Source organism: Janthinobacterium paucivorans (assembly GCF_051380805.1).
Classification (GTDB): domain Bacteria; phylum Pseudomonadota; class Gammaproteobacteria; order Burkholderiales; family Burkholderiaceae_D; genus Janthinobacterium; species Janthinobacterium lividum_D.
This window is the reverse complement of record NZ_JBNYXR010000011.1, coordinates 115344-167527: the sequence shown is the minus strand read 5'-3', so window position 1 is coordinate 167527 and position 52184 is coordinate 115344. Positions and strand designations below refer to the sequence as shown.

The 52184-nt window shown below is 61.6% G+C and carries 50 protein-coding genes and 1 tRNA gene (1 of these 51 only partly in view); 36 read left to right on the top strand and 15 right to left on the bottom strand.

Features of this window, described 5'->3' with window-relative positions; genetic code table 11:
- Positions 1-508 precede the first annotated feature (508 nt).
- Positions 509-1888, top strand: coding sequence for a sodium-dependent transporter (locus ACQ4V8_RS14960; protein ID WP_010394012.1), 1380 nt, complete (start codon positions 509-511; stop codon positions 1886-1888).
- Between the two features lie 80 nt (positions 1889-1968).
- Here ACQ4V8_RS14960 and ACQ4V8_RS14955 read toward each other — a convergent pair whose 3' ends face one another.
- The 6 genes from ACQ4V8_RS14955 to ACQ4V8_RS14930 form a co-directional block, all read right to left on the bottom strand.
- Positions 1969-2769, bottom strand: a complete 801-nt coding sequence (locus ACQ4V8_RS14955; RefSeq protein WP_010394009.1) for an N-acetylmuramoyl-L-alanine amidase — start codon at positions 2767-2769, stop codon at positions 1969-1971.
- A 30-nt stretch (positions 2770-2799) separates the two neighbouring features.
- The gene (locus ACQ4V8_RS14950) at positions 2800-3747 is read right to left on the bottom strand and encodes an N-acetylglucosamine kinase (RefSeq protein ID WP_050855851.1); all 948 of its coding nucleotides are present in this window, start codon (positions 3745-3747) and stop codon (positions 2800-2802) included.
- A gap of 73 nt (positions 3748-3820) precedes the next feature.
- Positions 3821-5503, bottom strand: a complete 1683-nt coding sequence (locus tag ACQ4V8_RS14945; protein WP_010394004.1) for a glycoside hydrolase family 10-like protein — start codon at positions 5501-5503, stop codon at positions 3821-3823.
- Positions 5504-5593: 90 nt separating this feature from the next.
- Positions 5594-6892 carry an MFS transporter gene (locus tag ACQ4V8_RS14940; protein WP_010394003.1) on the bottom strand — a complete coding sequence of 433 codons (1299 nt, stop codon included), beginning with the start codon at positions 6890-6892 and terminating at the stop codon, positions 5594-5596.
- A 45-nt stretch (positions 6893-6937) separates the two neighbouring features.
- Positions 6938-7819: an N-acetylmuramic acid 6-phosphate etherase gene (locus ACQ4V8_RS14935; protein WP_010394001.1), complete on the bottom strand. Its 882-nt coding sequence runs from the start codon at positions 7817-7819 to the stop codon at positions 6938-6940.
- Between the two features lie 125 nt (positions 7820-7944).
- Positions 7945-8685 carry a GntR family transcriptional regulator gene (locus ACQ4V8_RS14930; RefSeq protein ID WP_436571744.1) on the bottom strand — a complete coding sequence of 247 codons (741 nt, stop codon included), beginning with the start codon at positions 8683-8685 and terminating at the stop codon, positions 7945-7947.
- Between the two features lie 413 nt (positions 8686-9098).
- Between ACQ4V8_RS14930 and ACQ4V8_RS14925 the strand changes: the two genes are divergently transcribed.
- The 10 genes from ACQ4V8_RS14925 to ACQ4V8_RS14880 all read left to right on the top strand — a co-directional run bounded on the left by ACQ4V8_RS14925 (position 9099) and on the right by ACQ4V8_RS14880 (position 20525).
- On the top strand, positions 9099-9548 hold the full coding sequence (locus tag ACQ4V8_RS14925; RefSeq protein ID WP_010393997.1) for a YchJ family protein: 450 nt from the start codon (positions 9099-9101) through the stop codon (positions 9546-9548).
- A gap of 40 nt (positions 9549-9588) precedes the next feature.
- Positions 9589-11211, top strand: coding sequence for a carboxyl transferase domain-containing protein (locus ACQ4V8_RS14920; protein WP_010393995.1), 1623 nt, complete (start codon positions 9589-9591; stop codon positions 11209-11211).
- 21 nt (positions 11212-11232) lie between these two features.
- On the top strand, positions 11233-12021 hold the full coding sequence (locus tag ACQ4V8_RS14915; protein WP_010393993.1) for an enoyl-CoA hydratase/isomerase family protein: 789 nt from the start codon (positions 11233-11235) through the stop codon (positions 12019-12021).
- A 45-nt stretch (positions 12022-12066) separates the two neighbouring features.
- A complete protein-coding gene (gene bioA / locus ACQ4V8_RS14910; RefSeq protein WP_261980805.1) occupies positions 12067-13407 on the top strand; it encodes an adenosylmethionine--8-amino-7-oxononanoate transaminase in 1341 nt (446 codons plus the stop codon).
- A gap of 1 nt (position 13408) precedes the next feature.
- The gene (gene bioF / locus ACQ4V8_RS14905; protein ID WP_010393990.1) at positions 13409-14605 is read left to right on the top strand and encodes an 8-amino-7-oxononanoate synthase; all 1197 of its coding nucleotides are present in this window, start codon (positions 13409-13411) and stop codon (positions 14603-14605) included.
- Positions 14595-15386 (top strand): dethiobiotin synthase, encoded by a 792-nt coding sequence (gene bioD, locus ACQ4V8_RS14900; RefSeq protein ID WP_010393987.1) that lies wholly within the window; start codon positions 14595-14597, stop codon positions 15384-15386. The genes bioF and bioD overlap by 11 nt, the downstream gene beginning before the upstream one ends.
- A 44-nt stretch (positions 15387-15430) precedes the next feature.
- Complete coding sequence (gene bioB / locus ACQ4V8_RS14895) at positions 15431-16477, top strand: biotin synthase BioB (RefSeq protein WP_436571743.1); 1047 nt, start codon at positions 15431-15433, stop codon at positions 16475-16477.
- 145 nt (positions 16478-16622) lie between these two features.
- Positions 16623-18656, top strand: coding sequence for an acetyl/propionyl/methylcrotonyl-CoA carboxylase subunit alpha (locus ACQ4V8_RS14890; protein ID WP_010393982.1), 2034 nt, complete (start codon positions 16623-16625; stop codon positions 18654-18656).
- Between the two features lie 11 nt (positions 18657-18667).
- On the top strand, positions 18668-19600 hold the full coding sequence (locus ACQ4V8_RS14885; protein WP_010393980.1) for a 2-hydroxyacid dehydrogenase: 933 nt from the start codon (positions 18668-18670) through the stop codon (positions 19598-19600).
- Position 19601: 1 nt separating this feature from the next.
- On the top strand, positions 19602-20525 hold the full coding sequence (locus ACQ4V8_RS14880; protein ID WP_436571742.1) for a hydroxymethylglutaryl-CoA lyase: 924 nt from the start codon (positions 19602-19604) through the stop codon (positions 20523-20525).
- Positions 20526-20699: 174 nt separating this feature from the next.
- Here ACQ4V8_RS14880 and ACQ4V8_RS14875 read toward each other — a convergent pair.
- A tRNA-Pro gene (locus ACQ4V8_RS14875) sits at positions 20700-20776 on the bottom strand.
- Positions 20777-20981: 205 nt separating this feature from the next.
- On the opposite strand from ACQ4V8_RS14875, the gene ACQ4V8_RS14870 reads away from it, so the two are divergent.
- Positions 20982-21572: a hypothetical protein gene (locus ACQ4V8_RS14870; protein ID WP_010393977.1), complete on the top strand. Its 591-nt coding sequence runs from the start codon at positions 20982-20984 to the stop codon at positions 21570-21572.
- A gap of 63 nt (positions 21573-21635) precedes the next feature.
- On the opposite strand, the gene rsmI is transcribed toward ACQ4V8_RS14870, so the two are convergent.
- Positions 21636-22544: a 16S rRNA (cytidine(1402)-2'-O)-methyltransferase gene (gene rsmI, locus ACQ4V8_RS14865; protein ID WP_010393976.1), complete on the bottom strand. Its 909-nt coding sequence runs from the start codon at positions 22542-22544 to the stop codon at positions 21636-21638.
- A 12-nt stretch (positions 22545-22556) separates the two neighbouring features.
- Here rsmI and ACQ4V8_RS14860 point away from each other — a divergent pair, with 12 nt between their 5' ends.
- The 7 genes from ACQ4V8_RS14860 (at position 22557) to ACQ4V8_RS14830 (ending at position 27578) form a co-directional block, all read left to right on the top strand.
- Positions 22557-23924 (top strand): penicillin-binding protein activator, encoded by a 1368-nt coding sequence (locus ACQ4V8_RS14860; RefSeq protein WP_436571741.1) that lies wholly within the window; start codon positions 22557-22559, stop codon positions 23922-23924.
- 9 nt (positions 23925-23933) lie between these two features.
- Positions 23934-24293 carry a YraN family protein gene (locus ACQ4V8_RS14855; RefSeq protein WP_010393973.1) on the top strand — a complete coding sequence of 120 codons (360 nt, stop codon included), beginning with the start codon at positions 23934-23936 and terminating at the stop codon, positions 24291-24293.
- A 57-nt stretch (positions 24294-24350) separates the two neighbouring features.
- The gene (locus tag ACQ4V8_RS14850) at positions 24351-24947 is read left to right on the top strand and encodes a phosphoheptose isomerase (protein ID WP_010393971.1); all 597 of its coding nucleotides are present in this window, start codon (positions 24351-24353) and stop codon (positions 24945-24947) included.
- Positions 24940-25614, top strand: a complete 675-nt coding sequence (locus tag ACQ4V8_RS14845; protein WP_010393968.1) for a BON domain-containing protein — start codon at positions 24940-24942, stop codon at positions 25612-25614. Before ACQ4V8_RS14850 ends, ACQ4V8_RS14845 begins: the two co-directional genes overlap by 8 nt.
- A 127-nt stretch (positions 25615-25741) precedes the next feature.
- Positions 25742-26194, top strand: a complete 453-nt coding sequence (locus ACQ4V8_RS14840; RefSeq protein ID WP_436571740.1) for a peroxiredoxin family protein — start codon at positions 25742-25744, stop codon at positions 26192-26194.
- Positions 26195-26295: 101 nt separating this feature from the next.
- The gene (locus ACQ4V8_RS14835) at positions 26296-26886 is read left to right on the top strand and encodes a sigma-70 family RNA polymerase sigma factor (protein WP_010393963.1); all 591 of its coding nucleotides are present in this window, start codon (positions 26296-26298) and stop codon (positions 26884-26886) included.
- Entirely contained in the window at positions 26883-27578 is a 696-nt protein-coding gene (locus tag ACQ4V8_RS14830; RefSeq protein ID WP_010393961.1) for an anti-sigma factor, read from the top strand. The genes ACQ4V8_RS14835 and ACQ4V8_RS14830 overlap by 4 nt, the downstream gene beginning before the upstream one ends.
- 101 nt (positions 27579-27679) lie before the next feature.
- Here ACQ4V8_RS14830 and ACQ4V8_RS14825 read toward each other — a convergent pair whose 3' ends face one another.
- Positions 27680-27949, bottom strand: coding sequence for a PaaI family thioesterase (locus ACQ4V8_RS14825; RefSeq protein ID WP_334686043.1), 270 nt, complete (start codon positions 27947-27949; stop codon positions 27680-27682).
- Positions 27950-28195: 246 nt separating this feature from the next.
- On the opposite strand from ACQ4V8_RS14825, the gene ACQ4V8_RS14820 reads away from it, so the two are divergent.
- Together ACQ4V8_RS14820 and ACQ4V8_RS14815 are read left to right on the top strand one after the other, a co-directional pair.
- Positions 28196-28564, top strand: coding sequence for a hypothetical protein (locus ACQ4V8_RS14820; RefSeq protein WP_436571739.1), 369 nt, complete (start codon positions 28196-28198; stop codon positions 28562-28564).
- An 89-nt stretch (positions 28565-28653) separates the two neighbouring features.
- Positions 28654-30819, top strand: coding sequence for a TonB-dependent receptor (locus ACQ4V8_RS14815; protein ID WP_436571738.1), 2166 nt, complete (start codon positions 28654-28656; stop codon positions 30817-30819).
- 153 nt (positions 30820-30972) lie between these two features.
- Here ACQ4V8_RS14815 and lipA read toward each other — a convergent pair whose 3' ends face one another.
- From lipA to ACQ4V8_RS14790, 5 genes are all read right to left on the bottom strand, one after another.
- Entirely contained in the window at positions 30973-31989 is a 1017-nt protein-coding gene (lipA, locus tag ACQ4V8_RS14810; protein WP_010393952.1) for a lipoyl synthase, read from the bottom strand.
- A gap of 37 nt (positions 31990-32026) precedes the next feature.
- Complete coding sequence (lipB, locus tag ACQ4V8_RS14805) at positions 32027-32743, bottom strand: lipoyl(octanoyl) transferase LipB (protein ID WP_010393949.1); 717 nt, start codon at positions 32741-32743, stop codon at positions 32027-32029.
- A 213-nt stretch (positions 32744-32956) separates the two neighbouring features.
- A complete protein-coding gene (locus tag ACQ4V8_RS14800) occupies positions 32957-33253 on the bottom strand; it encodes a DUF493 family protein (RefSeq protein ID WP_010393947.1) in 297 nt (98 codons plus the stop codon).
- Between the two features lie 338 nt (positions 33254-33591).
- Entirely contained in the window at positions 33592-35397 is a 1806-nt protein-coding gene (locus tag ACQ4V8_RS14795) for a DUF6600 domain-containing protein (protein WP_436571737.1), read from the bottom strand.
- 115 nt (positions 35398-35512) lie between these two features.
- The gene (locus tag ACQ4V8_RS14790; protein ID WP_010393943.1) at positions 35513-36154 is read right to left on the bottom strand and encodes a LysE family transporter; all 642 of its coding nucleotides are present in this window, start codon (positions 36152-36154) and stop codon (positions 35513-35515) included.
- A 201-nt stretch (positions 36155-36355) separates the two neighbouring features.
- Here ACQ4V8_RS14790 and ACQ4V8_RS14785 point away from each other — a divergent pair, with 201 nt between their 5' ends.
- The 14 genes from ACQ4V8_RS14785 to ACQ4V8_RS14720 all read left to right on the top strand — a co-directional run bounded on the left by ACQ4V8_RS14785 (position 36356) and on the right by ACQ4V8_RS14720 (position 50559).
- Positions 36356-37303: a DUF808 domain-containing protein gene (locus ACQ4V8_RS14785; protein ID WP_196856508.1), complete on the top strand. Its 948-nt coding sequence runs from the start codon at positions 36356-36358 to the stop codon at positions 37301-37303.
- Positions 37304-37388: 85 nt separating this feature from the next.
- Entirely contained in the window at positions 37389-37820 is a 432-nt protein-coding gene (gene yiaA, locus ACQ4V8_RS14780) for an inner membrane protein YiaA (protein ID WP_010393940.1), read from the top strand.
- A 93-nt stretch (positions 37821-37913) separates the two neighbouring features.
- Entirely contained in the window at positions 37914-38327 is a 414-nt protein-coding gene (locus tag ACQ4V8_RS14775) for an EAL domain-containing protein (RefSeq protein WP_436571736.1), read from the top strand.
- A 195-nt stretch (positions 38328-38522) separates the two neighbouring features.
- Positions 38523-40184: a methyl-accepting chemotaxis protein gene (locus tag ACQ4V8_RS14770; protein WP_436571735.1), complete on the top strand. Its 1662-nt coding sequence runs from the start codon at positions 38523-38525 to the stop codon at positions 40182-40184.
- A 25-nt stretch (positions 40185-40209) separates the two neighbouring features.
- The gene (hemN, locus tag ACQ4V8_RS14765) at positions 40210-41658 is read left to right on the top strand and encodes an oxygen-independent coproporphyrinogen III oxidase (protein WP_436571734.1); all 1449 of its coding nucleotides are present in this window, start codon (positions 40210-40212) and stop codon (positions 41656-41658) included.
- A 9-nt stretch (positions 41659-41667) separates the two neighbouring features.
- Entirely contained in the window at positions 41668-42438 is a 771-nt protein-coding gene (locus ACQ4V8_RS14760; protein WP_010393930.1) for a sulfite exporter TauE/SafE family protein, read from the top strand.
- Between the two features lie 22 nt (positions 42439-42460).
- Positions 42461-44902 carry a heavy metal translocating P-type ATPase gene (locus ACQ4V8_RS14755; protein ID WP_436571733.1) on the top strand — a complete coding sequence of 814 codons (2442 nt, stop codon included), beginning with the start codon at positions 42461-42463 and terminating at the stop codon, positions 44900-44902.
- Between the two features lie 3 nt (positions 44903-44905).
- Positions 44906-45085, top strand: coding sequence for a cbb3-type cytochrome oxidase assembly protein CcoS (gene ccoS, locus ACQ4V8_RS14750; RefSeq protein ID WP_070345975.1), 180 nt, complete (start codon positions 44906-44908; stop codon positions 45083-45085).
- 232 nt (positions 45086-45317) lie between these two features.
- Positions 45318-46745, top strand: a complete 1428-nt coding sequence (ccoN, locus tag ACQ4V8_RS14745; protein WP_010393924.1) for a cytochrome-c oxidase, cbb3-type subunit I — start codon at positions 45318-45320, stop codon at positions 46743-46745.
- A gap of 15 nt (positions 46746-46760) precedes the next feature.
- Positions 46761-47375, top strand: coding sequence for a cytochrome-c oxidase, cbb3-type subunit II (gene ccoO, locus ACQ4V8_RS14740; protein WP_010393921.1), 615 nt, complete (start codon positions 46761-46763; stop codon positions 47373-47375).
- A gap of 1 nt (position 47376) precedes the next feature.
- Complete coding sequence (locus ACQ4V8_RS14735; RefSeq protein ID WP_010393919.1) at positions 47377-47589, top strand: cbb3-type cytochrome oxidase subunit 3; 213 nt, start codon at positions 47377-47379, stop codon at positions 47587-47589.
- Complete coding sequence (ccoP, locus tag ACQ4V8_RS14730; RefSeq protein ID WP_010393918.1) at positions 47582-48502, top strand: cytochrome-c oxidase, cbb3-type subunit III; 921 nt, start codon at positions 47582-47584, stop codon at positions 48500-48502. Before ACQ4V8_RS14735 ends, ccoP begins: the two co-directional genes overlap by 8 nt.
- Entirely contained in the window at positions 48502-49887 is a 1386-nt protein-coding gene (gene ccoG, locus ACQ4V8_RS14725) for a cytochrome c oxidase accessory protein CcoG (RefSeq protein ID WP_010393915.1), read from the top strand. Before ccoP ends, ccoG begins: the two co-directional genes overlap by 1 nt.
- A gap of 147 nt (positions 49888-50034) precedes the next feature.
- The gene (locus ACQ4V8_RS14720) at positions 50035-50559 is read left to right on the top strand and encodes a FixH family protein (RefSeq protein WP_010393913.1); all 525 of its coding nucleotides are present in this window, start codon (positions 50035-50037) and stop codon (positions 50557-50559) included.
- A gap of 125 nt (positions 50560-50684) precedes the next feature.
- On the opposite strand, the gene fnr is transcribed toward ACQ4V8_RS14720, so the two are convergent.
- On the bottom strand, positions 50685-51443 hold the full coding sequence (gene fnr / locus ACQ4V8_RS14715) for a fumarate/nitrate reduction transcriptional regulator Fnr (RefSeq protein ID WP_029496094.1): 759 nt from the start codon (positions 51441-51443) through the stop codon (positions 50685-50687).
- A 239-nt stretch (positions 51444-51682) separates the two neighbouring features.
- On the opposite strand from fnr, the gene ACQ4V8_RS14710 reads away from it, so the two are divergent.
- Positions 51683-52184 carry the beginning of a response regulator gene (locus ACQ4V8_RS14710; RefSeq protein WP_436571732.1) on the top strand. It continues 2585 nt past the right edge of the window, so only the first 502 of its 3087 coding nucleotides appear in the window; its start codon is at positions 51683-51685; its stop codon lies off the right edge, out of view.

Genomic DNA, 52184 nt, shown 5'->3' with positions numbered 1-52184 from the left:
TTACCGGCACCATCATTGCTGATGGGTCGCTCACTCAAAAAACTGACAGGCCACTACTTTCGTAGCGCCTATTTCATTATTTCTTGTGAACATTTGATATTTTAAGTTTTACAGCGACCCGAAGATCGCTGCTGCACTTACATCAAATGCCCACACTTATCGACTGTTAATTGTTAAAGAACGTATTCGGCACTACTTATTTACCACTCTCGCGCTATCGACAAAGCGTTGTGTTTGTCAGCTGCGAAGAAGAAAGAGTATGAAGCATTTTACTAAATCCGTCAACTCCGTTTTTCAGCGCATTGCGCTAAAAAACTTTTTACTACCCAGCCCCTGAAGGCTGTCCCTTTGTGCCGCAAACTAGTGCGTCTCATTGGGGAGGCGAACTATAGCAAAGCCCCCCTGTAGAAGCAAGGGTTTTCCGGGACTTTTGCATTCAACTGCTACAATTTCACCCCCTTCGCGCCAAACGGCGCTTGCCTACATATAGAACCATAGAAGATTCACCATGAAACAACAAGCTCAAGGATCAGGCCTGACCCTGAAACGAGCTGGCTTTACCACTGGCTTCGGCGTACTCGCCGCCACCCTCGGCTCGGCAGTCGGTCTCGGCAACATCTGGAAGTTTCCCTATCTTACGGGCGCGAATGGCGGTGCCGGCTTTCTGCTCATCTATTTACTCGCCACCTTATTCGTAGGCCTGCCCGTGATGATCGCGGAAATCACTCTGGGGCGCCGGGCCAAGGTCAATCCCATCTCCACCATGGAACAGCTGGCACCGAAAGGCAAGCCCTGGTGGCTGCTTGGCGTGATCGGCATGGTGGCCGCCTTTCTGATCGTCGCGTTTTACTCAGAAGTCGTAGGCTGGGTGTTTGCGTATATCGCCAAGGCCATCGACGGCTCTATCCTCAGCAGCGATAAGCTGGTGACGGAAGCGGCCTTCGCCTCACTAATTAGCAATCCCCTGCAATCGCTATTCTGGCAATGGGGCGTGCTGCTGTTTATCGGTGGCATATTGATGCTGGGTGTGACCAAAGGTATCGAGGCGATCGCCAAGAAACTGATGCCCTTGCTATTTCTGTTACTACTGCTGCTATGCGCGGTCAGCCTGTCGCTCGATAAAGCAGGCGAGGGCCTGGCCTTTCTGTTCCGTCCTGATTTTTCCAAGCTGACGGCCCCCGTCGTACTGACGGCCATGGGCCTGGCCTTCTTCAAATTGTCCGTCGGCATGGGTACGATGATGACCTACGGCAGCTATTTCCGCGATGACCAGAATATCCCCGTCACAACCCTGCGCGTAATGGCCGCCGACCTAGGTGTATCGATGCTGGCCGGTATCGCTATCTTCCCCGCCGTGTTTACGTTTGGCTTCACACCCAGTGCGGGACCGTCGCTGGTGTTCATCACCATCCCAGCCGTGTTCTCGCAAATTCCAATGGGGCAAGCGCTGATGGTGGTGTTCTTCATCCTGGCCGCCGTAGCCGCTACGGGGGCGATGCTATCGCTGATGGAAGTGCCCGTGGTGATTTTCCATGAACGCTTCGGCTGGACGCGCAGCAAAGCCACGGTCGTGACCATGCTGTTGCTGGCCGCGCTAGGCTCGGTGTGCGCCCTGAGTAACAGCACTCTGGCAGACTTCAAGCTGTTTAACTTGACTATGTTTGATCTGTTCGACTTCGTCTCGTCGAATATTTTCCTGCCCGTTGGTGGCATCGGGATTGCCTTGTTTACAGGCTGGGCCTGGGGCAAGCACCATTTTATCGATGCGATCAGCAATCACGGCCAGTTGCAGAACAAGGCCCTGGCACATGGACTGCTGTTCCTGCTGCGCTTTGTCTCGCCCGTGCTGATCCTGATCGTGATGCTGAAAGGCTTACAAGTGTTCTAACTACTTGAGTTACTACCGCACCCGGGTACAAGCGTTCATTTAAATCATCAATGCCCGTACCCGCCGCTGGAACAGCCGTGCTACTTTGCTACAACAGCTGGCGCCGGTGTCGTCAGCACTTCCAGCAGGGCCGCCGTTTCGGCATCCGGGCTGCCATCAAACAATGTGTTGCGGTATTTCATCTGGAAGGCGATCAGCACATTGCGCGTCGCTTCGTCGAAGATGCCCGTATTCGGCGTCGCATAGCCGTGCTGGGCCAGCTTTTTCTGGAACCAGACGGCGTCCGGCAGTTGCTGCTCAAAAATAAGGCGCTGCGCGGCAACACGGTTAGCATCGGGCCAGACGATCAAGCCTGCATCGGCTAGCTGGCGCCATGGAAACAGCGGACCCGGGTCTTGCTTGCGCTGCGGGGCGATTTCATTGTGGCCCAGGATATTTTCCGGCGCGATGTTGTAACGCGCCTGTATGTCTTTTAGCAACGGAATCAGTTCATCGATCTGTGCCTGCGGGAACGGGTACCAAACACGCCCTTCCGGCGTGTCCTTGTAGCCGGGGTTGACGATCTCGATGCCGATCGAGCTAACATTCAACTGTGTATAAGTCTTCCAGTTACTCACACCCGCGTGGTTGGCCTGGCGCGATTCGTCCACCAGCACGTAAAACTTTGGCTTGTCCGTGTCGGTCAGCAAATAATGGCTGCTGACCACTTGTTCCGTCAGGATCTTGATCGAACGCGGCAAGTTGCTGACCGTGTAATGGATGACAATGAATTTCACGCGCGGGCTCTGGCCACGCGCCGTCAGACTACGGTCGAGGTGCGGCGCCGGCGTGGTACAGGCGGAGAGCAGGGCCACCAGCAAGGCGAGGGCGATTTTTTTCATGCAAAATCCATGTTCGGGTTAGTAAAATAGTCAGTCTTTGTCGGCATACAAGCTGGCTGTCCTGACTGCCAGCCTGGCAGCAGCCTCATGAGAACGGGCAACTTTTTGCTCCAGCATCAACGCTACCGGCAAAGCGGCGCGCATGCCCGCCGCGATGGCTGGGTGCAATTGTGCCGCACGCCCCGCCAGCACCACAGGACGGGCGCCGTAGCGCGCCGTCAGGGCCAGGGCCAAGCGCGCCAACTCCTGCCCCGCACGCTGCAAGATGTCCAGCGCCAGCGGGTCGGTATCGGCACTGGCGGCCACGGCCAGCGCCAGCCGGCCAATGGCGCCGCGCTCCTGGCCATACATGAAGGCGCGCGACAGCGACCACTCACTGCCGCCCAGTTGCGCAAACACGGCTTCGGCCATGGGCGAACTTTGCCAGCTGCCGGGCGCCTCGTCTTCGCGGCGCCAGATATGGCGCAAGGCTTCACGCGCGATCCAGTAACCACCACCGCCATCGTCGAGCAACACGCCGCGCCCGCCCGCGCGGTGAAACGCGCCATCGGCATCGATCCAGGCAGCAATCGAACCGGTGCCCGCGTAGACCAGATAACCTTGGCCCGGTTCAAAACTGTCGCGGTAGGCAATCTCGATATCGTTGCCCACGCTGATCTTGCCGGCGTCCAGCGCCAGCAGAGTGGCCAGCATTTGCACCAGCACAACATCGTCGCCGCCAAAGCCCGTCAAACCCGCCACCACGGCACGCGGCTGGCCGACCGTCAGCACGGCTTGGCACAGCCGGGCAAACGTGGCGTACACGGCTGCACGGCCAGCATCGCTGTTCATTTTTAAGGCAGACAAGCCTTCCACGACACCGTCGGCCACGATGACGCCATCCACGCTAGCCAAAGCCCAGCGCGTCTGCGTACCGCCCGCGTCGATGCCCAGGCCCAGCACGGGCGCCGCATCATTGGCAGTAGGAAAGGAAATCATGGCATAAGTGTAAAGCCAAGTAGCGCTTGCAGGCATGAAAGCTTGCGCATTTTTCATGCCTGCAGCTTATGGACTAGGGCTGTACGGTCAAGAATGACTTGGCGGGGCCGGCAAACGGGCCGCGCACGGTAACGCGTGCGCTTTCATTGCCAAGCCGGTCCACGGCGCTCACCACCACCGCGTTGACTTTACTGGTGGCATCATCAACCAGGGTCAACTCGCCCTGCACGCCGGTGACCACCGTGAAGCGCCAGTCTTCGCCATAGCGGGCCCAGACGGCATACTGGGCCACGGGTTTGCCGCCGCCCGCCGTCAGTTTGACGTTCAGACTGCTGGAATCGCGGCGCAAGGCCAGCACCGGCGTACCCGGTGCTTCCTTGCCCAGCCATGGCGTGGCGGGAATCAGAGCAGGGCTTTGATACACGGTCGCCTTGAGTTGCTCGCTGACACCCTTGCGGTTCTGCATCAGGGGCACCATGCTGAAATGCACTTGCCCATTCGCGCCGGGGCGCGTGCGCGTCACTTCGATCTGCTGGATGATCTCTTGCGGCGTAAAGGACTTGGCGGAATTGTCGATGCGGCTAGTATATAAACCGGGCCACACGTGGCGGCCATAGGGATTTTGCGCAAGCCAGTAGTCGAGCAGCACGCCAAACGCTTGTGGCGCCTGCGCCACGGGCCAATACAGCTGCGGCGACAGATAATCGAGCCAGCCCTTGGCCAGCCACAGTTCGGCATCCGCATACAATTTATCGTACTGGCTGAAGCCGACAATACCGGCCGGACGGCGATCCGGACGGCCGATGCCAAATGGGCTGATGCCGAAGCGCACCCAACTCTTCTCGCGATGGATACCGGTGTACAGGGCTTCGATCAGCTGGTTGACGTTCTGGCGGCGCCAGGAAGAGCGGTCCAGCTGGCCACCGGCCAGCAGATATCGCTGCCAGGAAGGCTCATCAGGAAACGGCAATTCGCGCTTGACGCCGCCATTGCCCGCATCCAGCGCGGCCGCCTCGGCTCCCGCACCGGCGCCAGGCGCGTCGATCGGATACGGATAAAAGTAATCGTCGATGTGCACGCCGTCGATATCGTAGCGGCGCACCACGTCCAGCACCACGTCCGTCGTGTGCTTGGAAGCGGCGGCATCACCGGGATCCATCCACAGGTAGCGCCCGTATTGCTTGACGGACGCCGGATTGGTGGAAGCGAAACTGTCGCGTGCCAGCGGCGACTTGGCTGTCGCGTGACGGGCGCGATAAGGGTTGAACCAGGCGTGCAATTCCAGGCCGCGCGCATGCGCCTGGGCCACCCAGAAAGCCAACGGGTCATACATGGGCAGCGGCGGCTGGCCTTGCTTGCCGGTCAGGTATTCCGACCACGGTTCCAGTTGCGACGGGTAAATCGTGTCGGCGCTGGGCCGTACCTGCAACACAATCGCATTCAGATTCAAGGACTTGGCGCGATCGAGGATGGCGATCGCCTCGGCTTGCTGCTTGGCCACCGGCAAATTGCTGCGACTGGGCCAATCGATATTGGCGACCGTCGACACCCAGGCGGCGCGAAACTCGCGCGGCGCCGGCGGCGGCACTTCGCCCGTAATGTGCTGCACCGGCGGCACGGCCGGCAAACCCGCTTCGCCCGGCGTCACTGCGGAGGGCATCTTGGTGCTGGTACAGCTGCTGAGCAATGTGGCGGTGGCCAGCGCAGCGAGCACGCCAGCCGTGGCGCCCAGACGTTTTTTGAAAGTAGACAACAAAACAATTCCTTGCAATGGTGGAGCGCAGGTGTATCGGTGGCGCATTTTACTGTGCGCCCGTCATCCTTGCGGGCGCACCGTTCAAAAGAATCAGGCGGCGGCTTTCTTGCCGAATGCGGGATCGATCTTGACCAGCGCGGCCATGATGAAGGCAGGAATGGTGGCGATGCAGACCCAGATAAAGAAATGTTGGTAACCGAGCATTTGCTGAATCCAGCCGCTGGCCATGCCAGGCAGCATCATGCCCAGGGCCATGAAACCCGTGCAGATGGCGTAATGGGCCGTTTTATGCGCGCCATCGGAAACCATGATCATGTACAACATATACGAAGCAAAACCGAAGCCATAGCCAAATTGCTCAAGTGCAATGCCAGCGGCGATCACATAAATGCTGCTGGGCAAGGCGCTGGCCAGGTAGACGAAGACCAGGTCGGGCAAGTGGACGGACAGCACCATGATCCACAGGCAACGTTTCAAGCCAAAGCGGGAAATGATGAACCCTCCCAGCAATCCACCCAGGGTTAGCGCAATCACGCCGATGGTGCCGTAGACCAGGCCCACCTGTTCCGTGCTCAGGCCCAGGCCGCCCTTGGCAACGGGGTCGAGCAGGAAGGGGGCGGCCAGCTTCAACAGCTGCGCTTCACCGAGACGGAACAGCAGTAAAAATCCCAGAATGACGAAAATATCCTTCTTCTTGAAGAAGGCAGCAAAGGTGGCGAGGAACTCTTGCAAAGGAGAAATACCGGCGTCCAAGATGCTGGCATGGTCGTCCTTGGGCTTCGGCAAGACAAAATAGTGATACAGGAAGAGGGCGATGAAGAGGCCCGCCAAAATCGCAAAGACAACGGACCAGGCCAGCTGCACATTGCCTGTCGCATGCGTCAGGTAGCCGGCCAGAAACACCAGGCCGCCCTGGCCAGCGATCATGGCCAATCGATAAAACGTGCTGCGCACGCCGACGAAGGCCGCTTGCTGGTGTTCTTCCAGGCCCAGCATGTAAAAGCCGTCGGCGGCAATATCATGCGTGGCGGAACTAAAGGCCATCAGCCAGAAGATGGCTAGGCTGATCTGGAAAAAATGCGGCAGCGAGGTCGTCAGGGCCACCAGCGCCAGCGCGGCGCCGATCAGCAGCTGCAAGCCGACGATCCAAAAGCGTTTGCTACGGTACATGTCAATGAAGGGCGACCACAGGGGCTTGATCACCCACGGCAAGTACAGCCAGCTGGTATACAGCGCGATATCCGTATTGGAAAAACCATAGTTCTTGTACATGATCACGGACAAGGTCATGACCACCACATAGGGGATGCCCTGGCCGAAATACAGGGAGGGGATCCATAGCCACGGCTTGTTTGCGCGCGCCGGAATGGTTTGTTGCACTAGCTCCATACATCCTTCTTTGTCTCCCAGACAGAAGAATGCTGCGCCCTCAGCTCAAGCCGCCAGTGCCGCCCGCACACTGCCGTCCGCGCCGGCCAACAATGCCTGTGCCTGGTCTGTATTGATTTTTTTGATCAAGGCAACAATCGCCACCTTGACGTGATAGTGGCATTGCTCCAGCACGCTCCTGGCCTGCGCCTCGCTAGCGCCGGTGGCATGCATGGTCAGACGCACCGCCCGCCAGATCAGCTTGGCGTTGGTCGGCTTCAAGTCTACCATCAAGTTTCCGTAAGTTTTATGCAAACCCACCATCAGGGCGCTGGAAATCGTGTTCAGGGTGATTTTTTGCGCCGTGCCCGCTTTCAAACGCGTGCTGCCGGAAATGACTTCCGCGCCCGTGTCGAGCACGATGCCGCATTGCGCCTCGTGTGCCACTGGAGCGCCCTGATTGTTGGCAATGCCGATGCTCAAGGCGCCAGCCTTGCGCGCGGCCAGTAGCGCACCCAGCACGTAGGGCGTGGCGCCGGAGGCGGCCAGCAGGATCACGACATCGTTGGCTTGCGGCTGCAGGGCCAGCAAGTCCCGCTCGCCTTGTTGCAGATCATCTTCCGCTCCTTCGACGGCCGCAAACATGGCACCCGCGCCGCCGGCCAGGATGCCGACAGCGCGCTCGGGTGGCCAGGAAAACGTGGGATTGAGTTCAACGCTGTCGAGTACGCCAAGGCGGCCCGAGGTGCCCGCGCCCACATATAGCAGACGCCCACCAGCGGCGATGCGGGGCAGGGCGGCTGTGATGGCTGCCGCGATTTGTGGTGACGCCAGCCGCACGGCTTCGACAGCCCAGAACTGGTCATCGACCAGCGCCGCCACCAGTTGCGCCACCGGGTACAGATCCAGATCCGGATGCCGCCGGCTCGGGGTTTCAGTTTTCAACATGATGTCAGAACATGCGTGAAGATGACACCAGTGTAGTACCGATGTGCAAGATCGGCCATGAAAGCTTGGCGTGCCGGCACAACGGGAGCTTATGGATGGCAACAGAATCGTCGCAGGCAGCCTTGTTACGGCGCGCGACGCATTTCTGCGACGAAATCGTAATGATCGCTGCGGCAATACGAATGCGTGAGTTCCACCGCTTCACCCGATTCCAGGTAGGCGATGCGCGTAATAAATAGCACGGCTTGGCCATCGGGGATGCCCAGTTGCATGGCCAACACGGCCGTCGCATTCATGGCGCGGATGTGCTGCAAGGCACGCACGGGGGCCTTCTTGATGCTGCTCAAGTACTCGTACAGCGAATCGCCCACGGCGGCGGGGTCCGACACCACGCTAAATGGCAGCACGCTCACCTCATACGCCATCACCACGTCGTCGGCCAGGCGCAGGCGCTCCAGGCGCGCCACTTTCGTGTTCTGCGCCAGGCCCAGGCTCAGCTGTTCATCGCTGCTGGCGATGACGACATCGCGCTTGAGCCAACGCGAACCGGGGCGGTAGCCACGCTGCTGCAGCTGCTCGGAAAAACTCGACAGGTTCGATAGCGGCTGCTCGATACGCGGGGCAATATAGTTGCCCGAACCACGGCGGCGCACGACGAGGCCTTGCTCGACGAGCTGGTCGATGGCCTTGCGGGCAGTCACGCGCGATACGTCAAGCAGTTCGGATAGGCTACGTTCAGAGGGCAGGGCTTGGTCTACCTGATAGCGGCCGTTGCGTACGTCATCGCTCAGCTTGCGGGCGATCTGCATATATAAAGGCGAATTGTCATTTAAATCGACCTTGAGTTCTACGCTGGTCTGGCTCATACAGTTCTCCTTGTCCTCCTAGTGTAATAGCGATGGCGCTTGCGCGTAGCCCGTCCACCCATGAATCGATGGAAAATAGCGATAAATAACGGATATACGCTTAAAAAAACAATGTTTTACCGTGGGTATAGCTTTGTACCATAGATAAACAAGCAATTTTCATTGGCGCAGCAAACCATCTCCTCCTATGCTGGCAAGGCCTCCATTGGCCCTAACACAGGGAGAGAGGATGAATAAAATGCGGGGATTTCGGGGTTTGCTATTGCTCAACACAAGCTGGGCCACACTGGCCAGACCACAGTGGCCGCCCCGGCAACGGTGCCGATGCAATCGGCAGGACGAACAGCAGCGCCGCTGCCATATGACGGATAATTGCGGAACTTTCCCTCTTTTCCATTCCTTATTGCCAGCGCATGCCCACACCCTTGAACTCTGCCGCCTGCCCCTGTGGCGGTGCCTCCTACGCCAGTTGCTGCGGCCCGTATATCGCGGGCGATGCCTTGCCGCCCACGGCCGAAGCCCTGATGCGCTCACGCTACACGGCGTTTACCTTGCGCGACGAGGCATATCTGCGCGCCAGCTGGCATGCCAGCACCTGTCCTGGCGAAGCTTTATTTGCCGATGAAGAAAAAGTCCAGTGGCTGGGACTTGAGGTAAAATCTGCTTTACGTTTACGTCAACGTAAAGCAATATCAGCAGATCAAGCCGAAGAGATACACCGCGACAGCGTGGAATTCGTGGCCCGCTACAAGGTTAACGGCCGCGCGCACCGCCTGCATGAAGTGAGCCGCTTCGTGCGCGAAGCAGACAAGAGCGGCGGCGCCCTGCGCTGGTTTTATCTCGACGGCAGTTTTCCCGAATAGCGCGACCCGAGAGACCGGGCGATCATAAAAAGGAACCGCAATGCCGCACATCGAAAGCAAACTCAATCCGCGCAGTGAAGATTTCAAGGCCAATGCCGCGGCCATGCAAGCCATCGTCGACGATTTGCGCGACAAGGTCGAGAAAATCGCCGCCGGTGGCGGTGTAGCGGCAGCCGCCAAGCACCTGGCGCGCGGAAAACTGCTGCCGCGCGAGCGCGTGCAAATGCTGCTCGATCCCGGCACGCCCTTCCTCGAGTTTTCGCAGATGGCGGCCTACGCCATGTACCAGGATGCCAAGGGCGTCGATGCCGCGCCTAGCGCCGGCATCATCACCGGCATCGGCCGCGTCTCGGGCCAGGAATGCGTCATCGTCTGCAACGACGCCACCGTCAAGGGCGGCACCTATTACCCGATGACGGTAAAAAAACATTTGCGCGCCCAGGAAATCGCCGACCAGAACAATCTGCCCTGCATCTACCTGGTCGACTCGGGCGGCGCCAACCTGCCAAACCAGGACGACGTCTTCCCCGACCGCGACCATTTCGGCCGCATCTTTTACAACCAGGCAAATCTGTCGGCCAAGGGCATTCCACAAATCGCCGTGGTGATGGGCTCTTGCACGGCTGGCGGCGCGTATGTGCCGGCCATGAGCGATGAATCGATCATCGTCAAGGAGCAGGGCACGATTTTCCTCGGCGGCCCGCCGCTGGTGAAAGCGGCGACAGGCGAAGTGGTGACGGCCGAAGACCTGGGCGGCGGCGACGTGCACACGCGTTTGTCCGGCGTGGTCGACCACCTGGCGCAGAACGATTTACATGCACTGTCGCTGGCGCGCAGCATCGTCTCGAACTTGAACCGCACCAAGCCACAGCAGATGGCCTTGCGCGAATCCGTCGAGCCAAAATATCCGACGCAGGAACTGTACGGCGTGATCCCCGTCGACACGCGCAAACCGTTCGATGTGCGGGAAGTGATCGCGCGCATCGTCGACGGCAGCGATTTCGACGAATTCAAGGCCCGCTATGGCACCACCCTGATCTGCGGCTTCGCGCATATCTACGGCGTCAAGGTAGGCATCATCGCCAATAACGGCATCTTGTTTTCCGAATCGGCCCTGAAAGGCACGCATTTCATCGAATTGTGCTGCCAGCGCAAGATTCCCCTCGTCTTCCTGCAAAATATCACCGGCTTCATGGTGGGCCGCAAATATGAAAACGAGGGCATCGCCCGCAATGGCGCCAAGATGGTCACGGCCGTGGCCACGGCCGGTGTGCCGAAATTCACGGTCATCATCGGCGGCAGCTTCGGCGCCGGCAATTACGGTATGTGCGGCCGCGCCTTTTCTCCCCGCTTCATGTGGATGTGGCCGAATGCGCGCATTTCCGTCATGGGCGGCGACCAGGCCGCTTCCGTGCTGGCAACCGTCAAGCGCGACGGCATCGAGGGCAAGGGTGGCGAGTGGAGCGCGCAAGAAGAAGCCGCCTTCAAGCAGCCAATCAAGGATCAATACGAACACCAGGGTCACCCGTATTACGCCACCGCACGCCTGTGGGACGATGGCGTGATCGACCCGGCAGACACCCGCATGGTGCTGGGCCTGGGCCTGTCGGCAGCCTTGAATGCGGAAATCCCGGACACCAAGTTCGGCGTGTTTCGCATGTAAGCGGCAATAAGGGAGAAAACCATGGAATTTGAAACCTTAACGCTGGTCATCGAGGGCAATGTCGCCAGCGTGACCCTGAACCGCCCCGACGTGCGCAACGCCTTCAACGAGACGACGATCGCCGAACTGACGCGCGCCTTCGAGGCGCTGGGACGCAACGAGATGGTGCGCGCCATCGTGCTGGCGGCCAATGGCACGGCCTTTTGCGCCGGCGCGGACTTGCACTGGATGAAGAAGATGGCAGGCTACACGCATGCCGAAAACCAGGCCGACGCGCTGCAGCTGGCGCAGATGCTGCGCACGATTTACCTGTGTCCCAAGCCCGTGGTAGCAAAGATCCAGGGCGACTGCTATGCCGGCGGCATGGGCCTGGTCGCCGCATGCGATATCATTCTGGTTGCGGAAGACGTGCATTTCTGCCTGAGCGAAGTGCGGCTGGGACTGATCCCGGCCACTATTTCACCGTATGTCATCAAGGCCATGGGCGAAAACGCGGCACGCCGCTATTTCCTGAGCGCCGAGCGATTCTCTGCACAGGAAGCGCTGCGCATCGGCTTTGCCCACGAGGTAGTCGCTGGCGACGCGCTGCAAGCAAAAACGGCCGAGGTGCTGAAAGCGCTGACTAGCAACAGCCCGCACGCGGTGGCGCAGGCGAAAACGCTGGTGCGCGAAATCGTTGGCCAGCCGGTCGATGACGCGCTGCTGTTGGACACCGCCGAACGCATCGCGCAGATCCGCGCCTCGGAGCAGGGGCGCGAAGGCGTGCAATCGTTCCTCGACAAGCGCAAGCCGAGTTGGCTCATGGGCTAGTTAATGGTCCAAAGCTCATGGACTAAGAATATCATTGGAGCAGTTTTGAAAGCAGAAAAACAATCGGGCTGGGTCGAACGCAGTCTGCGTAGTGTGTGGCATCCGTGCACGCAAATGCAGCATCACGCATCGGCTAACGACGCTGTACCGCTCATCCCCGTCAGCCACGGCCGCGGCGCCTGGCTGTATGACCACGAAGGACGACGCTACCTGGACGCCATCAGTTCCTGGTGGGTGAACTTGTTCGGCCACGCGAATCCGCGCATCAATGCCGCGCTGAAGGACCAGCTGGACCGCCTGGAACACGCGATGCTGGCCGGTTTCACGCATGAACCGGTGGTCGAACTGTCGGAAAAACTCTCCGCCTTGACCGGCGGCGTGCTCGGTCACAGTTTTTACGCATCCGACGGCGCCTCGGCCGTGGAAATCGCCCTGAAAATGAGCTTTCACGCATGGCGCAACAGCGGCAAAACGGACAAGCAGGAATTCGTCTGCTTGCAAGGCAGCTACCACGGCGAAACCATCGGTGCGCTGGCCGTCACGGACGTCGCCCTGTTCAAGGATGCCTACGGTCCTTTGTTACGCGCCTCGCAGACGGTGATGTCACCCGACTTCCGCCAGGCCGCCGAAGGCGAGTCAGCCGAGGATGTGGCACGCCGCGCCGCCGCCGATGTGGAACGATTATTCCAGGAAAAATCGGACAAAATCGCCGCTATCATCATTGAGCCGCTGGTGCAGTGCGCCACCGGCATGGCCATGCACGATCCGCTGTACCTGTCCCTGGTGCGCGCCCTGTGCGACCGCTACCAGGTACACCTGATCGTCGATGAAATCGCCGTCGGCTGCGGGCGCACGGGCACTTTCTTCGCCTGCGAACAGGCCGGCATCTGGCCCGATTTCGTCTGCCTGTCGAAAGGCATCAGCGGCGGCTACCTGCCTTTATCGCTGGTGATGACGCGCGAAGATATCTATCAAGCCTTCTACAGCACCGACGTGCGGCGCGGCTTCCTGCATTCGCACTCGTACACCGGCAACCCGCTGGCCTGCCGCGCGGCGCTGGCCACCCTGTCGATTTTCGAGCAAGACGATGTGCTGGTAAGCAACCGGGAACGCGCCGCCAAGATTACGCGCGCCCTGGCGCCGCTGGCGCAGCATGAAAAAGTAAAACACTTTCGCCAGCGGGGCATGATCTGGGCCTTCGATGCGGTGGACGCGGCACCCGACTTTTCGCGCCGCTTCTTCAGCACGGCGCTGGAGCACGAACTCTTGATGCGCCCCATAGGTTCCACCGTTTACCTGATGCCGCCGTACATCCTTGACGACGCAGAAATCGCGGGCCTGGGCCAGCAAACGCTGGCCGTCTTCAAGCATGTGATCGGAGCCTGAGATGGAACTGATCGCGCGACTGCAACAGCAACTGCACGGGCTGGAAGAGCGCAGCCTGATCCGTCGCCGGCGCACCGTCGAGACGCCATGCGCGCCGCGCCTGACGGTAGACGGGCGCGAGCTGCTGGCCTTTTGCAGCAACGACTACCTGGGCCTGGCAGCGCATCCGCGCATCGTGGCAGCGCTGAAAGAAGGTGCCGACCTGTATGGTGCCGGCAGCGGCGCGTCGCACCTGATCAGTGGCCACAGCCGCGCCCATGCCCAGCTGGAAGAGCAACTGGCCGCTTTCGTCGGCGCCAACCTGGAACAGCCACGCGCGCTGTATTTTTGCACCGGCTACATGGCTAATTTAGCTGTGCTGACGGCGCTGGCCGCCGGTGATGCCGAAGCCGAGATCTTCTCGGAAGCGCTGAACCACGCCTCGCTGATCGACGGCACGCGCCTGGCGCGTGTGAAAACGCACGTGTATCCGCATGCGGACCTCGATGCGCTGGCGGCCCTGCTGGCGGCAAGCACGGCGACAAGCAAAATCGTCGTCACCGACAGCGTCTTCAGCATGGATGGCGACCTGGCGCCGCTGCCGGCGTTGCTAGCCCTGTGCGAGCAGCACGGCGCCTGGCTGGTGGTCGACGATGCGCACGGCTTCGGCGCGCTGGGCGAGCATGGCCGCGGCGCGCTGGAACACTTCAAGCTGCATTCGCCGCACCTGGTGTATGTGGGCACGCTGGGCAAGTCGGCCGGCGTGGGCGGCGCTTTTGTTTGCGCGCATGAGGCCGTAATCGAAACGCTGATCCAGAAGGCGCGCCCCTACATCTTTACCACGGCCGCCGCGCCCGCGCTCGCGCATGCGCTGCTGGCCAGCCTGGAAATCATCGCCGGCGAGGAAGGCCGGCAGCGCCGCGCCCACCTGGCCGCGCTGGTAGAACAATGGAACGACGGCTTGCAACTGCAGCGCTGGCAAGCCTTGCCGTCATTTAGCGCCATCCAGCCCGTCATCATCGGCGACAACGCGGAAATGATGGGCATCGCCGCCACCCTGTACCAGCAAGGCCTGTGGGTCGGCGCGATCCGCCCGCCTACTGTCCCGCTCGGCACGGCGCGCTTGCGCGTGACCCTGTCGGCCGGCCACACGGCGCAGGAAGTGGCGCAATTGATCAACGCAGTCAACACCCTGGAAAGGACACGTCATGAGCCTTGATGACCCCATCGTGGCCGAAGTGCTGGCAGACCTGGCGCAGGCGGTGCAACCCGCCCCCGCGAGCACCGGCCTGCCCTCGCGCTTCGCCTGTTTCGTCACCGGTACCGACACGGAAATCGGCAAGACCTTGACCTCGTCGGCCCTGCTGCACGCGCTGGTGGCGCGCGGCGTACGCGCCTGCGGCATGAAGCCCGTCGCCGCCGGCGCCGAGATGCGCGACGGCCAGCTGCATAATGAAGACGCCGACAGCCTGATCGCCGCCGGCAACGTCAGCATGCTGCGTAACCTGACCACGCCCTACATGCTGAAGGAAGCGGCGGCGCCGCATATCGCCGCCGCTCTGGAAGGCGTCATTATCGAGTCGGTGCCCATCCTGGCCGCCTACCTGGAAATCGCCGCCGCTTCGGATGCCGTCGTGGTCGAAGGCGTAGGTGGTTTCCGCGTGCCGCTGTCGCCCGGTTTCGATTCGGCCGACCTGGCGCAGCAGCTCGACCTGCCGGTAATTTTGGTAGTCGGCATGCGCCTCGGCTGCATCAGCCAAGCCTTGCTGACGGTGGAAGCCATCGCAGCGCGCGGCCTGACGCTGATCGGCTGGGTCGCCAACACCCTGGAAGTGGAAATGCGCTTCCTCGACGAAAATATCGAAGCACTGACCGAGCGCATTCCGGCGCCGCTGCTGGGCAGGGTGCCGCGCCTGGCGCAACCCGGCGCAGAAGCGGCGGCGGCGTATCTCGATTTCAGCGGCTTGCCCAACTGGCCGGCGCAGCAGTCGAAACATTAAACCGAATAATTAAACGTCTCCAAAAATAGAAGCGAAGGAATCACATGTCTCACGTCCAAGAAGCAGCAAAAACCGTCGAACTGCACCGTCCTGCGGCGCGCATCACCGTGCCGGAAGCGGCCACCTGGCCCGTCACCGATGTGCTGGCACTGTTCGACCTGCCATTCAATGACCTGATGTTCAAGGCCCAGCAAACCCACCGCATCAACTTCCCCGATGGCGACGTGGAACTGGCTACCTTGTTGTCGATCAAGACCGGTGGCTGCGAGGAAGATTGCGGCTACTGCCCGCAGGCAGCGCGCTACGACACGGGCGTGGAAGCGAAAAAAATCCTCGACATCGACACGGTGCTCGACGCGGCCCGCCAGGCCAAAGCCAATGGCGCCACGCGCTTCTGCATGGGTGCCGCCTGGCGCAGCCCGAAAGAGCGCGACATGGAAAAAGTCGAAGAGATGGTGACCAAGGTAAAGGCGCTGGGCTTGGAAACATGCGCTACTTTGGGCATGCTGGAAGAGGGACAAGCGCACCGCCTGAAAAACGCCGGCCTGGACTTCTACAACCATAACCTGGACACGGCGCCCGAGTTCTACGACAACGTCATCTCCACGCGTGAATATCAGGACCGTCTGGACACCCTGGGCCGCGTGCGCGAAGCGGGCTTGAAAGTGTGCTGCGGCGGCATCGTCGGCATGGGCGAGACGCGATTGCAGCGCGCCGGCCTGATCGCCCAGCTGGCCAATTTGAATCCGTATCCGGAATCGGTGCCCGTCAACCACCTGGTGCAGGTGGAAGGCACGCCTTTGTATGGCCTGGAAGCGCTCGATCCGTTCGAGTTCGTGCGCACGATTGCGGTTGCCCGCATCACCATGCCAAAAGCGCGCGTGCGTTTGTCGGCGGGCCGCCGCCAGATGGGCGAAGCCGTGCAAGCCATGTGCTTCCTGGCGGGCGCCAATTCCATCTTCTACGGCGACAAGCTGCTCACCACCGATAATCCGGAAGCGGAAGACGACCGCACCCTGTTGAACAAACTGGGCTTGCAGACGCGCGGCGCCATGCTCGACTCGGTACAGAAAGAGAAGTGCGGCTGCTGATCGAAGTCAACCGGGGTCAGACCCCAGCTATTGCTTTTGGGTTAAGCAACAACCTGACCCAACGTCTGTACTGCAGGGGTCTGACCCAAAGGGTCTGACCCCACAATAAAAAAACTTCCAGCCACGAGCTGCAAAGAGAGAGACCATGTTCACTAAAATCCTGATCGCCAACCGCGGCGAAATCGCTTGCCGTGTCGCCGCTACCGCGCGCCGCATGGGCATCCAGACCGTTGCCGTATATTCGGAGGCAGACGCCAACGCCAAGCACGTCGCCGTCTGCGACGAAGCGGTGCTGATCGGCCCTGCGCCGGCCAAGGAAAGCTATCTGTGCGGTGACAAGATCATCGCCGTGGCGCTGGCCACTGGCGCGCAGGCGATCCACCCCGGCTACGGCTTTTTGTCCGAAAACGCCAACTTCGCCGACGCCTGCCACGCTGCAGGCCTGGTCTTCATCGGCCCGCCGGCGTCCGCCATGCGCGCCATGGGTTCCAAATCGGCCGCCAAGTCGCTAATGGAAAAGGCGAATGTGCCGCTGGTGCCTGGCTACCACGGCGACAACCAGGATGCGGACTTCCTGCACGGCCAGGCCGACAAGATCGGCTACCCCGTGCTGCTGAAGGCTTCGGCCGGCGGCGGCGGCAAGGGCATGCGCGTCATCGAGCACTGCGCCGACTTCAAGGCCGCGCTGGCCTCGTGCAAGCGCGAAGCGATCAGCTCTTTCGGCGACGACAAGGTGCTGGCCGAGAAATACCTGTCGCGTCCACGGCATATTGAAATCCAGGTGTTTGCCGATACCCTGGGCAACTGCATCTACCTGTTCGAGCGCGATTGCTCGGTGCAGCGCCGTCATCAAAAGGTGCTGGAAGAAGCGCCGGCGCCGGGCATGCCGTTCGACCGCCGCGCCGCCATGGGCGAGGCGGCCGTCGCCGCTGCCAAGGCTGTCGGCTATGTGGGCGCGGGCACGGTGGAATTCATCGCCAACCAGGATGGTTCGTTCTACTTCATGGAGATGAACACGCGCTTGCAGGTGGAACACCCGGTGACGGAAATGATCACCGGCACCGACCTGGTGGAATGGCAGTTGCGCGTCGCCTTTGGCGAGCCGCTGCCGAAAAAACAGCATGAGCTGACGATCCACGGCCACGCCATCGAAGCGCGCATCTATGCGGAAAACCCGGAAAAGGGCTTCCTGCCATCGATCGGCACCCTGCGCCACATGCAGTCGCCGTCGGCGGTGACGTTCGAGCTGGGCGGAACGGTGGTTCCGGCCGCCGTGCGCATCGATTCGGGCGTGCGCGAGGGCGACGCTATCTCCCCGTTCTACGACCCCATGATCGCCAAGCTGATCGTCTGGGGCGCAGACCGCCGCGAGGCACTGGCACGCATGGCGCAGGCGCTGGGTGAGTACCAGATCGTGGGCCTGGCCAGCAATATCGCTTTTTTGAAGCGCCTGGTCGAAGGCCAGGCATTTGCCAGCGCCGATCTCGACACGGGTTTAATCGAGCGCAATCAAGAATCGCTATTCCCCGCGCTGCAGGCAACGCCAGACACGGCGCTGGCACTGGCGTCGGTGGCCCTGCTGCTGGAAGAGAAAGCGGCCGCCGAAACGCAGTCGAGCCACCGCGCCGACCCGTGGGGCAATGCCCTGGGCTGGCGCTTGAACAGCACTCTGGGACGCAGCCTGGCGTTTGCCGATGAGTTCACGCTCGCTGGCGGCGCCGAGGCCGAGGCCTATGCCGCACGCATCACCTACCAGACCGATGGCTGGCTGTTCAACGGCCAGCCCCTCAGCTTGACGGCGCGCCAAGGCAATGAGCTGCACATCAAGCTCGGCGAGCGTGCCGTGCACGGCACCGTGCTGCGCGACGGCGAGCAGTTCCACGTATTTAGCAGCGGCTTGCACTACACCTTGCATTACAGCGACCCGATGGCGCATGCGGGCGAAGTGGAAGCGGAAGGCGGCCGCCTGACGGCGCCCATGCCGGGCAAGGTCGTCGCCGTGCTTGTCAACAAAGGCCAGGACGTGAAAAAGGGCGAGCCTTTGGTCATCATGGAAGCGATGAAGATGGAGCACACCATCGCCGCGCCACACGATGGCTTGGTGGAAGACGTGCTGTACGGCGTCGGCGACCAGGTGAGCGATGGCGCGCCGCTACTGGCCTTCAAGGCTGCCGCATAAAGGCTGTGACGATGCGCATCCTTTTACAACGTTCGGACGGCAAGGAAGCGGCGTGGATCAGCGACTTGCGTGACTTGCTGCCCGAGGCCGAAATCCATTTCTGGCGCGAAGGCGAAACGTTCGCGCCGTGCGACTACGCCGTCGTATGGCAGCCGCCAGCGGCCATGCTGCCAGCATTACGCCAAGTTAAAGCCATCTTCAACACGGGCGCAGGTGTCGACGCACTCTTGAAATTTGGCGAGGCGCTGCCCGCACACGTGCCGCTGATACGCCTAGACGACGCGGGCATGGGCGTGCAGATGGCCGAATATGTGAGCCACGCCGTGCTGCGCCACTTCCGCCAGTTCGACGCGTACGAGGCGCAGGGCCGCGCCGGCATCTGGCAAGCGCTACCCGCCTACGACAAGGCCGATTTCCCCATCGGCGTGCTGGGCATGGGCGTGCTGGGCAACCGCGTACTGCAAGCGCTGGCGCAGTTCGAGTTTCCCCTGCGGGGATGGAGCCGCAGCCGCAAGTCAAGCGATGGCGTGCAATGTTTTGCGGGCGAAGAGGAGCTGGAAGCCTTTTTGCGCGGCACGCGCGTGCTGGTGTGCATGCTGCCGCTCACGCCCGAGACGCATAACCTGCTCGACCGCACGCGTCTGTCGATGCTGCTGCCAGGCGCCTACGTCATCAACGTGGCGCGCGGCGCGCATATTGCCGAACCGGATTTACTGACCCTGATTCGCAGCGGACATATCGCCGGGGCAACGCTCGACGTGTTCCGCAACGAGCCGCTGCCGCAACAGCACCCATTCTGGCAAGAACCGCGCATCACCATCACGCCGCATATTTCGGCGGCCACCCTGCGCCGCGAAAGCGTGGCGCAGATCGCCGCCAAGATGCGCCGCCTGCATGCCGGAGCAGTAGTCGCCGGCATCGTCAACCGTTTGCAAGGATATTGAGATGAGCAATCAAGTGAGTTTGCCAAAACAGGTGAAGATCGTCGAAGTGGGTCCGCGCGACGGCCTGCAAAACGAAAAGGAAACCATCAGCGCCGCCGTCAAGATCGAGCTGGTCGACCGCCTGACCTTGGCCGGCTTCAGCAACATCGAGGCGGCGTCCTTCGTCTCGCCAAAATGGGTGCCGCAAATGGCCACCAGCGCGGAAGTGATGGACAAGATCACGCGCCGCGCCGGTACCCTGTATTCGGCGCTGACGCCGAACATGCAAGGTTTCGATGCCGCGCTGGCGGCGAAGGCCGATGAAGTGGTGATCTTCGGCTCCGCCTCCGAGGCGTTCTCGCAAAAGAATATCAACTGCTCGATAGCTGAATCGATCGCCCGCTTCGAAGGCGTGGCCAAGGCGGCCAAGGCACATGGCTTGCGCCTGCGCGGCAGCATCAGCTGCGCCTTCGGCTGCCCCTATCAGGGCGACGTGCCGCTGGACGCCGTGGCCGACGTGGTGGGGCGCATGCGCGACCTCGGTTGCGACGAGATCGACATCGCCGACACCATCGGCGTGGCCACGCCGCGAAAAACGCAGGCGGTCATGCAGCGCGCGATTCAAGCCTTCCACGTGGGCGGCCTGTCCGGCCACTTCCACGACACCTATGGCCAGGCGCTGGCAAATATCTACGCCAGCCTGGAAACGGGTATTGCGATTTATCATTCGTCCGTCTCGGGCCTGGGCGGCTGCCCCTACGCCAAGGGCGCTACCGGTAACGTGGCGACCGAGGACGTGCTCTACATGATGCAGGGACTGGGGATAGACACCGGCATCGACCTGGAACTGGTGGTCGATGCGGGCCAGTTCATCTCGCAGCAGCTAGGGCGCAAGGGTTCCAGCCGCGCCGGCAACGCCATCGCGGCAAAACGCGCCGCTGTTTGAGGTAAGTTGGATTAGCGTGGCGACGCCACGCGTAATCCGACAACAGTGTTTGCCATGACCCTGGTGGCGTCGGATTACGCGCTTGCGCGCTAATCCGACCTACCCGACCGGCGTGAACCGTACAGACGAAAAAAAACCCAAGAGCCGAAGCTCTTGGGTTTTTTTCTACAAATTTGGTCGGAGTACAAGGATTCGAACCTTGGACCCCCTGGTCCCAAACCAGGTGCGCTACCGGGCTGCGCCACACTCCGAAGACCAAGATAATACAGGCCGTATCGACTTCGGTCAAGGGTCAGGTGAAACTCTGTGTAAATTATTTACGCCGGGCACGAGAAGCCATGTATTTTTCAAAACTATTGAAGTATGCGACACTAACTAGGCAAGTTTTCCCGCTCAGACATGAAGGCGACGACGGCAATGGATTTCAGTATAGAAAGAAGAGACGGTGGCCGGCCCATGCCAAGCCGCCGCAGCATGGTGCTGGGCATTGCCGTGTCCGTGCTGCTGCATGGCGCATTGGTCTATCTATGGCGCCATGTGCCACCGCCTGTCGCGCCGGATGCGGGTCCGCGCGTGGAGTCGATTGCCGTGTGGATACGTCCACTGGCCGCCAAGCCCCCAGCGCCGCCTGTCGAAGTCGTCCAGCCAAAGCGCGAAGCAAGACCCATCATTGAGCCAAGGCGCGCCGCGACCCGCGCAGTGCCGACGCCAGCGGTGGCCACCGCGCCAGCACCGAACCCGCCAGCCATCACGCTGGCACCGGCAACGCCGGCAGCCAACTCGGATACCTTGCCGCAAGAGACCGCAAAATTCGACATGGAAGCGGCCAGGAAGACGGCGCGCAAGATGGCCGGCGAACGCGATCCATCCAAGGTGGGCACGGCCGTCGGGCAAATCCCCGACCAGCCGCTGGCAACGCAAACCCGACTCGCGCGCGATATCGCGCAAGGCAAGCGCGGCGATTGCCGCACCGCCTATGCAGGCGCGGGCTTGCTGGCACCCGTGCTGATGTTGCTCGACAAAAAGGATAGCGGCTGCAAGTGGTAAGGCAAGTGTTGAGGCAAGGGCAGAGACTTACAAGATACCGGGATTGGCTATCTCACCATGCCCTTATTCTTGGCCCTTCAACTGCAGCGCCCGTTCATACAGGGCGTTTTTCTTGCGCCCCGTGATTTGCGCCGTCAGGTTAGCCGCTTGCTTGACGCTGCATTCAGCCAGCAGGATGTTCAGGATGCGTTCCGCTTCCACGTCTTCCGCGTCTTGCGCCTCGGTTGCGCCTTCGAGCAGGACGACAAATTCGCCCTTTTCGCGATGCGCATCAGCGCGTATCCAGCTTTCCGCTTCGGACAGCGGGCAGCGGTGGATTTCCTCGAACATTTTCGTCAGTTCGCGCGCAAACACCACCTGGCGCGTAGGCTCGAACGCTTCCACCAGGGCTGTGGCGCAATCGAGGATGCGGTGCGGCGCCTCGTAGAACACCATCGTGGCCGTGACGCCGCGCAAGCTGTGCAGCATGTTTTCGCGCTGCTTGGCCTTGGCCGGCAGGAAGCCGACAAAGTAAAACTGGTCATTCAACAAACCGCTGGCGGAAATGGCCGTGATGGCCGCCGATGCGCCCGGCAGCGGCAGCACGCGCAAACCCGCTGCGCGCACGGCGTCGACGATGCGCGCGCCCGGGTCGGAAACGGCGGGCGTGCCCGCATCGGAGACGAGGGCGATGCGCTCGCCGGCGTGCAGGCGGGCGATCAGGGTCTGCGCCACTTCACGCTCATTATGTTGATGCGCCGCAATCAATGGCTTGTTCAGGCCAAAGCGCGTCAGCAGGTGCGCCGTATTGCGCGTATCTTCACAGGCAACGGCGTCGGCAAGGCTCAGCAAGTGCAGCGCGCGCAAGCTGATATCGGTCACATTGCCGATCGGCGTGGCCACTATATACAATGTTGCGATAGGATAGACCTGGTGCGCCGCCTCTGTCATGATGGGCAGGCTGGCGATGGAACTGATTTCTTGTACGGTCATTTTGGAGGTTGAATGCTTGCTAATAGTGTGAAGTTACTGCTTGTTTGTGCCGCGACCGGCATGCTGAGCGCTTGCAGCACGCCTTGCGACGCGCCCGGCCAATTGTGCGCGCCTATTGAATCTAACACAAGGGCGCTGCCGCCACCGAAGCCGTTGCCACCACCCGTGCCGCCCAAGCCGCCTGCGCCAGAACCGGTGACGTTTGCCGTGGCCGTACCCGATATTACCGCGTATGACGGCAACGCTGCGCCGCTGGCGCCGAGCAAAAACAAGCCGGCGACCGGCACGCCGCTCGACATGCCGACGGCCACGGCGCCGGCACCGGCCGATGGCAATGTCCACCACATCGGCTTGCTGCTGCCGCTGCGCTCGTCTTCCTTGGGTCCGGCCGCCGAATTGCTGCGCGCCGGCTTCATGGCCGCCTATGCGCGCGACCGCAGCGGCTTCGAAGTGACGGTGATCGACACGGGCGATGGCAGCAGCGATGTCCTGAACAAGTTTGCACAAGCGCAAGAGGAACAGGACGTCATCGTCGGCCCCCTGTCGCGCTCGGCCGTCACGGCGGTGGCGAATAGCGACCTGGTGCGCAAGCCGACGATAGCCCTGAACCACCCGGACCACCGCGGCGAGGCGCGCCTGCCGGAAAAAATGCTCATCATGGGCCTGTCGATCGAAGCGGAAGCGCGCCAGGTCGCCGCCTGGGCCGCCAGCGAACAGCCGTCTGCCAGCGCGCTGATCCTCTCGGCCGGTTCGCCCTCGCAACGCCGCACCAGCGCCGCCTTCAAGCAGGAATGGCTGCGCCAGGGCGGCAAGATCGAAACGATGGACTTGACGGCCACGAATGGCTACCTGAGCGATGCCGAGCTGGTGCAGCTGCGCGCGCGCCTGGCCGCGACACCGCCTGGCCTGCTGTTTGCCGCGCTCGACGCTGACCAGGCGCGCCAATTGCGCGTGGCCATCGGCAGCGATTTGCCCCTGTATGGCACGTCGTCATTGAATCCCGGCACCGGACGCGGCGCCAGCGGCCCGGAACTCGACGGCGCGCGCCTGCTGGACCTGCCATGGCAAGTGCAGCGCAACCACCCGCAAGTGATGCAGTATCCGCAGCCGCCGCAGCCAGGCGACGCCCGCCTGACGGCGGACATGGAACGCCTGTACGCGCTGGGCATCGATGCCTTCCGCGTGGCGCGCGAAGTGGCGCTGCGTCCAAACGCGCCGTTCACGCTCGATGGCGTGACTGGCCGCCTGGCCGTACGCTTCGAGAATGCGCAAAGCGTCTTCGAACGCACGGAGCAAGCTGCCAGCTACCAGCAGGGCGTACTGGGCACCTGGCCACCGGCCGCAGCGGCAACGCCGGCCGCCTTGCCACCGGCACAATAAGGATACGCCATGCTGCCCTTGCCTTTCCAAAATACACAGGCACGGGGACAGCAGGGGGAAGACGCTGCGCTCGCCTATCTGCGGCGACAAGGCTTGTTGCTGCTTGCACGCAACTATCGGTGCAAAGGTGGCGAACTGGACCTGATCATGCGCGATGGCCCGTCGGTCGTCTTCGTGGAAGTGCGGCTACGCAGCAGTGCCGCCTTTGGCGGCGCGTTGGCCAGCATCACGTCAAGCAAGCAGCGGCGCATGGTGCTGGCGGCGCAAAGCTGGCTGCTGACGCAAAATATCGTGCCGCCATGCCGCTTCGACGCACTCGCCATCGATGGGGGGCGCATCAGCTGGCTGAAGAACATCCTCGATATGTAAGCATTTTTAACCGTGCTTGTCCGCCATGCCGCGCACCTGCACTATAATCGCCAGACTATGAATAATCAACGCATCCTCTCGCACTTCCACGAAAGTGCCGAACTCAAGATCCGGGCTGCTACCGTATTGGCGCAACCCATTGCGCAGGCGATCGACCTGATGTTCTATGCATTGTCAAACGGCAACAAGATCCTGGCCTGCGGCAACGGCGGTTCCGCCGCCGACTGCCAGCATTTCGCGGCCGAGCTGGTGGGACGCTTCGAACGCGAGCGCTTTCCGCTGCCGGCCCTGGCGCTGACGACCGATACCTCGATCCTGACGGCCATCGCCAATGACTACAGCTACCGCGAGATTTTCTCGAAACAAGTGCAGGCCTTCGGCCAGGCCGGCGATATCTTGCTGGCCATCTCCACGTCGGGCAATTCGGCCAACGTGATGGCAGCAGTAGAAGCGGCGCTCGAGCGCGAAATGCGCGTCGTGGCGCTGACGGGCAAGGACGGCGGCGCCATCGGCAAGATGCTGACCGATGCCGACGTGCATATCTGCGTGCCGGCCGAGCGCACGGCGCGCATCCAGGAAGTCCACCTGACCACCATACACTGCATCTGCGACGGCATCGACGTCGCCCTATTCGGAGGAGACGTGAATGACTAAATTCGCTACTGGCCCAGGCTGGAAACGCGTACAACGCCCACTGGCTACCGCTTTGCTGTGCGGCGCCATGCTCACCTCGCTCACCGGCTGCATCGAACTGATGGTCGGCGGCGCAGTGATGAGTGGCGTTGCTGCGGCAGACCGCCGTACCCTTGGCGCCCAGACCGAAGACAAGTCGATCGCCCTGAAAGGCGAATCGCGCATCCCCTCCATCGTCGGCGATGCCGGCCATGTGAACGTCACCAGCTTCAACCGCCGCGTCCTGCTGACAGGCGAAGTGCGCGATGAGGCGATGAAAAATGCCGTCGAGCGCGAAGTGCGCAATATCGAAGGCGTGGAATCGGTGGCCAATGAACTGATCATCGCCGGCCCGGCCAGCTACACCTCGCGCTCGAACGACGCGCTGATCACCACCAAGGTCAAGGCCAGCCTGGTGGACATGAAAACTATCTCGGCAGCCTCGTTCAAGGTCGTCACCGAAAACGGCAGCGTCTTCCTGATGGGCCGAGTCACCCAGCGCGAAGGCATGGTCGCGGCCGACGTAACGCGCGGCGTGGGTGGCGTGCAGAAAGTGGTCAAGCTGTTCGACTACATTTCGGAAGCGGAGCTGAAGCAATTGCAGCCCGATCCGATACCGGGGCGCGTCAACAACGCCGTCGGACAGTAGGCCCGCCAGGCCGTACACAAAACGATGGGGCTATAATGGCCCCATCGTTACGTTATCTGGTGTGAAAACTATGTCGACATCGAGTGCCAAATCCTGGAGCAAGCCCGCGCTATTTTGTATTGCATTGATGGCTGTCGCTGCGGTGGCGTTTCTGAACAACAAACAAAGCGCGCCGGACGTGACCTTCCACGGCATCCATGGCGAAAAAATTACGTCAAGCAGCCTGCGCGGCAAGGTCGTGATGGTCAATTTCTGGGCTACCTCCTGCACCACATGCGTGGCAGAAATGCCGGAAATGGTCGACACCTACAACAAGTACAAGGGGCAGGGACTGGAATTGGTGGCCGTGGCCATGAAATACGATCCGGCCAACTACGTCCTTAATTTCGCCGAAACGCGCCAGCTGCCCTTCAAGGTGGCGCTCGACGTGACAGGTGAGGCGGCCAAGGCTTACGGCGACGTGGCCCTCACACCCACCACCTTCGTGCTCGACAAGCAGGGCAAGATCCTCAAGCGCTACGTGGGCAAGCCAGAATTCGCCGAATTGCATAAATTAATCGAGAGCGCCATCGCCGGCTGATCCGACACTGGCGACACTGGCCGCAAAACCTTGTTGCCAGCTGTTGCACGTATGTTATAACCTTCCCTCGCGTGATCCCATTCACCTTATGAAGGCCAGCCGTGTCCCTAGCCGCTCAATCGCTCGACCCGCAACAACTGAAAACCTGGCTACTCGCCAGTGGCAACAAGGACGCCACGGCGTTCCGTCAACTATATCACGCCACATCATCGAAACTGTTCGGCTTCGCGCTGCGTATATTGCATAAGCAAGAGCTCGCCGAAGAAGCCTTGCAAGAGGGTTTCGTTGCCATCTGGAACAATGCCGCCACTTACCAGAGCCATCTGGCGGCGCCGATGACCTGGATGGCCACCATCGTGCGCAACAAGGCGTTCGATGTGCTGCGGCGCAGCGACGATACCGTGGAAATCGATGCCGAACAGTTTGATAGCGAAGTCATGAATGCACTCCAAGACCCCCAGGCCACGCCCATCGAAGCACTGCAGCTGAGCAGTGATGCCAAGGCGCTGGCGTTTTGCATGTCGGCCCTGGACGGGCTGCATCGGCAAGTAGTCGCCCTGGCGTTCTATCATGACCTGTCGCACAGCGAAGTGGCGCAGCAGATGTCGCTGCCGATCGGCACCGTCAAGACCTGGATACGGCGCAGCCTGGAACGGCTGCGTACGTGCCTGGCGAAACGGGAGGCAACATGAATATTCGCGGCAATGACAGCTTGCGCCAGAAACTGGCGTCCGAATACGTGCTGGGCACCCTGAAAGGCGGCGCGCGCCGGCGTTTCGAAGGCTGGCTGCACAACGACGCCGATTTGCGCAATATCACGGCCGAATGGCGCCAGCGCCTGGAACCGATGGCGGAGTTTGCCACGCCCGTGGCGCCGCCCAAGCGCGTCTGGCAACAGATCGAGCAGCGCTTGCACCTGGCGCCCCAGGGTGGCTGGTCATTATTGCGCGATTCGCTGTCATTCTGGCGTTCGCTCGGCATGGCCTCAAGCGCCATCGCCGCGCTGCTGGTGATCGTCGTGGCCACGCGCGTCATGGACACACCACAGATCAGCTATGTGGCCAGCCTGACGGACGAGAAAGCGCAAACAGCCCTGCTGCTGACGGCCGACAGCCGCCAAGGCGGGCTCGAGGTGCGCATGCTGGGCAACGCGCCCGTACCTGCTGATCGCGACCTGGAACTGTGGGCCGTGCCGAAGAGCGGCAACCCGCGTTCGCTGGGTCTGCTGGCCGACAAGGGCAACATGAAACTGGCCTTGCCGCAGCGTGGCATCGGCAACGACGTAGCCACGATGGCCGTTACCCTGGAACCGAAAGGCGGGTCGCCCAATCCGAACGGACCGACGGGACCGGTTTTGTATAAAGGTAACTGGGTGAAAATCTAGCGAACCCAAGCAAGGGCTGGGGTCGTTCCCTTCGGGATCGGAATTTCCCCCATTGGGGAAAATTTCCCCTGCAGGGTACGACCCCGGATTTTGCCCTTCGGTTACTTGGGATACAGAATCATCTGCGTGCAACGAAACAGGGCGATGGTCTTGCCCATTTCCTTGCTTTTCACCACGGCATCCCACACTTGCGTGTTGCGGCCCTTGGGCTCGACTTTCGCCGTGCAGGTGAGCGTGCCTTCGCAGGCCGTGCCCAAGTGGTTCGATTTGAACTCGATGGTGGTGAAATTGTTCGCGCCCTCGGGCCGGTTGCCGATACAGCCATAGCCGGAAGCCGTATCGGCCAGCGCCACCACGCTACCAGCGTACAGCTAGCCATCCGGTACCAGCAGAGGTGACAGCACGGGTAATTGCGCCGCCAGCTGGCTGGAATAGCGGCATTTCCGCAGCATCCTGGAAGAGCTGCGCCTGGGGCTGGCCATCGTGCTTCGCGGCCGGCTTGCGCCAGCACTACGGCCTGCCCCAGCGCGACTTGCGCGTCATCCTGTCAGGTCGCTCTGGCGCAAATCACGCAACAAGCGCCAACAGCGCGGCAATTTTCTTGCTACTATATCCTCATGCCTTCCCGCCAGCCCACCCGCAAGCCTTATGGCAAGCCTTATGGCAAGCCTGCCCATCACGGTGCCGCCGCCCTGGCGCGCGCACCATGGCAGCTATGCCTGGCCCTGTTCAGTGCGCTTGCCCTCGTGTTCCTGCTGTCGACGGCAGCCTCGCACCTGCACAAGACGAGCCTCGACGCGGAAGAGTGCGCGCTGTGCGCCACGGCCATCGACAAAGTGGCCGATATCGCCGCGCCGCCGGCCATCACCGCGCCACCGGCCCAATTACTGCCCTACCGCTTGCTGGCCATCGCGCCAGCCACCCTGGCCCCCGTCGCCACACGCATCCTGCCGCCCGTGCGCGGTCCGCCTGCCGCCTCACTGTAGTTCGTACGCTTTTTTATCCTTTTCAGGCTGCAGCGCCGCGTCCCCATGCGCGCCGTGCCGCCTGGCGTTGACTATTTTCGAGGTATGCCATGCACCACACACCACGCCTGAGCGCACTGTCGCTCGCCCTTGCCAGCCTGTTTAACCTTTCCGCGCATGCCGCTGAGGCAAACGAAGCCTCCAGCGCCGCAACGGATGGCGCACCACAAGAGATGCAAAAGGTGGAAGTCACCTCCGCCCACTTGAAAAATGCGCGCATCGCGCTGTCGCCGAAAGTCGGCACCACCATCTACAGCATCGACAGCCACATGATCGACATGCTGGGCCAGGGCGACAATACGCCATTCAATGAAGTGCTGCTGCGCCTGCCGGGCGTATCGCAAGATTCGAAGGGCTCGGGCGCCCTGCACGTGCGCGACGACCATGCCAACGTGCAATACCGCATCAACGGCGTACAGTTACCGGAAAGCATCAGCGGCTTTGGCCAGTCGATCGACACGCGCCTGATCGACAAGACCGATTTCATGACGGGCGCCTTGCCGGCCCAGTTCGGCCTGCGCACGGCGGGCATCGTCGATATTGAAACGAAGGAGGGCGGCCTGACGCCAGGCGGGCGCATCGGTATCATGCTCGGCAGCCACGACCATGTAGAACCGAGTGCTGAATTTTTCGGCAGCGTAGGCAAGTTTAATTACTACCTGTCCGGCAGCTATCTGGGCAATTCCCTGGGCGTGGAAAACCCGCAAGACACACGCAGCGCCCTGCACGACAAAACGCGGCAAAACAAATCGTTCGGTAGCCTCTCGTATTTCCTCGATGACAACACGCGCCTGGGCGCCATGTTCGGCACGTATAACGGCCGCTTCCAGATCCCGAATAACCCCAACCAGGCGCCCGCCTTCTCGTTGGATGGGCACAGCGATGCGCAGGCGGGCACGTCGAGCTTGCCATCATCGCAATTGAATGAAAACCAGCACGAAGTTAACCGCTTCCTCGTGCTGTCGCTGCAAAAGAGCCTGGGCGACGTCAATTACCAGGTCTCGGCTTTCCACCAGTATTCGGCACTGCACTTCACGCCCGATGCCATCGGCGACCTGATCTACAACGGCGTAGCCTCGGACTCGCGCCGCACGAACCGCGCCTCGGGTGCCCAGTTCGATATCAGCTACAAACTGCATCCCGAGCATACCGTGCGCGCGGGCCTGGCCTACACGCGGCAGAAGACGACGAGCGACAACACGGTGGCCGTGTTCCCTGCCATTGACGGCGCGCAAACCGCCACCACGCCCATCTCCATTGCCGACAACAGCGGCAAGACCGGCACCCTGGCGAGTTTTTATCTACAGGATGAATGGCGTATCAGCAAGCCCTTGACCCTGAACTACGGCGCCCGTTACGACAAGGTAGCGGCCTACACCAGCGAGCAGCAATGGAGCCCGCGCGTCAATCTGGCTTACCAGATCGCGCCGGGCACGGCCCTGCACGCGGGCTATTCGCGCTACTTCACGCCACCGCCGCAGGAATTGGCGGCCCAGGGCAGCATCGACCTGTACGCGCACACGACGAATGCGCCGGAAATCGGCCAGTCGGACAACGTCAAGGCCGAGCGCACGCATTACTACGATGTGGGCATCAGCCACCAGGTCAATTCAAAACTGACCGTGACGGCCGACGTGTACTATAAAAAGATCCACAATCTGCTGGACGAAGGCCAGTTCGGCCAGGCGCTGATCTTGACGCCATTCAATTATGCGGATGGCTACGCCAAGGGCCTGGAGTTGTCCGCCATCTATAGCGAGAAAAACTGGGGCCTGTTCCTCAACGCCAGTACGCAAAAGGCGCAAGGGCGTAACATCAATTCGGGGCAAGCGCTGTTTGGTGCCGCTGAGTTGAACGCCATCAGCAAGCACTATGTCTACCTCGATCATGACCAGAAATACACGCTGTCCGGCGGTGGCCATTATCACTTCGGTGATTCGCAAGTGAGCGCTGACTTTCTCTACGGCAGCGGCCTGCGCATGACCCCAGACGGTGGCGCACCGAATTCCGGGCATTTGCCCAGTTACTTCACCGTCAACACGGCACTCACCCACACCTGGAAAAATACGCCGCTCGGCAAGGTGGAGGGACGCCTGGCCCTGGTCAACGTGTTCGATAAATCCTACCTGCTGCGCGACGGTTCCGGCGTGGGCGTGGGGGCGCCACAATACGGCGCCCGCCGTAGTCTGTACGCCGGCCTGTCGACGAGCTTTTAAGCGATAGGCGCGCAGTCAGGTTGAAGGCGCGAAAAGGGATTTGTCGGCAGGACAACGCGGTCGCGCCGCCTACGCATGCGGCGCCTGCGCCAAGAGCAGGCAAGAAAAAGCCGCCCGGCTTTGCAGCGGGCGGCTTGATGTGGCGCGAGGGGCTTAGAAATTGAGCGCCGACTCCACGCCGGCGCTATGCGCCTGTTCGTCCGCATGGTAGGAGCTGCGCACCATGGCGCCCACGGCAGCGTGCGTGAAACCCATTTTATAGGCTTCTTCTTCGAACATTTTGAAGACGTCCGGGTGCACGTAGCGGCGCACGGGCAGGTGGCTGTTCGATGGCGCCAGGTACTGGCCGATGGTCAGCATGTCGATATCGTGCTCGCGCATGTCGCGCATCACTTGCAAGATTTCCTCGTCCGTCTCGCCCAGGCCCACCATGATGCCGGACTTGGTTTTCACGTCCGGGTACATGGCCTTGAAATCCTTCAGCAGTTTCAGCGAGTGCATGTAGTCCGAACCGGGACGCGCTTCCTTGTACAGGCGCGGCGCCGTTTCCAGGTTGTGGTTCATGACGTCAGGCAAGCCATCCTTGAACAGGTTCAACGCTTTTTCCAGGCGGCCGCGGAAGTCGGGCACCAGCACTTCGATGCGGGTGTTTGGCGACAGGGCGCGCGTTTGCTGGATGCACTCAACGAAATGGCCAGCGCCGCCGTCGCGCAAGTCATCGCGGTCGACGGAAGTGATGACGACGTAGTTCAGGCGCAGCTTGGCGATGGTTTTCGACAGGTTGGCCGGCTCTTCCTTGTCCAGCGGGTCCGGACGGCCATGGCCGACGTCGCAGAACGGGCAGCGGCGCGTGCACTTGTCGCCCATGATCATGAAGGTAGCCGTGCCCTTGCCGAAGCATTCGCCGATGTTCGGGCAGCTGGCTTCTTCGCACACGGTCACCAGTTTGTTTTCACGCAGGATATCCTTGATTTCATAGAAGCGGGTCGATGCCGAGGCGGCCTTGACGCGGATCCAGTCCGGCTTTTTCAGGCGCTCGACTTGCTCGATCGGAATGATCTTGATCGGGATGCGCGACGTCTTGCTGGCGCCTTTTTGCTTTTCGCTCGGGTTGTACGCGGCAGCGGCGGTCGCGGCGGGGGCGGTGCTGGAAATGGTCTCAGAAGTCATGGCTGCAAGCCCTTGACGGGCGTGTTGGTTTGTTTGCTCAGGCATCCGCTGCCTGAGGCGCGCCTGCGGCGCTGTTTACTTCGCTTACATCGAGTAATACGGTCAATTCATGGGCCAGAGCCCGCTGCACCTCGGCCAGCGGCGCCAACACGCCCATGCTGCGCATGTCCACCGTCTTCAGGCCGGAATAGCCGCAGGGGTTAATCCAGGAAAACGGCGCCAGATCCATCGCCACGTTGAGCGATACGCCATGGTAGGTGCAGCCGTTGCCGCGCACTTTCAATCCCAGCGCGGCGATCTTCGCACCCTTGCTTGGTCCGCCGGCGATATAGATGCCGGGCGCGCCATCGATGCGCTCGCCTGCGAGATTATACGCCGCCAGCACATTGATGATGGCTTGCTCGATTTTATGCACGAACTGGCGCGCATACAACTTGCCGCCCGGCTTGTTGCGGCGCAAGTCCATCAGCAGGTAAATCACCACCTGGCCGGGACCGTGGAAGGTCACTTCACCGCCCCGGTCCGTCTGCACCACGGGTATCGCATTTTCTTCAATCGCGGCGCCCGCCAGCAAATGGCCGCGGTCGGCAGCCAGGCCCAGGGTGAACACGGGCGGATGCTCGACGATCCACAGTTCATCGCGCGTGTCCGTCGTGCGGGCGTCGGTAAAGGCGCGCATGGCGGCAAAGGTCGGCTCGTATTCGACGCGGCCCAGCTCGCGGATCAGCGCCGCTTCGGTTCGGGTGGTGGTCATGACAGATTCTGTAATCAGCTGCCGGCGCCCTGCGGACGCTGCGGCGAAGCCGTGATTATAAGCGAGGCTACCGTTTCATTGAGCTGCGCACGCCGGCAAGCGCAGCAAGCTGCCGATTGCCTGCTGGGCGCGGCGGTGCTGCTCCATGTGGCGGGGGCTGCCAGCTTGTTGCTGGCCTGACGCAATGCCAGCGCGCCAGGGCAACCACTGGTCTTACATGACGATCTTGACCATCGGGTGGCCCGACAGCGCCATGTACAGGGCGTCGAGCTGCTCGCGACTGATGGCGCGCACGGTCACGGTCAAGCCCGTGTAATTGCCCTTGCCCGATGGACGCTCTTCCATGCGACCGACGTGGAAGGTCGGATCGTGGAGGATGACCAATTCCAGCATGGTCGGCGCGAAGTCGACATGCGTCGGGCCCATGATCTTGATGGGGAAGTCGCTCGGGTATTCGATCAGCGATTCGCTGGGAGGAATCGTGACTTCGGTGGGGGGAGTGGTTTGCATGGGAAATCCTATCAGTGCCGTTCAGAACAGGCGGCGCCACGCCTAGCGCGCGGCGGCTGCATAAAGGCGTATTGTAGCCAACTTTGGGGGCGTATGCGCCCCTGGCCATGGCGACACGGGTGCGGAAAAAAAAAGCCAGCTTTGTAAGCTGGCGAAAACTATTTCGTTTGGACAAAATAGCCGGAAAAATCGGTGCTGTCGGCCAGTCAGGCATGGCGCTATGCTGCAAGGACCTCACTGTAGACAAAACAGTGCCGCTTTTCCTCGGACATGTGACGAACTGCCGCTTTGTCGGCCTGAACGTCGCTACGGCGCGACAGGCAGTGCGGCAAGTTCTGTCAACGCTCCGCTTCCTGCATCCGGCCATTGCGGCCGGGACCGCCGTGCGCATTGCCCCTGTCATTACTGCGTTCACGTGGCGGTCCGCTGCGTTCGCCACCGCCCGCCTCCTGCACCGGACGCGCGGCGGGGGCCGGCATCGGCATCGGCGGCGGCGCGGGCCGCGGCTGGGCTAGCGGCGGCGGTGCAGGCATGGCCGGCGGTGGCGCTGTCTGCAGCATTTCGCGGCGCCCGCCGCGCTCGGCGCGTTCACCGCGTTCCCAACGGTTGCTGTCGGGACGCGGCTGTGGCCGCTCCTCGCCACGCCATCCGGGGCGACCCACCTGATCTTGCACGGGTGGCAAGACCGGCATCGCCGGCATCATGGGCTGAGCCGGCATGGGTGACTGTTGCGGCTGTTGCGGCTGTTGCGGCTGTTGTGGCTGGGTCGGCACGGGCGGCCGGTTCGGCTGCAGGGGATTCGGCGCCAAGTGCGTCTGGCCATCGTCCGTCTGCAAGCGGCCTGGACGGTTGACCAAGTCGCGCCGCAATCCGTTGTCGCCGCGCGGCGCATCGGCAGGACGCTGCCAGTTGCCCGCCGGCGCAGGCGCCGTGCCCAAGGGCAAACTTTGCATCACGGGTGGCGGCATGCTGGTGCGGTTGTGGCGCGGCACATCGAGCGTGCGTTGCGGGCCAAAACGGTCACCGGGCAACACGCTCACGCCTTCACGGCGTTCGCGTTCACCGGCCACGAAACGGCGCCCCTCGGCGTAGCGGTTGATGCGGCGTTCATAGTCCGCGCTGGCGCGGTAGCCGGGCACATAGCGCTCGTGCGGCGACAGGGGAAACCAGCCCACGTCAGGACGCCGGCCTTGCTGCGGTCCGTGGCCACCGCCGACCCAGCCCACCAGGGCCGGCGCCCAGGGTACGCGACCGCGCTCGCGCCCCGGCGCCCAGCCCCAGCGCTGGCCCAGCAGCACCCAGCGCCCGTAATGCGAGGGCGCGTAACCCCAGGGCGCATTGTCGACCCAGGTCCAGCCCCATGGCGCGATCCAGGTCCAGCGCCCGTCGCTGTATGGCGCCCAGCCAGCCGGCAGCGCGCTGGGCAGCCACATGGGGCCGTATTGCGCATCGTCCTGCCAGGCGCCGTAGCGGTCCAACTCTTCATAGCCGGTGGTATCGTCCGTGACATAGCGCAAGGCCGGCATGGCGGCGGGCAAGGCTTCGGGCCAATTGTCGAAGGCTATCCTGTGCAAGGTGCCCGTGCGCAATTGCTCGTCCGTCAGCTCGGCGCGCTTGCCGGCACGCAAGGTCACGCTACCCGACGCGCCATCCACATCGGCAGCGCCCTCGAGCACGCTGACGACGCTGGTGCCGGGCTGGCGCCCCGCATCGATGCGCAACCAACCGGGCTGAGTGAGGATCACGCGCGCCTGGGCAGTGGTCAGCTCGAAGCCGCGCAGCGCATCGGGATTGCGCACGCGCACGCTGACTGTGCCATAGCTGAGGTGTAATGTGAAATGCTCGTCATCGAGTTCGCCCACCTCCAGCTCGGAATCGCCATCGATGCGCACGGCGGCCGCGCCCACGCGAAATTCCGCCAGCGCGCCGCGCATGGTGCTGAGCCGGTGATCCGTCGTGACAGGCCAGTTCAACAAGGCATTTTGCGCCTCGCCATCGCCGGCGCGCACCAGCACTTGTCCTTCGACAGTGGAAATGCGGCCGACGCGGGCAGGCGGGTCCTGCGCCAAGGCGCCGGCGCAGGCCGACGACAGCAGCATGGCGCACACGGTTTTCAAGACGGGGAGAGACAGGATAGGACGCATGGTAGCGCTCCAGGCAGGACTTACAAAAGGGACATGCTGCGATTACATCCGCATCAGGCGGGCATCGCAAGCGGGCTTACAAATGTTTGCATCTTGGTTTGCATATTGCCTTGGCTCAGGATGCCGCCTGGCTACCCCGCTTGACGAAAAACAAGGCGGCGCCGACGGCCATCAGCAAGCCGCCAAAGAAGCGGTTCTGCTTTTTAACGGCGCTGGCATCGCGGAAAAAACGCTGCATCGACGCGGCCAGGAAGGCGTAGCTATGCATGACGATCAGGTCGATCGTGCACATGGTGACGGCCAGGATCAGCAGTTGCGGCAACAGCGGCGCCGTGGGGCTAATGAATTGCGGCAAGACCGCTACCATGAAGATAATGCCTTTCGGATTCGTCACGTTGGTCAGAAAACCCGTCAGTACACGATGGCGCATCGAAGGCACCACAGCATCGGCATGCAGCTCGCCCGTGACAGCCACCCGGGCGCGCCACTGCGACAGACCCAGGTAAATCAGGTACAGCGCGCCCACCGTCTTGACGATGTTGAAGGCCACTTCGGAGGCCAGCAGCAGAGAACCGACGCCGGCGCCGGCGATGCCCAGCACCACCAGCAGCCCCAGTTGCAGGCCAAGGATGGTGGCGCTGGCCTTTTTCACCCCGTACGACAAGCCGTGCGACATCGACAGCACGGCGCCCGAGCCGGGCGAGACGGCGATGATCGAGGCGGCGATGACAAAAGTGATCCAGGTGGCGAAGTGCATGCGGTATCCAAAATGCTCAAGAAGGACGATTTTAACCCGGCCCGTGCGGCCCTGCCGGCCCGGCCTGAGTTAAGATCGCAGGCACGCTTTATCTATACCGTCGTTACGCCTTCCCTTACCGTACAACCAAGAATAACATCATGAAAAACAACACTTTCCTCGCTTCAACGCTTCCTTTCACCACTGCGGGAGCGCGCTGAGATGGCCGGCGCCAGCCTGCTGGCCTTGCTCGACGATATCGCCAGCATCCTCGACGACGTTTCCCTGATGACCAAGGTAGCGGCCAAGAAGACTGCCGGCGTACTCGGTGACGACCTGGCCCTGAACGCACAGCAGGTGGCCGGCGTGCGCGCCGAACGCGAGCTGCCCGTCGTCTGGGCCGTCGCCGTCGGTTCGCTGAAGAACAAGGCCATTCTCGTTCCCGCCGCGCTGGCCATCAGCGCGTTTGCGCCATGGGCCATCACGCCGCTGTTGATGCTGGGCGGCGCGTATCTGTGCTTCGAGGGTTTCGAAAAAATCGCCCACAAATACCTGCATCCGGACGACAGCCACCAGGCCGAGCTGGCACAGGCGCTGCGCGACCCGCAAGCCGACCTGGTGGCGCTGGAAAAGGACAAAATCAAGGGTGCCATCCGCACCGACTTCATTTTGTCGGCGGAAATCATCGTCATCGCCCTGGGCACGGTGGCTGCTGCTACCTTCGCCGAGCAGGTCGCCGTCGTCGTCGGCATCGCCATCATCATGACGGTGGGCGTGTATGGCCTGGTGGCTGGCATCGTCAAGCTCGACGACGCGGGCTTTTATCTGGCGGCGCGCAAGGGTAACGGCGTGCTGATGAACGGCGTGCGCGGCTTTGGCAGCATGCTCGTGTCGGCGGCGCCAAAACTGATGAAATTACTCTCCGTAGTCGGTACGCTGGCCATGTTTATGGTGGGCGGCGGCATTTTGACGCACGGCTGGCCGTGGGCCAGCAGCCTGCTGCACCACGCGGAAGAAGCGGTCGGTGCCATGGCCGGTATCGGCCCCGTGCTGGCCGCCATCACGCCTAGCCTGATCAACGCCGTCGCCGGCGTCATCGCCGGCGCCCTGGTGCTGGCCGGCGTCACGGCCGTGTCGGCTTGCTTGCGTAGGCTCAAACCAGGCAAATAAGCTTTCTGGTCTGATGGAGCGGCAGGCGCATCCGTGCCTGCCGCCCCGGCCATGCCGGTGGCGCCTGCCTACCCAAGGAGACCCTATGCAGATTTCTCCCATCCAACGTCCCAGCAACGCCTTTATCGGCGCCTCCTGGGCAGCACTGCTGATCGGCGCCATCACCTACCTGTCCGGCCTGTGGAATGCCAGCATGGCCCTCAATGAAAAGGGCTATTACTTTACGCTCCTCATGTATGGCCTGTTCGCCGCCATCTCGCTGCAAAAATCCGTGCGCGACCGTAGCGAGGGCATCGCCGTGACGGGCCTGTATTTCGGCCTGTGCTGGATTTCCGTGCTACTGGCCTTGCTGCTGCTCACGCTCGGCTTGTGGAACGCCAGCCTGCAAAACAGCGAAAAGGGCTTTTATGCCATGGCATTCCTGCTCAGCCTATTTTCTGCCGTGGCCGTGCAAAAAAATGTGCGCGATGTGGCCCGCGCCTCGGCCGCCACGCCAGCTGACGCGCCGGGAACTTAAATTCCAGCGGTGCGTCTATCCCTCTATCCATAGCGGGAGCGGACGATGAACGACCAGCAGAAACATTGACAAATGGCGCTGGAAGCGGCGCACATGGCGATATGCGATACACGCATCGTCGCTGGCCAGGCCATCGACGGCACGGTCATCTGGTCGGCCAGGACGGGCGGCCCTGCTGGGCCTGGAGGAGCGCGCCCTGACACAGTCCTTCGCCGCTTCTCGCTCGACCACTTTGGCAGCGGTTTTTCCTCGTTCGACTACCTGAAAGCGCTGCCCGTCGATGACCTGAAAATCGACGCTATCTTCGTGCGCGGCATTGCCGGCAATGCCATCAACCGCGCCATGCTCAAGGCCATCCATGAAGTAAGCCACATGATGGGCTTGAAAACGGTGGCCCAATACGTGGAAAACACGGCAACCCTGGCCCTCATCCGCGAACTGGGCATCGACTACGCACAAGGCTACGCCGTGGGCAGCCCACGGCCGCTGGCGGCCGGCGTCAATTAGTCGCCACTGGCAAGCAGTAACTTTAAAACAATGCCGCCTTGCCATCGCTAAATGCGTGCGAGCCCGACCAATCTGGAGGATTTTGATCTACATCAATAAATTTGCGCAGGCGACTCCTTACACTGATCTCCGTTCTTGCAATCGTGCAAGTCTTACTCACCAATTTGCTCTTTAACTGATCAGGAAGCCGCGACCATGCGCCAAAATTTGCCATTGACTAACCGTGAAGTCCTCGTCATGGACGATCAGGCCATCGTGTCGAAAACGGATATGAACGGCAATATCGTGTATGTGAATCCCTACTTCAGCCAGGTCAGTGGCTACACCGAGGCAGAGCTGATCGGTTCACCGCAAAATATCCTGCGTCATCCAGACATGCCGGCCGAAGCGTTTGCCGACATGTGGGCTTCGATACAGGCCGGTACGCCGTGGACGGGCCTGGTCAAGAACCGCTGCAAGAACGGCGATTTTTACTGGGTGCGCGCCAACGTCACACCGATCCGCGAAGCGGGCAAGACCATCGGCTATATGTCAGTACGCGTGAAAGCCGACAAGGATCAAGTCCAGGCGACGGAGCAAGCCTATGCGGCCATCCGCAACAAGGAAGGCGGCAAGATTGTCATCAAGAATGGGCTGATCGTGCGCCCGGGCCTGGCGCACTTACTGCACAAGCTGACGCATATGTCGCTCAACCTGCGCATCTGGGCCGCCACATCCATCGTTAACTGTTTGCAACTACTGGTGTGCATCATCAGCCTGTTCGCCAGCGGCGGCAAGATCACCAATTACGCCATCTTCGGCGCCACCCTGTTCGGCTTCCTGATCAACGTTTTCCTCTGGTACACCTTGCGCACGTCCGTACTCAAGCCGCTGGGCAAGGCCCTGGACGGCGCGCGGGCGATTGCGGCCGGCGACCTGTCGGGCAGTTTTGAAACGGACAGCACTGATGAAGTAGGGCAATTGCTGCGCGCGCTGCAACAGATGAACAGCAACCTGATCGCCACCATCCGCGACGTGCGCATCAACGTGGAAACCATGGCCGTGGCCACCAAACAAATCGCCGCCGGCAATATGGACCTCTCGGGCCGCACCGAATCGCAGGCGGCCAGCCTGGAAGAAACTGCCTCGAGCATCGAGGAATTCTCGTCGACGGTAAAACAGAACGCGGACAACTCGGTGCAGGCCAACGAACTGGCCGTGGCGGCCTCGAAAGTGGCCGTGCAGGGTGGCGAAATCGTTGCCGATGTGATCACCACCATGGACGATATCAACACCTCGTCGAAGAAAATCGTTGACATTATCGGCCTGATCGAAGGCATCGCCTTCCAGACCAATATCCTGGCCTTGAACGCGGCCGTGGAAGCGGCCCGCGCCGGCGAGCAGGGCCGGGGCTTCGCGGTGGTGGCGGGCGAGGTGCGCAACCTGGCGCAACGCTCGTCCGTGGCGGCCAAGGACATCAAACAGCTGATTGAAATTTCCGTCGGCAAGGTGGGCGCCGGCATGCTGCAGGTGAACCGCGCCGGTGAGACCATGGAACAGGTGGTGAGTTCCGTCAAGCAAGTCACGGCCATCATGCAAGAAATTTCCGTCGCCTCGCGCGAACAGAGCATCGGGGTCGACCAGGTCAATCAGGCCATCGCCCACATGGACCAGGTGACGCAGCAGAACGCGGCCCTGGTGGAAGAAGCAGCAGCAGCAGCGACGCGCCTGGCGGAAGAAGCAGCCAGCCTGTCGCAAGCCGTGAGCCTGTTCAATTTCGGCAAGATGGCGCCACCGCGCCGCGTCGCCATTGCCGGCCGCAAGGGAGGTGCCGCGAACGCCGGCAAACCCGCCGCGCCGAAACGCCTGGCCGCCTAAAACCTTACAAGACTTTACACACATCATGCCTACATTACTCAGCAGTGCTTCCGCCGACCTAGACGCCGTCGTCGAATTCGATCCGGTCATCATCAGCAAGATGAGCCAGTCCGGCCCGCGCTACACATCGTATCCGACCGCCGACCGTTTCAATGCCGACTTCGGCTACGGCAACTTCCTCGAAGCGCTGGCCGCACTGCGCATGCGCGGCGGCCGGCGTCCACTGTCACTCTACGTGCACGTGCCATTTTGCGACACCCTGTGCTACTACTGCGCCTGCAACAAAATCGTCACCAAAGACCGCAGCAAGGCCGCCACCTACCTCAGCTATCTGAAACAGGAAATCGCCATGCAGGGCAAGCTGTTTGCCGGTATGAACCAGATCGAGCAGTTGCATTTCGGCGGCGGCACGCCGACCTACCTGAGCGAAAAGCAGATGGACGACCTGATGCTGCATTTGCGCCAGCATTTCGAGTTCGCTGCCGATGAAGACGGCGAGTATTCGATCGAAATCGATCCGCGCACGGTGTCGCGCGAACGCGTGTTTTCGCTGCGCGCGCAAGGTTTCAACCGCATCAGCCTGGGCGTGCAGGATTTCGACGCCGACGTGCAGAAGGCCGTTAACCGCATCCAGCCGGAAGCGGAAACGGTGGCCATCATGCAAGCGGCGCGCGACGCCGGTTTCCGCTCGATCAGCATCGACCTGATCTACGGATTGCCCAAGCAGAACCTGGAAACGATGACGGAAACCCTGCGCAAAGTCATTTCCGCCAGCCCGGACCGTATCGCTCTGTATCACTACGCGCACATGCCGCACCTGTTCAAGCCGCAGCGCCGCATCCTCGACGCCGACATGCCCGACAGCGCCAGCAAGCTGGCCATGCTGGGCCTATGCATCGCTCGCCTGACCGCCGCCGGCTATGTCTACATTGGCATGGACCATTTCGCCAAGCCAACGGACGACTTGGCCGTAGCGCAGCACCAGGGCCGTTTGCACCGCAACTTCCAAGGCTACTCGACGCGCGCGGAAGCCGACCTGATCGCCTGTGGCGTGTCGGCCATCAGCTCCGTCGGCGCCGTCTATAGCCAGAATGAGAAAACGCTGGACGCGTATTACGAAAAACTCGACGAAGGCGTGCTGCCGATCGCGCGCGGCATCAAGCTCGATACCGATGACTTATTGCGCCGTATTATCATCCAAATGCTGATGTGCAACTTCGAATTGTCGATCGCCACCATCGAGCAAGCGCACCCCGTAAAGTTCCGCAACTATTTCGCCGCCGAGCTGGAAAAGCTGCGCGAACTGGCGCGCGACGGCTTGCTCGTCATCGAGGAAGACTGGCTGACAGTGACGCCGAAAGGGCGCTTGCTGATCCGCAATATCTGCATGGTCTTCGACCGCTACCTGACGCAGGCCCGCGCCAACGCGGCGCCGGACGCGGTGCAGCCGCTGCGCTACTCGAAAACGGTATAACGCCGCCCGATGAACGCCCTTAGCCTCGTGCCCATGTTCATGCTCGGCCTGGCCGGCAGCGTGCACTGCATCGGCATGTGCGGCGGCATCGTCGGCGCCCTGTCGCTGGGCGGTGGTGCAACTCCCGCGCCCAGCCGTCCCGTGATCGCCATCGCCGTGGCGCGGCCCGCATTGCAGACAACCGTGCAATCGAATGTGCTGCGCGTGCTGGCCTACAACGGCGGGCGTATCGCCAGCTACATGCTAGCCGGTGCCATGGCCGGTAGCCTGGCCGGCGCGGGCATGCTGCGCATGGCGTCACTACAGGTGGCCGGCTACTGGCTGGCCAACCTGATGCTCGTCGCCCTGGGCCTATACCTGATGGATGTCTGGCGCGGCCTGGCCCATCTGGAAGCGGCCGGCAATGTCGTCTGGCGCCGCGTGCGCCCCCTGCTGCATCCGTTGATGCCGATGGATACGCCGTTCAAGGCGCTGGCCGTGGGCGGCCTGTGGGGCTGGGTGCCATGTGGCATGGTCTACAGCGCCCTGCTGACGGCCATGATGCAAGGTTCGGCCCTCGCTGGCGCGGCCAGCATGGCCGCGTTCGGCCTGGGCACCCTGCCCACCCTGCTGGGCATGGGCTTGCTGGGCACGCGTTTGCGCACGCAAATGCAGCGCCGTCCCGTGCGCATCGCCAGCGGCTTGCTGGTACTGGGCTTTGGCCTGCTGGGCCTGCTGCGCGCCGCGAATGGCGTGTCACTGGGCTGGCTCGACGCCCTCTGCGTCACCGGCCATCCATGAAAAGACGCATGAAAACAAACCTATGAATGCTGTTTTAAAACCCTGCGCCTGCTTCCATTGCGGCTTGCCCGTCCCCGCTGCAAGCAAATGGCAGGTCACTATCGACGACGTGCCACGCGCCATGTGCTGCCCCGGCTGCGAAGCAGTGGCGCAAACCATCGTCGACATCGGCCAGAGCGCGTATTACCGCGACCGCGATGAATACGCCGTCAACGCAGCCGATGCGACCATGGTGCCGCCCGAATTGCGCCTGTACAGCAATGACGATGCACAATTTGCGCGCGACGCCAGCAGCTGCGAAGCGACCCTGTCCGTCGAAGGCATACGCTGCGCGGCCTGCGTCTGGCTGATCGAACGCCAGCTGACGCGCCTGCCCGGCGTGCAGGCGGCCAGCCTGAACGTCGCCACCGAGCGCCTGTACGTGCGCTGGAGTCGCGCGCAATGCGAGCCGGGCGATATCCTGCAAGCCGTGCGGCAAGTCGGCTACACGGCGTATCCCTACGACGCCGTGCGCCATGGCGAGCGCCTGCAAAAAGCCAGCAAGACGCTGGGCCGCCAGCTCTTCGTGGCGGGCCTGTCGATGATGCAGGTGATGATGTACGTGGCGCCCGCCTACCTGGCCGCCGAGGACGGCACACTGGACGATAGTATGGCCAGCCTGATGCGCTGGGCCAGCCTGCTGCTCACCTTGCCGGCCATCTGCTATTCGGCCATGCCGTTTTTCCAGGGCGCCTGGGCCAGCCTGCGCGCGCGCACCCTGGGCATGGATGTGCCCGTGGCGCTGGGCATCCTGGCGGCCTTCTTCGGCAGCGTGGTGGCGACCTTTACAGACCGCGGCGAGGTATATTACGACTCGGCCACGATGTTCATTTTCCTGCTGCTGTGCAGCCGCTATTTCGAGCTGCAGGCGCGCCGCAAGGCTGCCTCGGCGCTGGAGCGGCTGCAACATGCCTTGCCTGCCTCTGCCTCGCTGATGGCGGGCTTTCCAGAGCACCGCGCCACCACCCTGGTGCCGGCCGGCACGCTGGACGTGGGCGATATCATCCTCGTGAAACCGGGCGAGGCGGTCGCCGCCGACAGCGTCATCATCGAAGGCACGAGCGCGCTCGATTTATCGCTGCTGACGGGCGAGAGCGCGGCGCAACGCAAAACAACGGGAGAACAGGTGCCGGGCGGGGCGATTAACGCCAGCGCCGCGCTGATCGTGCGCGTGCTCAAACCCGCGCGCGAAAGCACCCTGTCGGATTTATTGAAACTGATCGAGCGGGCCGGCAGCGGCAAGCCGCAGATCGCGCAATGGGCCGATAAAGTGGCCGCCTGGTTCGTGCTGGGCCTATTGCTGTTTGCCATCGCCGTGTTCGCCTTCTGGAGCTGGCACGATGCGTCGCGGGCCTGGCCCGTGGCCATCGCCGTGCTGGTCGTTTCGTGCCCGTGTGCCTTATCCCTGGCAACGCCGACGGCGCTGGCAGCTGCCACCGACAGCCTGCTGCGGCGCGGCGTGCTGATCGTCCAGCCGCATGTGCTGGAAACCCTGCACCGCGCTACCCACATCGTCTTCGACAAGACGGGAACATTGACCCTGGGCCGACCCGTGCTGCAGCAAATCGAAAGCCTGGGCAGCATGCCGCAGGACGCTTGCCTGCAAGTGGCCGCCGCGCTGGAAGCGGGCAGCGCCCATCCGCTGGCACAGGCGATCCTGGCAGCCGCCGAAGGATTGCCAGGACAGCAGGCGCGCGCGCATGCGCAACAATTGCAGGAAGTGCAGGGCCAAGGTCTCGAAGGCGTGCTCAATGGCGTACGCTACCGTCTCGGCAATGCGGCCTTTGTGGCCGCCATCGCCGGGCCGCCACTAGGCGACACAGCCGTCGGCATGCACGGCATGACACCGCTGTACCTGGGCACGCAGGAGCAGTGGCTCACGCGCTTCTTGCTCAGCGATGCGCTGCGCCCGGAAGCGCGCGAAGTGGTCGACTATTTCCAGCAGCGCGGCAAGCAAGTCGTGCTGCTGAGCGGCGACCAGGAAGCGCTGACGCAAAGCGTGGCGGCGCAGCTTGGCATCGCCACGGCTTGCGGCGAATGCCTGCCCGATGAAAAGCTCGATTTCGTGCAGCAACTGCAGGCGACCGGTGCCGTGGTGGCAATGGTCGGCGACGGCATCAACGACGCCGCCGTGCTGAGCGCAGCCGATGTCTCCTTTGCCATGGGTTCCGGTGCCGCTCTGGCGCAGGCGCATGCGGACACGGTGCTGCTGTCGTCGCAGCTGCGCTGCGTACTCGACACGGCGCAAACGGCGGCGCGCAGCATGCGCATCATTCGCGAAAACCTGGGCTGGGCCACCCTGTACAATCTGACGGCCATCCCGGCCGCCGCGCTGGGTTTCCTGAACCCCTGGCTGTCCGGCGTCGGCATGGCTGCCAGCTCGGCGGTCGTCATCGCCAACGCCCTGCGCCTGCGGAAAGCCTGAACCATGGAAGCACTCTACCTGCTCATTCCCTTAAGCGTCGTGGTCGTCTTCATCGCGCTGTGGGTGTATTTCACCGCCTCCGATAGCGGCCAGTTCGACGATCTCGTCGGACCGGGCTTGCGCGTGCTGCAAGACGACGATACGCCGGTCAGGCCGCCGGCGCCCGGCGAACCGCATCCCTGACCGCCTCAGCCCGGCTGGCGTCCTGCACGCCATGGCCGGCGCGTCTGCCCCGCATCGAGCCCCGCTTGCAGCCATCTTGCATGGCTTTTTTGAGCGAAATATCACTTTATTTCGATGTCAGTTAACTACGCTTGTTTCATCCGGGGAATTTTGATCCACATCAAAGTTTTTTCGCGGTCAAACACTTACTCTCTGCCCACCATTATAAATAGTAATTCCAGGGAGAGTCTTTGTGGATCAATCGCTGAACTATAACTACAAGATCGTGAAGCAATTCGCGGTCGCTACTGTGGTATGGGGCATCATCGGCATGCTGGTTGGCGTTATCATCGCCGCTCAGTTGGCCTGGCCTGCCCTGAACCTCGACATACCGTGGCTAACATACGGACGTTTGCGTCCGCTGCACACGAATGCGGTGATTTTCGCCTTCGGCATCTGCGGCCTGTTCGCCACCTCGTACTACGTCGTACAACGCACCTGCCAGGTGCGTCTGTTTTCCGACAAACTGGCTGCCTTCACGTTCTGGGGCTGGCAAGCGGTGATCCTGTGCGCCGTCGTCACCCTGCCCATGGGCCTGACGCGCGGCAAGGAATACGCCGAGCTGGAGTGGCCCATTTCCATCCTGATCGCCGTCGTCTGGATCGCCTACGCCATCGTGTTCTTTGGTACCTTGATCAAGCGCAAGGTCAAGCACATCTACGTGGCCAACTGGTTCTTCGGTGCCTACATCCTGGCCGTGACGATTTTGCACGTGGTCAATGGCGCCGTCATGCCAGCGTCGTTTACGAAGTCATATTCCGCCTATGCGGGCGTGCAGGACGCCATGATACAGTGGTGGTACGGCCATAACGCGGTGGGTTTCATCCTGACCGCCGGCTACCTGGGCATGGTCTACTACTTCATTCCAAAACAGGCCGAGCGCCCCGTGTACTCGTACCGCCTGTCCATCGTCCACTTCTGGGCGCTGATCTTCACCTACATGTGGGCCGGCCCGCATCACCTGCACTACACGGCATTGCCTGACTGGACGCAATCGATCGGCATGGTCTTCTCGCTGGTCCTGCTGGCACCAAGCTGGGGCGGCATGATCAACGGCATCATGACCCTGTCGGGCGCCTGGCACAAGCTGCGCACCGATCCGATCCTGAAATTCATGATCGTCTCGCTGTCGTTCTACGGCATCGCCACCTTCGAAGGTCCGATGATGTCGATCAAGACCATCAACTCGCTGTCGCACTATACCGACTGGACCGTTGCCCACGTGCATGGAGGTGCCCTGGGTTGGGTGGGCTTCATCACCATGGGTTCGATCTACTATCTGCTGCCACGCCTGGCGGGCCGCACGCAGATGTATAGCACGCGCCTGGTCGACGTGCATTTCTGGGTGGCTACCATCGGCATCGTGCTGTACATCGCGGCAATGTGGATCGCCGGCGTGATGCAGGGCCTGATGTGGCGTGCGGTCAATCCGGACGGCACCCTGACCTACACCTTTGTCGAGAGCGTGAAAGCAACGTATCCGTACTATGTGGTGCGCGTGGGCGGTGGCCTGCTGTACCTGTCGGGTATGTGCATCATGGGCTACAACACCTGGATGACCTTGCGCGGCAGCAAACTCCCCGTCGCCCGCATTCCAGAACTGAACGCGGCGCACGCCTGATAGGAGCGAAAGCAAATGAAATTTTCACATGCATGGATTGAGAAAAACCCCTGGCTGCTGATCGCCCTAGTCACGCTAGTGATCAGCGTCGGCGGCGCCGTCGAGATCGTTCCCCTGTTCTTCCAGAAGAGCACGACGGAACCGATCGCCGGCCTGAAGCCGTACTCGCCGCTACGCCTGGCGGGCCGCGACATTTACGTGCGCGAAGGCTGCTACAACTGCCACTCGCAGATGGTGCGTCCGCTGCGCGCGGAAACGGAACGCTATGGCCATTATTCGGTCGCTGGCGAGTTCGTGTATGACCGTCCGTTCCAGTGGGGTTCCAAGCGCACGGGGCCGGACCTGGCCCGCGTGGGTGCCCGCTACAGCGATGAATGGCACCGCACGCACTTGAACAACCCGCGCGACGTGGTGCCCGAGTCGAACATGCCAGCCTACCCATGGCTGGCGAAGACCAAACTGGTGCCTGACGACATCATGCCGAAGATGCGCGCCCTGAAACGCCTGGGCCAGCCATACAGCGATGAAGAAATCACGGCCGGTCCGGCACAGCTGCAGGACAAGACCGAAGAGGACGCCCTGGTCGCCTATCTGCAAGGCCTCGGTACATTAATTAAAACAAGGAATTAGCATGGCAATCGACAACCTGTTTGACAGCGCCAGCAGCGTCATGACGGTGGTTTCCTTTACGACGTTCGCAGGCATCCTGTGGTGGACTTTCAGCCGCAGCAATAGCGACTTTGACGCGGCGGCGAACCTGCCGTTCGACGACGAAGCGCTCGACTATCCGGCCGCGCCGGTATCTATGCCCGTGCCGGCACAAGGGGAGCGCAACCATGGCTGACTTTACCAATGGCTTCTGGAATATTTACATCATCGTATTGTCCTTGCTGGGCATCATCGGCTGCGGCGTGCTGCTGTACTCGCAGTCGAAGGTCAAAGTGGCTGCCGGTGCCCCTGCCGATGGCACCACGGGCCACGTCTGGGACGAGGACTTGAAGGAACTCAATACGCCGATGCCGCGCTGGTGGATGTGGTTGTTCTACATCACCATCGTCTTCGCCCTGGCATATCTGTTCCTGTATCCGGGCCTGGGCAACTATGCCGGTAGCCTGGGCTGGAAATCGACAGGCCAGTACGAGGAAGAGCTGAAGAAAGCGGAAGCCGACTACGGTCCCCTGTTCAACAAGTACCTGAGCCAGGACTTGAAGACGGTGGCCGCCGATCCGCAGGCGCAAGCCATCGGCCAGCGTTTGTTCCTGACCTACTGCGCGCAATGCCACGGTTCGGATGCACGCGGCAACAAGGGCTTCCCTAACCTGACTGACAAGGATTGGCTGTATGGCGGCGAACCTGACGTCATCAAGACGACCATCATGCACGGCCGCAATGGGCAGATGCCACCGATGGGTGCCGCCCTGGGCTCCGAAAAGGATGTCGAGAACGTGGCCCATTATGTGCTGAGCCTGTCCGGTTCGACCTCGGACCCGGTAAAGTCGGTATTGGGCAAGGCCAAGTTCGGCGCCTGCATGGCTTGCCATGGTGCCGATGCGAAGGGCAACCAGATGCTGGGTTCGCCTAACCTGACGGACAAGATCTGGCTGTACGGCGGCAGCGCCGATACCATCATGGAAACCATCCGCAAGGGGCGCAATAACGCCATGCCGGCCTTCAACGATTTCCTTGGGGAATCGAAAGTGCACGTACTGTCGGCGTACGTCTGGAGCCTGTCGAATCCACAGACACCCGTGAAATAATGTCAGACCCTCAAGTCATCAAGATGTATGCGGCCCGCGAGCAAATCTACCCTCGCGAGGCCAAAGGACGCTACGCTACCTGGCGCTGGGTATGTGTCTGGCTTACCCAGCTGGCGTTCTACGGCTTGCCATGGTTGACCTGGAGTGGCAGGCAAGCCCTGCTGTTCGATTTGACCACGCGCAAGTTCTACATTTTTGGCGTCGTGCTGTGGCCCCAGGATTTCATCTATCTGGCGGCCCTGCTGATCATCTGTGCGTATTCCTTGTTCCTTGTCACAGCCCTCGCCGGGCGGGTATGGTGCGGCTTCTCTTGCCCGCAAACGGTCTACACGGAAATCTTCTTGTGGGTCGAACGCAAAATCGAGGGCACGCGCAGCGCGCGCATGGCCCTCGACAAGCAAGGCCCCTCCGTGCGCAAGGTTGTCAAGAAGACGGCCAAGCACTTGGTGTGGGGCGCCATCGCCCTGTGGACGGGCTTTACTTTTGTCGGCTATTTCACGCCGATCAAGGAACTGGCGCACGAGGTGATCACCCTCGATTTCGGTCCCTGGGAATGGTTCTGGGTCTTGTTCTACAGCCTGGCAACCTACGGCAACGCGGGCTGGCTGCGCGAGCAGGTGTGCAAATACATGTGCCCCTACGCGCGCTTCCAGAGCGCCATGTTCGACCAGGATACCCTGATCATCACCTACGATGCCAAACGCGGCGAACCGCGTGGTGCCATGAGCAAGAAGGCCGGCAACAACGACAAGCTGGGCGACTGCATCGACTGCACCCTGTGCGTGCAAGTGTGTCCGACCGGCATCGATATTCGCAACGGCCTGCAGTATGAATGCATCGGCTGCGCCGCCTGCGTCGATGCCTGCAACAGCGTGATGGATAAGGTCGACCGGCCGCGCGGACTGGTACGCTACAGTACCGACCATGCGATGGAAAACAACTTCAGTTCGCAGCAAATCCGCCAGCGCGCCACGCGCCCGCGCGTACTGATCTACACCGCCATCCTGGGGCTGATCATCATCGCCGTGTGTACCTCACTGGCCCTGCGCACCCCCCTGAAAATGGACGTCATCCGCGACCGCGGTTCGATGGGTCGCGAAGTGGAAGACGGCATGGTCGAGAACGTTTACCGCTTGCAAATCATGAATACCTCGGAGCAAACTCAGCATTTTAAAATCAGCGTTTCCGGCTTGCCGGGCCTGACCTTGCTGACGCGCGAAGAGGTGACGTTACAGCCGACGGAAACGCTGGGCTGGCCCATCCGCCTGCGCGTGCCGCACGGTGTCGGCGAGAAGGGCTCGAACAAGATTGCCATCGAATTGCACTCGCTGGACAACCCAGCGTTGCATGTGCGTGAAGGCGCGGTATTCATCGTGCCGCGCTAAGGTTGATGTTGGGGTCAGATCCCTCGGGTCTGACCCCGGCATTTCGCCGTTGGGCCAGCATCAAACATGCGTTAGCTTTACTTTATTTTCAACCCAGAAGCAAAAGCTGGGGTCAGGCCCAAAGGGCCTGCCCTCAAGGAGAACAAAATGTCCGACAGCCTCAAGCTGCAAGCACCCGTTGCACCATGGTACAAGCATCGCTGGCCTTGGCTGCTGATGATAGGTCCCGGCCTGTCCATGGTCGTTGGCAGCTGCATGGCGTATATCGCGTTTACGCAGCCCGATGCGCTGGTGGTGGGCGATTATTACAAGCAAGGTAAGGCCATCAACCAGGACTTGCGACGCGATACGGTCGCCAGCAAGCTGGCGATGGCTACCAGCCTGTCCTATGACGTGGCGTCGGCGCGTCTCAGTGGTTCCGTGCGCAGCGTCGGCAAGGCTTACCAGGGTCCGTTGCAGCTGCACCTGGCGCATGCGACCCTGCCGGAAAAAGATATCAAGCTACTGGTGCAGCCCGATGCGGCCGGCAACTTCTCAGTAGCGCTACCGATGCTAGAGCGCAGCCGCTGGCAAGTGCTGGTGGAAAACGACAAACGCGAGTGGCGCCTGTCCGGCATCTGGACCTGGCCACTGCAGCGCAGCATCGCGCTGCAGGCGGATGCAGAGCTATAACGTACAGCGCCGGGAAAAAACCGTAGCGAGCGGCAGTGATTTGTGGCTAAGAGCGCAGCTGTGCTAGAGCACAGCGAGCATCGCAGGCCGCAAAGCGCGACGCGCAGCAGGTTTTGACGGTGCTATTATTTGCAGACGTCCGTGCCGGCCGTAATGGCCTTCAATATTGCCGGCTGCAAGATCTCGATCTCGCGGTTGGAAACGCGCAGCCAGCCTTCCTTCTTAAACTTCGACAATAAGCGGCTGACGCTCTCGATGGTCAACCCCAGGTAGTTACCAATTTCCTCGCGCGACATGCGCAGCTGAAATTTGCTGGCCGAATAGCCGCGCGCTTCATAACGCGAAGCCAGGTTGACGATAAAGGCGGCAAAACGCTGGGTCGCCTGCATATTGCCCAGTAACAGCATGACACTTTGCTCGCGCGTGATTTCCTGACTCATCATGCGATGGAAATGGCGCAGCAAGGTTGGCATATTACCCAGCAATTGTTCCAGGCTGGAAAATGGAATTTCACACACTTCACTATCTTCCAGCGCCACCGCATTACAGTGGTGGCGGTCGGCGCTGATGGCATCCATGCCCAGCAGTTCGCCGGCCATCTGAAAACCCGTCACTTGCTCTTCGCCGCCAGGATTGATCTGGTACGTCTTGAAATGCCCCAGACGAATCGCGTACAAGTTCTGGAACGAATCGCCGATGCGAAACAGCGAGGCACCACGCACAATCTTGCGACGACGGCCGATGATCTGGTCTAGCCTGTCCATGTCGCCCACATCGAGACCCATCGGCAGGCACAATTGATGCATGCTGCAAGTCGAACATCGCGCACGCAATGCTTCCACGTTCACTGCGGGCAAGGTGAGAGTGAGGAGCGCTTCAGTCATGTCGGTACCTTTTAGAAAATGCAATGACAAGTTTACTGCATACAGAGTTGCCGTGTGCCAATTTCAGCGTAATTTCGGTGAATAAACGACGTCCATCCTTTAATTATATGGCAACATCGTCAAAAGCCCATACGGGGAGGGCAATTTACTCAGCGCCGCTTGCAAAGTTAATGTATTGATAGGAGAATTCTTGAAGGCGTTATCTGCCGTCTGTGCCGCCCGGTACTCAAAAGGACATCATGAAGCCTCTCGGCATTAAAGCAAAAGTCGCCCTGGCCACCAGCCTGACCTCGATCGCCATGATCGCGCTGGTCACCATGATCCAGGTGCAGCACATGCGCGACGACTTCAGCCAAGTACTGCTGGGCCAGCAATACTCGCTGATCACGCGTACCGCTGCCGAGCTCGACGACAAGCTGGGCATGCTGCTGCAGATTGTCACCCTGACGGCCAGGCAGCAGCCGCCGGAATTGATCGCACAGCCCGCCCAATTGCGCCAATACTATACGCGGCGCTCGATGCTAGTCCTGTTCGACGATGTACTGGTGCTCGACGCGCAAGGCGCCATCGTGGCCGACATGCCGCTCGTCAAGGGGCGTGCAGGCATCAACGTCACCGAGCGCGAGTATTTCCAGACCGTCCTGCGCACGCGCCTACCCATGATCACCGAGCCAATGCTGAGCAAGTCGAGCGGCATGCCCATCGTGCAAATGGTCGCACCCGTCATGGCCGCCGATGGCC

Bases quoted from the DNA above. Each gene is read 5' to 3' on its own strand.
- ACQ4V8_RS14960 (WP_010394012.1), top strand. From the start codon at position 509: ATGAAACAACAAGCTCAAGGATCAGGCCTGACCCTGAAACGAGCTGGC.
- ACQ4V8_RS14955 (WP_010394009.1), bottom strand. From the start codon at position 2,769: ATGAAAAAAATCGCCCTCGCCTTGCTGGTGGCCCTGCTCTCCGCCTGT.
- ACQ4V8_RS14950 (WP_050855851.1), bottom strand. From the start codon at position 3,747: ATGATTTCCTTTCCTACTGCCAATGATGCGGCGCCCGTGCTGGGCCTG.
- ACQ4V8_RS14940 (WP_010394003.1), bottom strand. From the start codon at position 6,892: ATGGAGCTAGTGCAACAAACCATTCCGGCGCGCGCAAACAAGCCGTGG.
- ACQ4V8_RS14935 (WP_010394001.1), bottom strand. From the start codon at position 7,819: ATGTTGAAAACTGAAACCCCGAGCCGGCGGCATCCGGATCTGGATCTG.
- ACQ4V8_RS14930 (WP_436571744.1), bottom strand. From the start codon at position 8,685: ATGAGCCAGACCAGCGTAGAACTCAAGGTCGATTTAAATGACAATTCG.
- ACQ4V8_RS14925 (WP_010393997.1), top strand. From the start codon at position 9,099: ATGCCCACACCCTTGAACTCTGCCGCCTGCCCCTGTGGCGGTGCCTCC.
- ACQ4V8_RS14920 (WP_010393995.1), top strand. From the start codon at position 9,589: ATGCCGCACATCGAAAGCAAACTCAATCCGCGCAGTGAAGATTTCAAG.
- ACQ4V8_RS14915 (WP_010393993.1), top strand. From the start codon at position 11,233: ATGGAATTTGAAACCTTAACGCTGGTCATCGAGGGCAATGTCGCCAGC.
- bioF (WP_010393990.1), top strand. From the start codon at position 13,409: ATGGAACTGATCGCGCGACTGCAACAGCAACTGCACGGGCTGGAAGAG.
- bioD (WP_010393987.1), top strand. From the start codon at position 14,595: ATGAGCCTTGATGACCCCATCGTGGCCGAAGTGCTGGCAGACCTGGCG.
- bioB (WP_436571743.1), top strand. From the start codon at position 15,431: ATGTCTCACGTCCAAGAAGCAGCAAAAACCGTCGAACTGCACCGTCCT.
- ACQ4V8_RS14890 (WP_010393982.1), top strand. From the start codon at position 16,623: ATGTTCACTAAAATCCTGATCGCCAACCGCGGCGAAATCGCTTGCCGT.
- ACQ4V8_RS14885 (WP_010393980.1), top strand. From the start codon at position 18,668: ATGCGCATCCTTTTACAACGTTCGGACGGCAAGGAAGCGGCGTGGATC.
- ACQ4V8_RS14880 (WP_436571742.1), top strand. From the start codon at position 19,602: ATGAGCAATCAAGTGAGTTTGCCAAAACAGGTGAAGATCGTCGAAGTG.
- ACQ4V8_RS14870 (WP_010393977.1), top strand. From the start codon at position 20,982: ATGCCAAGCCGCCGCAGCATGGTGCTGGGCATTGCCGTGTCCGTGCTG.
- rsmI (WP_010393976.1), bottom strand. From the start codon at position 22,544: ATGACCGTACAAGAAATCAGTTCCATCGCCAGCCTGCCCATCATGACA.
- ACQ4V8_RS14860 (WP_436571741.1), top strand. From the start codon at position 22,557: ATGCTTGCTAATAGTGTGAAGTTACTGCTTGTTTGTGCCGCGACCGGC.
- ACQ4V8_RS14855 (WP_010393973.1), top strand. From the start codon at position 23,934: ATGCTGCCCTTGCCTTTCCAAAATACACAGGCACGGGGACAGCAGGGG.
- ACQ4V8_RS14850 (WP_010393971.1), top strand. From the start codon at position 24,351: ATGAATAATCAACGCATCCTCTCGCACTTCCACGAAAGTGCCGAACTC.
- ACQ4V8_RS14845 (WP_010393968.1), top strand. From the start codon at position 24,940: ATGACTAAATTCGCTACTGGCCCAGGCTGGAAACGCGTACAACGCCCA.
- ACQ4V8_RS14840 (WP_436571740.1), top strand. From the start codon at position 25,742: ATGGCTGTCGCTGCGGTGGCGTTTCTGAACAACAAACAAAGCGCGCCG.
- ACQ4V8_RS14830 (WP_010393961.1), top strand. From the start codon at position 26,883: ATGAATATTCGCGGCAATGACAGCTTGCGCCAGAAACTGGCGTCCGAA.
- ACQ4V8_RS14820 (WP_436571739.1), top strand. From the start codon at position 28,196: ATGCCTTCCCGCCAGCCCACCCGCAAGCCTTATGGCAAGCCTTATGGC.
- ACQ4V8_RS14815 (WP_436571738.1), top strand. From the start codon at position 28,654: ATGCACCACACACCACGCCTGAGCGCACTGTCGCTCGCCCTTGCCAGC.
- lipA (WP_010393952.1), bottom strand. From the start codon at position 31,989: ATGACTTCTGAGACCATTTCCAGCACCGCCCCCGCCGCGACCGCCGCT.
- lipB (WP_010393949.1), bottom strand. From the start codon at position 32,743: ATGACCACCACCCGAACCGAAGCGGCGCTGATCCGCGAGCTGGGCCGC.
- ACQ4V8_RS14800 (WP_010393947.1), bottom strand. From the start codon at position 33,253: ATGCAAACCACTCCCCCCACCGAAGTCACGATTCCTCCCAGCGAATCG.
- ACQ4V8_RS14795 (WP_436571737.1), bottom strand. From the start codon at position 35,397: ATGCGTCCTATCCTGTCTCTCCCCGTCTTGAAAACCGTGTGCGCCATG.
- ACQ4V8_RS14790 (WP_010393943.1), bottom strand. From the start codon at position 36,154: ATGCACTTCGCCACCTGGATCACTTTTGTCATCGCCGCCTCGATCATC.
- ACQ4V8_RS14785 (WP_196856508.1), top strand. From the start codon at position 36,356: ATGGCCGGCGCCAGCCTGCTGGCCTTGCTCGACGATATCGCCAGCATC.
- yiaA (WP_010393940.1), top strand. From the start codon at position 37,389: ATGCAGATTTCTCCCATCCAACGTCCCAGCAACGCCTTTATCGGCGCC.
- ACQ4V8_RS14775 (WP_436571736.1), top strand. From the start codon at position 37,914: ATGGCGATATGCGATACACGCATCGTCGCTGGCCAGGCCATCGACGGC.
- ACQ4V8_RS14770 (WP_436571735.1), top strand. From the start codon at position 38,523: ATGCGCCAAAATTTGCCATTGACTAACCGTGAAGTCCTCGTCATGGAC.
- hemN (WP_436571734.1), top strand. From the start codon at position 40,210: ATGCCTACATTACTCAGCAGTGCTTCCGCCGACCTAGACGCCGTCGTC.
- ACQ4V8_RS14760 (WP_010393930.1), top strand. From the start codon at position 41,668: ATGAACGCCCTTAGCCTCGTGCCCATGTTCATGCTCGGCCTGGCCGGC.
- ACQ4V8_RS14755 (WP_436571733.1), top strand. From the start codon at position 42,461: ATGAATGCTGTTTTAAAACCCTGCGCCTGCTTCCATTGCGGCTTGCCC.
- ccoS (WP_070345975.1), top strand. From the start codon at position 44,906: ATGGAAGCACTCTACCTGCTCATTCCCTTAAGCGTCGTGGTCGTCTTC.
- ccoO (WP_010393921.1), top strand. From the start codon at position 46,761: ATGAAATTTTCACATGCATGGATTGAGAAAAACCCCTGGCTGCTGATC.
- ACQ4V8_RS14735 (WP_010393919.1), top strand. From the start codon at position 47,377: ATGGCAATCGACAACCTGTTTGACAGCGCCAGCAGCGTCATGACGGTG.
- ccoP (WP_010393918.1), top strand. From the start codon at position 47,582: ATGGCTGACTTTACCAATGGCTTCTGGAATATTTACATCATCGTATTG.
- ccoG (WP_010393915.1), top strand. From the start codon at position 48,502: ATGTCAGACCCTCAAGTCATCAAGATGTATGCGGCCCGCGAGCAAATC.
- ACQ4V8_RS14720 (WP_010393913.1), top strand. From the start codon at position 50,035: ATGTCCGACAGCCTCAAGCTGCAAGCACCCGTTGCACCATGGTACAAG.
- fnr (WP_029496094.1), bottom strand. From the start codon at position 51,443: ATGACTGAAGCGCTCCTCACTCTCACCTTGCCCGCAGTGAACGTGGAA.